Raw genomic sequence first — 57016 nt, 5'->3', positions numbered from 1 at the left:
GGATCGGCACCATTTCGTCGAGCCGCCCCTGCGTCAGCACGAAGCCGCCGACATGCTGCGACAGATGGCGGGGAAATTGCAGCAGGCGCGACACCAGGTCGCTGAGCTGGGCCAGGCGGGGATTGGCGGGGTCGAACCCGGTTTCGGTGAAGCGCTGTTCGGGCATGCGATCCGAAAAGCTGCCCCAGACGGTGCTGGTCAGCCGCTGCGTCACGTCCTCGCTGAACCCCAGCACCCGGCCGACTTCGCGCACGGTGCTGCGCGGGCGATAATGGATGACCGTCGCCGCGATCGCCGCGCGTTCGCGGGTGTAGCGGCGATAGATATATTGCATCACCTCCTCGCGCCGCTCGTGCTCGAAATCCACGTCGATGTCGGGGGGCTCGCCGCGTTCTTCGGACACGAAGCGCGAAAACAGCAGGTCGTATTTCAGCGGATCGACCGAGGTCACGCCCAGCAGGTAGCAGACGACCGAATTGGCCGCCGAGCCGCGCCCCTGACACAGGATCGGCGGGGTGCAGCTGCGCGCGAACCGCACCACGTCATGCACCGTCAGGAAATAATAAGCATATTGCTGACGCCGGATGAGATCGAATTCTTCGTACAGCAAGGTGAGGATGCGTTCCGGAACGCGATCCCCGTAGCGGTCCAGCGCATTCTGCCAGACGAGATGTTCCAGCCAAGCCTGCGCATCCCACCCCGCCGGCACCGGCTCGTGCGGATATTCGTATCGCAACTGATCGAGCGAGAAGCCGATGCGACCCAGCAGGCGAAGGCTTTCGTCGATCGCCTCCGGCGCGTCGCGGAACAGCCGGCGCATCTCGGCTTCGTCCTTCAGATGGCGCTCGCCATTGGCGGCGAGGCGACGGCCGGCCGTATCGATCGTCACGCCTTCGCGGATACACGTAATGACGTCGTGCAAGGGCCGGTCGTCACGATGCGCATAGAGCGCGTCCGTCGTGGCCAGCAGCGGCACGCCGACCGTCTCGGCCAGGGCCTTCAGGCGGCGGAGGCGGCGGCGGTCCTGGCCGCGGCGGGCCATGCTGACCCCCAGCCAGACGCCGTCGGATGCCAGCCGCTTCACCGCCCTCAGCGTCGTGGCGAGGCTGGGATCGCTGCGCGGCGGCGGGCGCTCGGCCTCGTCGCGGGCAACGCCGCCGCGGGCGCTGCTTTCGGGCAGGACGATCAGCAACAGATCGCGATGCAGCGCGATGAGGTCGCCCAGGCCCAGCAAGCAATCGCCCTTCACCGACCGCAGATTGCCCGTCGTCAGTATCCGCGTCAGCCGTCCCCAACCCATGCGATTGGCGGGATAGGCGACGATGTCGGGCGTACCATCCGCGAAGACCAGACGGGTGCCGACCGCCAGCGTGAAGCCGAAGGGCGGCAAGGCGGCACCCAGCCGTCCGGTTTCGGCGCGTTTCAGCGCGTCATAGGCGCGCACCACGCCTGCGACGGTATTGCGGTCGGCGATGCCGATGCCGGCATGGCGGAGCGTTATCGCCTGCGCGACCATGTCCTCGGCATGGCTGGCACCGTCGAGGAACGAGTAATTGGTCGCCGCGACGAGCTCGACGAACCCGCTCATGGCGCGATCGCACCGCCAGCCCCTTCTACCCCGTCACCCCGGCCCCGGTCCGTGGCCCACCGGGTCGCGAGAGGGCGGCAAGAGCCTCCAGCCATCCCCCTCGCCGCGGAGTGGACCCCGGACCCAGTCCGGAGCGACGGTGGAAGCGGGAACACGCTCACGCGAACAGCCCATGGACGTACCAGCGCGGGTGCGCCTGTTCGCTGTGCAGGCCGTGGCGGAAGATCCAGAAGCGCCGCCCCCGGCGATCCTCGATTCGGTAGTAATCGCGCGTCGGGATGGCGGCGTCGTGGCGTCGCCACCATTCGCCGGCGATCCGCTCGGGGCCCTCGGCGCGCGCGACCTCGTGGACGCGGCGACGCCAGCGAAAGCGGTGCGGCGGGCCGTCGGGCACCTCCGCCATCACCGCCTCAATCGGCTGCGGCGGATCGAACAGATAGATGGGCCTCATTGGCGGCTCCCCCGCCTCCGCCTGCGGCCAGTCTCCCGCGGGCGGCGGCGCGGCGGCGGGCAGCATCAGCTCGGCCTGCTCGGGGATATGGCTGTCGCGCGGGGCGAATCGCCGCACCCGCTCGCGCCCCAGCCGGGTGGACAGGCGATCGATCAGCTCCGCCACCGCCGGCGCCTGGGTCGCCCCCTCGCCGCCCTCCAGCCGCAGCTGCGCCGCATCGAGTCGCTCGGCGAGCGTCACGTCGAGCCGGATCAGGTCATAGCCGTAGCCGGGATCGAGCGGGTCGGCGAGCGCGTCGATCCGCTCGGCGAACAACCGCATCAGCAGCGCGACGTCGCGCGTCGGCTGCCCCGTCTCGACCCGCAGCGACTGGATGTGGCCGTCGCTGCGGAACAGCCGCGCCTCCCACCGGCGCCCGCCCTGATGGCGCTGGCCGAGCGTGTTTCCCGCCTCGCCCGCCAGCTCCTCGATCACCTCCAGCGCATAGTCGGTCCGCGCGATCGGTTCGGCAAAGCGCCGTTCCACCACCACCGGCGCAACGCGCACGCGCGGCCGGACCGGCGCCTTATAGTCGCCCGACAGCCGCCGCACCGCCGTCGCCGCCTCCTCGCCGAAGCGCGCGGCGATGCCGGAGAGTGGCCGCGCCATCACGTCGCCCACCGTCTTCAACCCCGCGCGGGTCAGCGCCACCGTCGCGTCCGCATCCAGCTCCAGCGCCGCGACCGGCAGGCGCTTCACCGCGCGCGTCTCGTCGGGCGCCGGCGCGCCGGCATAGCGGGCGAGCGCACAGGCGATTTCGGGCGTGTCGCCGAACGCGTGGCGCGCCAAAATCCCACGCCGCGCCATCCGCGCCTCGACATCGGCGGCGAGCGGACGCTCCCCTTCGAAAGCATGGACGCACCCCGCAATGTCGATCACCAGCGCATCGGGGGGCAGCAGCGCCACCGTGGGGCTGTAGCGCGTGCAGCCATCCGCCAGCCGCTCCAGCCAGTCCATGTCGGCATGCGGATCGGCCGGAAACACCTCCAGCTCGGGCACGCGCGCGCGGGCGTCGGCCAGCGTCAGCCCCGGCTCCAACCCGGCGCGCGCCGCGGCCAGATCGGTCGCGGTCAGCCGGATCGCCTGGCCCACCGTCTCGACGAAGGCGACCGGCGCCTCACCGCCGACGAACAGATGCGGCCGGGTGGCGCGCAGCCGTTCGATCGGGAGCCACGGAAAGACCAGCGCCAGATAGCGGCGCGTCACGGAAACTCTTGGCATCACGATCCCACTCCACGCGCCAACGCTGCCCCGCGGGGCCGCCACGCCGGCGCACACATTCGACGTCGAAAGCCGGCAGGCCCGGCGCGCCCTCCCCCAGCCCCTGATCCAGCGCGGTCGAGGGCACGGCGGCGACGCTCCACCGCGTCGCAGCGGCGCTTGCCACCGGTTCCGCGCCGATCCGCAGCGACAGCAATGTGACGCCCGACGCCTCCGCCGCCAGCATCAGCCGCCGCGTCGCGGTGAGGTCCAGCCCCGGCATCGGCCCGGCGCTTTCGACCAGCACCATGCCCAGCCCCCCGCAGCGCGCCGCATCCGCCGCCGCACGCAGTAGCGCCGATTCGTCGGCGACGACGACCAGCAGCACCGAATCGGCCGCCAGCCCCAGGTCTGCGAGGCCGCTGGCATGCAGCCTGCCTTGCGCGCGCTCCCCCGCCTCGGTGCGCAGCCACAGCAGCGGCACCGCCCCGGCGGCGAGCGCCAAGGCCAGTCCGAATCCCGCGGCGCTCGCCCCGTCCTCGCCCTCCAACGCATAGATTTCATGGAGTTGCGCGCGCGCCAGCCCTTCCTGTCGCCAGGCATCGACCGGTGCCGCCGCCGCTTGCGCAGCCCCACCGGCGGCGGCAAGGCCACGCAGACGGGCGATCAGGGCGGACGAGTCGGACATATATGTTCTTGTAATGTTCCGGATATCGAGTCGCCAAGTCGAAATCGTGTGCGAAAATCACAAGATGGGGCTTGCGGCCTTGGCGACTCGCCGCTAGTGGACGCGCCTCACCCAGCCGGTGGCTCCAACGAGCAGCCGGCACAGGCGCCAGAGCGGGCGTAGCTCAGGGGTAGAGCACAACCTTGCCAAGGTTGGGGTCGAGGGTTCGAATCCCTTCGCCCGCTCCAGTTTTTCCGAACAGTGTCATGCGGTTACGGCGGTCCTTCGGGGCCGCTTTTCGACTTCCCCGGCCTGCCGCTCGGTAACGCAGTAGCAATGGGGGAAGGCGACGCGGTCCAGTGACCGGCGCGCTGAGTCTTCATGGCACCAAGCGTCCTGCGCCTGACCGCGGATGCGCCTCGATCACCGCGATCCGATCTTGAAGAGTTGCCGGTGACCCGCGGCAGGCATGATTCGCTCTCATCGGGCAATCCTGACCTCGTCAGTCATTCGGTTCGTCGGCCGTAGCGTCAGTCGAAGGGGGCCATGACGTCGGCAGGATGCTTGGTCGTGTGTTCGACATATTCGACCAGCATGCCATCGGGGTGACGCACCAGCATGTTGCGACCGGTCGGAACCGGCTTTGCCGCTTCCAGGATCGTGCTGCCGGTCGTCGGGAGATGCGCGGCGAACGCGTCCAGATCCTCGACCATGAAGGTCGCTTCGGTGGCACGGAACGGCGCCAGGCTGTCGTCGGTGCCGGCGATGAACAGGATCGAGGCGACCTGCGCCAGCTTCAGGTCATGTTCCGGGTAGTCGAACGCCAGACGCCGCTTCTGCCCGATCAAGGCTTCGTAGAAGCTGACGGCCGCATCGATCTCGTCGAGCGAAAGGTAGCGGCGGACGAGGATGTTCAGGATTCGCATATCGGTGGTGCTCCGAAGGCCGTGATGCTGACCATATCGCACCAGCCTGGCCGAACGCGCGCCGCGGGTCGAGCCCGGCGCCCGCGCGGCACTGGTGCAGGGCTTTGGCGGGGTCATGCTGTACGGCGCGGTCTGCACCCCCCGGCCTGTCGGGGCTGAGTTCGCTCGTCTTCGGCCGCCGGAAAGCTGCGATCGTCGATGCAAACGATGCCCCATCCCTCCCACGTCCCTTGAGTCCCCGCCCGCTCTCCCCCAACACTCCCGGCCGATGACCCGCTACGACCGCCGCTTCTGGTTTCTCGCCGCCGGTCTTTCGGCGACGGCGGGGTATGTCGATGCGATCGGGTTCCTGCGGCTTGGCGGCTTCTTCGTGTCGTTCATGAGCGGCAATTCGACGCGGTTCGCGGTCGGTGCGGTGACGGATGCGCATGTCGCATATGTGGCGGGCACATTGATCGCGGGCTTTGCGGCCGGCGTGGCAGGCGGGACATGGTTGTCGGTGCGGCACGGGGGTGGGCGCCTGCCCGTCTCGCTGCTGCTGATGGGCACGCTGCTGGCGCTGGCCGCGGCGAGCGATGGACGATCGCCCGCGATGGCGACCAGCCTGATGATGGCGGCGGCGATGGGCGCGGCGAACACCATCTTCCAGCGCGATGGCGAGGTGAGCATCGGCGTCACCTATATGACCGGGACGCTGGTAAAATGCGTGCAGCGGCTGACGGCAGCGCTGATGGGCAGCGGGCCGCGCTGGGCGTGGTTGCCCTATGCTTTGCTGTGGATGGGGCTGGTTGCGGGCGCATGCGGCGGGGCCGCCGTCTATGGCGCGGTGGGCACGGCGGGCGTGTGGCTGGCGGTCGCCGCAGTCGCGTTGCTCGCCGTCTACGCGCGCGCGATCGGGCGGCCACACGCGCGCTGACCGCCGGGCGCGCGCGCCCGGCGGCAATGGCTCATTCCATTTCGAGGATGATCTGGTCGACCGCCAGGCTGTCGCCGGCGGCGGCGGAGACGGCCTTCACCCGGCCCGCCTTCTGGGCGCGCAGGATATTTTCCATCTTCATCGCCTCGACCACGGCGAGCGGCTGGCCCGCTTCCACCGCATCGCCCGCGCCGACGTCGAGACGGACGAGCAGGCCCGGCATCGGTGCGATCAGGAAGCGCGACAGGTCGGGCGGCACCTTCTCAATCATATGCTGCGCGTACGGCGCGGCGTGCGCGGGCAGGACGCGGACGTCGTGGCTCGCGCCGCGCGTCGTCAGGCGGAAGCCGCTGCGGATCGGCAGGATGCGCACGGTAAGCTGCGTATACTCCCCGTTTTCTCGGCCGATCTCGGCCTCCACCATCCGATCGCCGGGGGTATATTCCAGCGCGATGTCGAGCGCGTCGCCGTCGACGGTGATGCCGTCGGTCGAGACCGCCACGTCATGATCCTCGCCATCGATCCGCACGGCCCAGGCATGCGGCGGCTGCAGGCGGCTGCCGAGCTGGCCGTCGATCCGGCGCGCACGATCGGCCTGCGCGGTCGCGGCGAAAGCGGCGATGGCGGCGAGATGGCGCTTGAGGTCGGCGTCGGCGGGGGCGCCGTGGAAGCCGTCGGGATATTCCTCGGCGATGAAACCCGTGGTGATATTGCCCGACCGGAAGCGCGGATGCTGCATCAGCGCCGACAGGAAGTCGATGTTGGTGCCCGGCCCCTCGATCTCGAACGCGTCCAGCGCGGCGATCTGCGCGTCGATCGCCGCCTCGCGCGTCGGCGCCCAGGTGACGAGCTTGGCGATCATCGGATCGTAGAACATGCTGACCTCGCCGCCCTCGGCGACGCCGTCGTCGACGCGGATGCGGGGTCCGTCAGCTTGCGTCGACGACGGCGTGGATTCAGGCGGATTGTACCGCACCAGCCGCCCGATGCTGGGCAGGAAGCCGCGATATGGGTCCTCGGCATAGACGCGGTTCTCGACCGACCAGCCATTGATGCCGACCTGATCCTGCGTGATCGACAGCGGCTCCCCCGCCGCCACGCGGATCATCTGTTCGACGAGGTCGAGGCCGGTGATCTCCTCGGTCACGGGATGCTCCACCTGCAGCCGGGTGTTCATCTCGAGGAAGTAGAAGCTCTCGCCGGTCGTATCCGCGCCCGAGACGATCAGCTCGACCGTACCCGCGCTGTAATAGCCCACCGCGCGGGCCAGCGCGACCGCCTGTTCGCCCATCGCCTTGCGCATCGCCGGTGTCACGAAGGGCGAGGGCGCTTCCTCGACCACCTTCTGGTGGCGGCGCTGCACCGAGCATTCGCGCTCGTTGAGGTACAGGATATTGCCGTGCTGGTCGCCGAGCACCTGGATCTCGATGTGGCGCGGCGATTCGATGAACTTCTCGATGAACACGCGATCGTCGCCGAAGCTGGCGAGGCCTTCGCGCTTGGTCGCCTCGAACCCTTCGCGCACGTCCTGTTCGCTGTAGGCGAGGCGCATGCCCTTGCCGCCGCCGCCGGCGGACGCCTTCATCATGACGGGATAGCCGATGTCCGTCGCGATCCGCACCGCCTCGTCGGTGTCGGCGATCTCCCCCAGGAAGCCGGGGACGACGTTGACGCCCGCTTCCTTGGCGAGCTTCTTCGATTCGATCTTGTCGCCCATCGCCGCGATCGCGTTCGGCGGCGGGCCGACGAAGGCGATGCCCGCCTCGGCGCACGCCTTCGCGAAGCTCTCGCGCTCAGACAGGAAGCCATAGCCGGGGTGGATACAGTCCGCGCCCGTCTCCTTGGCGGCGAGCAGGATCAGCTCGGCCTTGAGATAGCTTTCCGCGGCGGGTGCCGGCCCCAGCCGCACCGCCTCGTCCGCCATCAGCACGTGGGGGGAGCGCGCGTCGGCATCGGAATAGACCGCGACCGTCTTGATCCCCATGCGCTTCGCGGTGCGGAACACGCGGCAGGCGATCTCACCGCGATTGGCGACCAGGATTTTCTTGAACATCCTCTTCTCCCCTCCCGCTCGCGGGAGGGGCGATGGTTATGTCTTTCCGATTTGCTTCACGATGCGACGAGCAAACCAATGGCAGAAAGTCACCGTGACGACGGCATAAATGGCCGTCACCACGACATTCGCCGCCATCATCATGGGAACCACGGCACGGCTTCCACCAGCCAAGGTGATTGCCACCATCAGCATTGGGACGATGGTAAACCAATAGAGTGCCGAACCTACGGCAAACGCTATTGCCGGCCACCGAACGCGGTTCACTCCGCCGCCTCGGCCATCACCGCGTCACCCCGGGCTTGACCCGGGGTCCCGCTTCTTTCCAAGGAGCCGCAGGAGCGGGACTCCGGCTCAAGCCCGGGGTGACGGGCACTGGGCTCCGCCGCCATCGGCGTCACGCCCAACTTCGCGAACAGCGCCGCATCCTTGTCGTCACCCGCATTGCCCGCGGTGAGCAGCTTGTCGCCGGTGAAGATCGAATTGGCGCCCGCCATGAAGCACAAAGCCTGCGCCGAATCCGACATGCTTTCGCGCCCCGCCGACAGGCGTACCATGCTCGCCGGCATGGTGATGCGCGCGACGGCGACAGTGCGGACGAACTCGATCTCGTCGATCTTGGCGAGCGGCGTGTCGGCGAGCATATCGCCGAGCACCGTGCCCTTCACCGGCACCAGCGCATTGACCGGCACGCTGCCGGGATGCTCGGGCAGCGTCGCCAGCGCATGGATGAAGCCGACGCGATCCTCGCGCGTCTCGCCCATGCCGACGATGCCGCCGCAGCAGACGTTGATCCCCGCGCTTCGCACCGCGTCGAGCGTATCGAGCCGCTCCTGGAAGCTGCGCGTGGTGATGACGTCGCCATAGCGTTCGGGCGAGGTGTCGATATTGTGGTTGTAGTAATCGAGGCCCGCGTCGGCGAGCTGCCGCGCCTGATGCGGTTCCAGCATGCCGAGCGTCATGCACGTTTCCATGCCCATGCCGCGCACGCCTTCGACCATCGCGACGATCGCGCCCATGTCGCGGTCCTTGGGGTTGCGCCACGCCGCGCCCATGCAGAAGCGGGTCGAGCCATTGTCCTTGGCCTGCGCCGCCGCCTGCAGAACGCTGCGCACGTCCATCAGCTTGGTCGCCTTGACCCCACTGTCGGCGCTGACCGACTGCGAGCAATAGCCGCAATCCTCCGGACAGCCGCCGGTCTTGATCGACAGCAGCGTCGACAATTGCACCTGTCCGGGCGCGTGGTGTGCGCGGTGCGCGCACTGCGCCCGCCACATCAGTTCGTCGAACGGCAGGTCGAACAGCGCGGCGATTTCGTCCCGCGTCCAGTCGTTGCGCACGTCCGTGCGATCCATCACCGTTGCCACACCAGATCCTTCAATTGCTTCGTTCGTTGCCGCGTCAGCGTGGCCATGCAGGCCAGTTGTTCCATCGGCTGCGCGCTGCCGCCGCGATAGCCATAGCTGTCGATCACGCATTGCGCATCGCGAAAGGCGAGCCATGCGCGCTGGCTGGCGAGCAAAGCCTGCTGGTATGTCGGCCCGCGCTTCGCGTCGGGCGCCGGATGGGCATCCATCGTCTTCATGAACGCCATTGTCGCACGATACTGAGCGTTCATCGCCATATCCGCGCGCTTCCAGTCGCCACCCGCCTGTGCGGTGAGGTCAGCCTGGGTCTGCGCCGGTGCCGGCGCGGCCAGCGCCAGGGCAAACAGGATCATGATCACGCGGCGTCCTCCTGCGGCGGCATATTGTGGCCGAGCAGGCGCAGCACCTCTTCGGCCGCCTTGATGAGGTTGGTCCCGGGGCCGAAGATCGCCTGTACGCCCGCGTCGCGCAGCGCCTGATAATCCTGCGCCGGGATCACCCCGCCGGCGATCACCTTGATGTCGGCACGGCCCGCGTCGCGCAGGTGACCGATCAGTTCGGGGATCAGCGTCTTGTGCCCGGCGGCGAGGCTGGAGGCGCCGACGACGTCGACGTCCTTCTCCAACGCGAGCACCGCGGCCTCCTTGGGCGTCTGGAAGAGCGGGCCGGGGACGACCTCAAACCCCAGATCGCCGAACATGCTGCTGACCAGATTGGCACCGCGGTCGTGCCCGTCCTGCCCCATCTTCGCGACGAGCATGCGCGGTTTGCGCCCCAGCCGGCGCTCGGTGGCGGCGACGCCCTCGGCGAGCCGCTCCCAGCGCATGTCGTCGGTATAGGCCCCGCCATAGATGCCCTTCACCGGCGTCGGCTGCGTGCCGAAGCGGCCGAACACATCCTCCATCGCAGAGGAAATTTCGCCGAGCGTCGCCCGCGCGCGGGCCGCGTCCACGGCGAGCGCAAGCAGATTGTCCTTACCGCGCGCGCCCTCACGCAGCGCATCGAGTGCGGCGCGGCACGCCGCCTCGTCGCGGGTCGCCTTGACGCGTTCGATGCGGCGAATCTGTGCCTCACGCACCGCGACGTTGTCGACGTCGAGGATGTCGATCGGATCCTCGTCGGCCTTGCGGTATTTGTTGACGCCGACGATCACGTCCTCGCCGCGATCAACGCGCGCGGCGCGGGCGGCGGAGGCTTCCTCGATCATCGCCTTGGGCCAGCCCGCCGCGACCGCCTTCGCCATGCCGCCTTCGGCCTGCACGCGCTCGATGATCTCCCACGCGCCATCGACCAGGCTCTGCGTCAGGCTCTCGACGTAATAGCTGCCGCCGAGCGGATCGACGACCTTGGTCATCCCCGTCTCTTCCTGGATCACGATCTGCGTGTTGCGCGCGATGCGGGCGGAGAAATCGGTCGGCAGTGCAATGGCTTCGTCGAGCGCGTTGGTGTGCAGCGACTGGGTGCCGCCGAGCATCGCCGCCATCGCCTCGATCGTCGTGCGCATGACGTTGTTGTAGGGGTCCTGCTCCGTCAGCGACACGCCGCTGGTCTGGCAGTGGGTGCGCAGCATCTTGCTGCGTTCGTCCTTCGCACCCAGCTGTGTCATCGCGCGATGCCACAGCACGCGCGCGGCGCGCAGCTTGGCGATCTCCATGAAGAAGTTCATGCCGATCGCGAAGAAGAAGCTCAGGCGCCCGGCGAACTTGTCGATGTCGAGGCCGAATGCCACGCCGTATTTCACATATTCCATGCCGTCGGCGATGGTGAAGGCGAGCTCGTGGAGCTGCGTCGCCCCCGCCTCCTGCATGTGATAGCCCGAAATCGAGATGCTGTTGAACTTCGGCATCTCGCGGCTGGTGTAGCCGAAGATATCCGAGATGATCCGCATGCTCGGTTCGGGCGGGTAGATGTAGGTGTTGCGGACCATGAACTCCTTGAGGATGTCGTTCTGGATGGTCCCGTCGAGCAATTTGCGGTCGACGCCCTGCTCTTCCCCGGCAACGATGAAGAAGGCGAGGATCGGGATCACCGCGCCGTTCATCGTCATGCTGACGCTCATCTGGTCGAGCGGGATGCCGTCGAACAGGATCTTCATGTCCTCGACGCTGTCGATCGCGACGCCCGCCTTGCCGACGTCGCCGGTGACGCGCGGATGGTCGCTATCATAGCCGCGATGGGTGGCGAGGTCGAAGGCGACGCTCAGCCCCTTCTGCCCGGCAGCGAGGTTGCGGCGGTAGAAGGCGTTCGATTCCTCGGCGGTCGAGAAACCGGCGTACTGGCGGATCGTCCACGGTCGGCCGGCATACATCGACGCGCGCACGCCGCGCGTGAACGGCGCGAAGCCGGGCAGGCCGGGGTCTGCCGTCACGTCCTCGGCGGTGTAGAGCGGCTTGACCGCAATGCCTTCAGGCGTCGGCCAAGTGAGGTCCTTGCCCTTCACCTCCTTCGCGGCGGCGGCCTGCCAATCGGCGAGCGTGGGGCGCGGCGTCGGTTCGGGGGTGGCGAGCGCTTTGGGCGCGGCGCCGCTGTCCTCGCCGGTATTGGTCTCAATGATCGCCATCAGGCGTCTCCATCAGTTCGACGAGCACGCCGCCCATGTTCTTGGGATGCACGAACACGATCGGTGTGCCGTGCGCACCGATGCGCGGTTCACCGAGCACGGTTGCGCCCTTGGCCTTCAGGTCCGCGACGGCGGCGTGGATGTCGGGCACTTCGAAACAGACGTGATGCTGCCCGCCCGCCGGGTTCTTCCTCAGGAAGCCGGCAATGGGGGAGCTATCGTCATAGGGCTCGATCAGCTCGATCTGCGTGTTGGGCGTGTCGATGAAGCACACCTTCACCCCCTGCGCCGGCAGGTCGAACGGCTCGCCGATCACGATGGCGCCGAGCAGCGTGCGATAGGTCTCGATCGACTGCGCGATCGATGGCGTGGCGATGCCGACGTGGTTGAGGCGGCCGAGGGTCATGATTTCTTTCCGATCGGTGTCTCCGCTTCCTTCTTGATGAGGCTCATCACCATTCCGATAGCCCAACACAGAAGAAATACGGCAACGGAGGTATGGTAGATTTTTGCCTCCGAGGAAGAGACGTAGATGGCGGTGGAATGGAACTTCACGGGAATATCATGACCCGGGGTCGGAACGGTCGTTGCGCCTTCATGGTGCGCAACGCCTTCGATCCACATGCCAAGTGCACCAGCGGCGAGGGCTACCGCCACACAAGCCCGAAGAGCCCAATTGAACGATTTCGACATAGCACCGCTCCGTCAAAGCGGAATATTGTCATGCTTCTTCCACGGATTCTCGAGGCTCTTGCCGCGTAGCTTCCGCAAGCCGAGCGCGATCCGTCGCCGGGTCGAGTGCGGCTGGATCACCTCGTCGATGAAGCCCTTGCTCGCCGCGACAAAGGGGTTTGCGAAGCGGGCCTCATATTCCGCGGTGCGTTCGGCGATCTCCTCGGGCGTCTTCCCGCGGAAGATGATCTCCACCGCGCCCTTCGCGCCCATCACCGCGATCTCGGCGGTCGGCCAGGCATAGTTCAAGTCGCCGCGCAGATGCTTCGACGCCATCACGTCATAGGCGCCGCCATAGGCCTTGCGCGTGATGACGGTGATCTTCGGCACGGTCGCCTCGGCATAGGCGAACAGCAGCTTGGCGCCGTGCTTGATGATGCCGTTATGCTCCTGCGCGGTGCCGGGCAGGAAGCCGGGAACGTCGACGAAGGTCAGAATCGGAATCTCGAACGCATCGCAGAAGCGGACGAAGCGGGCCGCCTTCTTCGACGAATTGATATCGAGCACGCCCGCCAGCACCATCGGCTGGTTGGCGACGATGCCGACGGTCTTGCCTTCGATCCGGCCGAAGCCGGTGATGATGTTCGCCGCATGCGCCGGCTGCGTTTCGAAGAAGTCGCCTTCGTCGACCACCTTCCGGATCAGCTCGTGCATGTCATAGGGCTGGTTGGCACTGGCCGGCACCAGCGTGTCGAGGCTCGGCTCCAGCCGGTCCCAGGCGTCGGCGGTCGGGCGTTCCGGCACCGCCTCACGGTTCGACAGCGGCAGGAAGTCGATGAAGTCGCGCGCGGCGAGCAGCGCCTCGATGTCGTTTTCGAACGCATTGTCGGCAACTGAGGTCTTGGTGGTGTGCGTCACCGCGCCGCCCAAAGCCTCCTGCGTCACCACCTCGTTGGTCACCGTCTTCACCACGTCGGGCCCGGTGACGAACATGTACGACGAGTCCTTCACCATGAAGATGAAGTCGGTCATCGCGGGCGAATAGACCGCGCCGCCCGCGCACGGGCCCATGATGAGACTGAGCTGCGGCACCACGCCGGAGGCGAGCACGTTGCGCTGGAACACCTCGGCATAGCCGCCCAGGCTCGCCACGCCCTCCTGGATGCGCGCGCCGCCCGAATCGTTCAGGCCGATGACGGGTGCGCCGACCTTCATCGCGGTGTCCATCACCTTGCAGATCTTCTGCGCGTGACGTTCGGACAGCGATCCGCCGAAGACGGTGAAATCCTGGCTGAAGACATAGACCAGCCGGCCGTTGATCGTGCCCGATCCGGTGACGACGCCGTCGCCGGGGATCACCTGATCCGCCATGCCGAAATCGACACAATTATGCTCGACGTACATGTCGATCTCTTCGAACGAGCCTTCGTCGAGCAGGATGTCGAGCCGTTCGCGCGCGGTCAGCTTGCCCTTGGCGTGCTGCGCGGCAACGCGCTTTTCGCCGCCTCCGGCCCGGGCGGCGGCGCGACGGCGTTCGAGTTCGTTCAGCGTGGAAGACATGGGCAAACTCCTGCGCGGCTGTTTCTGCCGGTCTAGGCGCTGCTTTCAACTGTGGGTTTGCAAAATTGCAATTTGCACGTTTGCAAACTAGGTCCGTTCGATGACCGCCGAGCCGCCCCGTCCCCGTCTGTTCGCCGGCGATCGGGTGCGCACGCTGCGCGCGCGGCTGTCGCTCAGCCAGACGGCGCTCAGCCAGCGCCTCGGCATTTCGACCAGTTACCTGTCGCAGATTGAAAGCGGCGACCGGCCGATCACCGGCGGCGTCCTGGCGGCGCTGGCGCGCACCTTTCCGCTCGACTGGGTCGACGTCGCGCCGGAGGAGGAATCGGCGGCGCTGGTCGCGGCGCTGGCGGCCGGGACCGACCCGTCCGTACCCGCCGCACAGCTCGACGAGGATGCGGTGCGCCGCGGCGTGCGCCAGCAGCCCCTGCTCGCACGACGGATGGCGGCGCTGCATGCCGCGCTCCAGCGCACGCAGGAGCAGCTGCGCGTGCTCGATGACCGCGTCGATGCCGGCGGCAACCAGCCCGTGCCGCTGCCGTGGGAAGAGGTGCGCGACTGGTTTCAGGGCAGCGGCAATTACATCGACGCGCTCGATCGCTTCGCCGAAAGCCTCGCCGCCGATCTGTCCGGCGCGCGCGCCTATGCCGAACGACTCGAGCGCGCCCACGGCATCCGGCTGATCGACGATGGCGACGCCCTGCGCAGCTACGATCCCGCCGCCGCGACGCTGCGCATCGACGCCGCGCAACCGATCGAAACGCGCGCCTTCCAGATGGCGCACCAGCTGATCCGGCTCGAGGCGGCGAATCTGATCGAGCGGATCGTCGCCGACGCTCCGTTGCAGTCGGAGGCGGCGCGCGAGCTGCTGCGCGTCGGCCTCGCCAATTACGGCGCAGGCGCGCTGATGATGCCCTATGCCGCCTTCCGCAGCGCCGCGCGGCAGCAGCGCCATGACGTCGATGCACTGCGTCAGCGCTTCGGCGTCAGCTTCGAACAGGTGTGCCACCGCCTCTCGACGCTGCGCCGCCCCGGCGCACCCGGCATCCCCTTCTTCTTCTGCCGGATCGACATGGCGGGCAACATCACCAAGCGGCATTCGGCGACGCGGCTGCAATTCGCGCAATATGGCGGCGCCTGCCCGCTGTGGGTCGCGCACGAGGCGGTGGCGATCAGCGACCGTATCCTCGTCCAGGTCGCCGAAATGCCCGACGGCGTGCGCTACGTCTCGATGGCGAAGGGGCTGGTGAAGGCCACCGCGAGCTACCGCCGCTCCCCCCGCCGCTATGCCGTGGTGCTCGGCTGCGAGGTCGAGCATGCCGCCGCCTTCGTCTATGCCGATGGGCTCGACGTCGCCGGTGCGGACAGCGCGACGCGGATCGGTCCCTCCTGCCGCATCTGCCCCCGCCGCGACTGCGACCAGCGCGCCTTCCCGCCGGTGGGCCGCGACCTGCTTATCGACCCAGACCGCCGCGGGATCGTACCCTATCGCTTCGATTGAGTGCGCGCAGAGGCGCGGAGGACGCAAAGACGCCCCACGTGCGGCAGCGCCCTTTTCCGCTGGGGCTCATTGTAAGGAGTGACCGACGCCGCCCGGCGCAACCTCTCTGCGCCCTCCGCGCCTCTGCGCGAAAAATCTGCCTCGCCGCGAGGCATGTCCCCCGGTCGCACGCGCCGTTATGCTCCCGCCCATGACGATACGAATCGGGATCGGCGGCTGGACCTACGAGCCGTGGCGCGGGACCTTCTATCCCGAGAAATGGCCGCAGAAGCGCGAGCTGGAATATGCCGCATCGCAGATGACCGCGATCGAGATCAACGGCACCTATTATTCCAGCTTCAAGCCCGCGAGCTTCGCAAACTGGGCCGCCGCGGTGCCCGACGGCTTCATTTTCACGCTGAAGGCGTCGCGCTACTGCACCAACCGCAAGGTGCTGGCCGACGCCGGCGAATCGATCGAACGCTTCGTCGGACAGGGTATCACGGAGCTGGGCGACAAGCTCGGCCCGATCCTGTGGCAGTTCATGGCGACGAAGAAGTTCGACGCCGACGATATGGGTGCCTTCCTCAACCTCTTGCCGGCCAAGCACGACGGCATCCCCCTCCGCCACGCCATCCAGGTCCGCCACGACAGCTTCGCCGACCCCGCCTTCATCGCCATGGCGCGCGCGGCAAACGTCGCGATCGTCTATGCCGATTCGGCCGACTATCCCGCCATCGCCGACGTCACCGCCGACTTCGTCTACGCGCGCCTTGAGAATGCCGTGGAAGCGGAGCCGGCAGGCTACACCGACGCCGCGCTCGACCGCTGGGCGAAAGCGGCTCGCGACTGGCAGGCCGGCGGCCGGCCCGAGGGCCTGCCCTACGTCACCCCCGACACGCCCGCCAAGGCCCAGCGCGACACCTTCGTCTTCTTCATCAACGGCGCGAAGGTGCGCGCACCGCATGGGGCCAAAGCGCTGATCGAGCGGGTGCGGGGGTAGGCGAAGTGTAAGCGTGGCCTGAGGGCCGCCTTGCTCGTTTGGCCGTAGCCGGGATGCTTATCGTCTTTGACGAGGGCGCGGGCGGTGCGGGAAGTTTTCGGTTCTGAGACTGGTCGTACGAGCGCTCGTACGACTGGTCGTGTGGAGGTGGTCGGCCGGGTATCGGGCCGACGGAGCTGGTCGGACGCGGAGAAGCTGGAGATCCTGGCCGAGGCGTTCCGGCCGGGCGTGCGGGTCCGTGATGTCATCGCCCGGCGCGAGGTGTCGAGCAGCCTGATCTATACGTGGCGCAAGCAGGCGCGGCTGGGCAAGCTGGGCGGGGTCGCGCCTGCGCTGCCGGCATTCGCCGAGGTGCGCGTGGCCGATGTCGCCGCACCTGCGCCGCAGCCGGCGACATCCACGTCTGGCCTCATCTGCATCGAATTTCCGGGTGGCGTCCGAGTGAGCGTGGACGGGTCGGTGGACGCCGGCGCGCTGGCGCGAGTGTTGTCGGTGCTGCGTTGAGCCCCACGCCGTTGCCGACGCGGGTGTTCCTGGCGTGTGGCGTCACCGACATGCGCAAAGGGTTCGATGGCCTGGCGGTACTGGTGCAGCAGGTGCTGGCCCAGAACCCGCACTCGGGCGCGTTGTTCGCGTTCCGGGGCAAGCGGGGTCATCTGGTCAAGCTGCTGTGGTTCGATGGGCAAGGCCTGTGCCTGTTCTCCAAGCGGCTCGACCGGGGTCGGTTCGTCTGGCCGGTGACCGCGACGGGCACGGTGACGCTGACGCCGGCACAATTGTCGATGCTGCTGGAGGGCATCGACTGGCGTCGCCCAGAGCGGACGTTCACGCCGACGCTGGCGGGGTGAAAACGGCGGTTTTGCGACGCTTTTTCTCGCCCGTCGATGCGTGATCTGTTATGAAATGCGGGTGCTGGAAGCGCCTGTTTCCCCTGCTGATGCCACCGCGCGGATCGCCGCGCTGGAGGCATCGCTCGCCCGGGCGAATGCCGCGCTCGCCGCCCGCGATCTGCTCATCGACACGTTGCGCGGGCAGATCGCCCGACTGCGGCGGATGCAGTTCGGTGCCTCCTCCGAGAAGTTGGGCCGCGAGATCGAACAGCTCGAGCTGGCGCTGGAAGAGCTGGAAACGGAGCGGGATGTTTCCGAAGTCGAGACTGCGGCGCCTGGAGTAGCGCCGCGCCTGGCACCGGTCCGCAGTCTGCCGGAGCATCTGCCGCGCGAGGAGGTCGTCCACGAGCCGGCGTCCGGTATCTGCACCTGCCCGGACTGCGGTGGTGCGCTGCGCCGGCTGGGCGTGGACGCGCACGAGATGCTCGACATCGTGCCGGTGCGCTGGCGGGTCGTGCGCGACGTCCGCCCCAAATACAGCTGCCGGTCTTGCGAGAAGATCGTCCAGGCACCCGCGCCGGTCAGCGCTGTGGCGCGGGGCAAGGCGACCTTCGCGACGCTGGCGCACGTCGTCGTCTCCAAGTTCGACCACCATCTGCCGTTGTACCGCCAGGCCGAGATGATGGCCGCGCAGGGGCTCGAGATCGACCGCTCGACGCTCGCGGGCTGGGCCGGGCAAGCTGCAGCACTGCTCGACCCGGTGGTCAGCCGTATCCGTGACGAGGTGCTCAAGACCGACAAGATCCACGCCGACGACACGCCGGTGTCGGTGCTCGACCCCGGCCGTGGCAAGACCGCGACCGGGCGGCTGTGGGTGTACGCCGCCGACGACCAGGCGTCCGGCAGCACGACACCGCCCGCAACATGGTATCGCTTCACGCCCGACCGCACCGCGGCGCACCCGCAGGCGCATCTCGCCGGCTTTCGCGGCTTTCTCCAGGCCGATGCCTATGCGGGCTATGACGCCCTGTACCGCGGTGGCGTCACAGAGGTGGCATGCTGGGCACACTTCCGGCGCAAGGTGTTCGACCTGCACGAGCGCCTCTCCACGCCGCTGACCACCGATATCCTGGAGCGCATCGGCGCGCTCTATGCCGTCGAGGCGGAGGTGCGTGGTCAGCCGCCGGATGTACGCCGTCGAGCGCGACAGGAACGAAGCCAGTCGCTGGTCGACGCCTTGCGCGAGGTGCTCGACGCTGCCCTTCGCCGCCTGTCGCCCAAGTCCGACATGGCCAAAGCCATCGCCTATGGCACCAAACGCTGGCCAGCGCTGTGCCGCTTCCTGGGTGACGGGCGTCTGGAGATCGACAACAACATCGCGGAGCGGGCCCTGCGCGGCGTCGCCGTGGGAAGGCGCAACTGGCTGTTCGCGGGTTCGCGCGCAGGCGGCGAGCGAGCCGCCGCCATCTACACCGTCATCCAGACCTGCAAGGCCAACGGCGTCGACCCGCAGGCCTATATCGCCGATGTCATCGCCAGGGTCGCCGGCGACTGGCCCGCCACCCGCTGGGACGAGCTGATGCCGTGGAACTGGGTGCCCCAGACAGATCAGCCAACAGCCCAAGCCGCATAAACTGCGGTCCTCACGCCACGCTTACGGCGAAGTCAACGGCACGCCCAGTAGTGAACGTTCAGGACCGTGCTATTCAGACCCGATGATCGATAAGGCGGACATCAGCGCTCGCATCGCAGCAGTCTGCTACACTCTCGTGATAGCGGCGATGGTGTCGTTCACACTTGCGTGGGGAGGCTTGGGCGAACCGTGGCGCTTTGATGAGTTGCTGGTCTTCATGGGGATCGCGCTATCCCCAATCCCTGTCTGCGTTCTATGCTTCCGTCGACGTGGTTAGCTCGGCCGTTTTACGCCCAATTGCGGACATGCAGTCAGGCCGTGATAGGCATCCACACGAGTTCGTCAGTGACTGGCTCATAGCGAGCAATCGCAGAGCCCACTTCGTTTTCAGGCGTCAGGCGCACTTCCTTTGACGTAACTCGCCCCATCCTCGTCATAAATTCCGCCAACTGCTTCGCTTCATCGGGTCCAACGACATCGCGAAGATCGAGATCAAACTCAATTTCCTCCTCACTGAAGAAGTGGCAGTTCAGGCGCTGTCGACCGAGTGCGTAAGATGCGCAGACAGAATGAGCACGGCCTAGCAGGAAGGCCGTGGTCACTACTGACGGGACCGTGCTCAACTCTCCGTCGATGGTGAATGCTAGGCATCTCGGCTCGACGATGAGCGCCGTCCAAACGCTCGCCCAATCGTCAATCGATGTTCCACATATGTAGATGTCACGAAGAGACCCATCAGCTTCGAAATGCGGGGCGATCTTCGACCAATCCATAAGTGCAGTTAGCAGCGTGCCATCCGCCGCGGCAATGTCCGCTTCCCCCCCAATCGCGGACAGAGCAGGTTAAACTTTAGGTCGCCTACTCTCCTGCTCTGAGCGCACCGCCCTCGCCAACTCACCCCCCCGCCAGCTTCGCCTTCAAGTCCTTCAGCGCGCCGAAAGGCCCAGCCTCTTCCTCGCTGATGACACCCGCGGCCTTCAGCGCGTCGGCGGCGTCGGGGCTGCGGGGGAAGGGGTCGAGCGACAGCGCGAGCGTTTCGGCGGCGACTTCGCCGAGGTCGATTCCGCCGCCCTCGATCTCCACTGTGTCGAGCGCGCCGGCGTCGAGTTCCACCTCGTCCTGGCCGTCAAGCCGTTCGACGAACAGCAAGGCGACGGGTTCGTCGATCGTCGCCGCCAGCGGCACGCCCGTGACAGAACATGCCTGCGTCACCGCGGCCGTCACCCGCCCGCGCACGGCGATGCCGGCGGCTTCGCGGCGCAGCGTCAGCTCCGCCTCCAATCGGTCGACCGCGATCAGATCGAAGCGCCGTGCCACGGCGGCGCGTTCGGCCTCGTCAGCGATGATGTGGACGGCACGATCGCCCGCGCCGATCGCGTCGAGGCGTTCGGGACGGCTGAATTCGGGGGTCATGGCAGGTCTCCGGCGGTCAGGCGGTCGAGCGGCGTCGCGTCGAGCGCCGTACGGAAGGCGGTCAGGTGCTGCGCCACATGCGCCACGGCCTCCGGCGCAGGGGCCTCGCCGCGGTACAGATTGCGGACCAGCGCCGGCGTCAGGTCGCCCGCCGCCAGCCCGTCGCGATAGGCGCCGAGGCGGCCGCCAAGCATACTCATCATCTTGCCGACATGCTTGCCGACGACCAGGTCGCCCATGCCCATCTGCCGGAGCTGCCCGTCCATGTCGTCGACGAAGCGTTCGGTCAGGTGCGCCGACAGCGTCGCCGCAGCCGGCTCCGCCTCCAGCCGCAACAGCACCATCGTCAGCACCGCGGCGATCATGTCGAACCGGCCATCGACCGTGTCGGGCACCGCTCCGGCCAGATACCAATGCTCCGCCCGCCCGCGCGTCACCACCGCATTGTACAGCGGCAGCGCCTGATCCTGTCGCTCGCCGAACAATCGTCCCCACCAACCCACTGTGCGCCCATCCTCCCTGCCACGCCCCGCGGCACTGCCGCTTGAAGCCTTGTCGTTCCTCGCATATCGAGGCGATCGGCGGGCGATGCAATCGATCCTGCGCGCGCCATGGGCGGGAAAGCCGCCGCTGGAGATTGTGATGAGCGTATCCGTTGCCCGTTTCGGCGCCCGCGCCCGTGCCCGCGTGGGTCTGATCGCGGGAGTGGCCTGTGTCCTGGGTGCCGGCGCCTGCACGCCGCTGCGGTCGCACCAGGGCTATATCATCGACGCCGATCTGGTGAATTCGGTGCAGCCGGGCGTCGATAACCGCGCATCGGTGGCGCAGGTGCTCGGCCGGCCGACGATCGCGAGCCAGTTCGGGGCACAGGACTGGTATTACGTCTCGCGCGACAGCCGGAACCTCAACTTCCAGAAGCCCAAGGCGAAGGACCAGATCGCGCTGAAGATCACCTTCGATCCCAACGGCACCGTCAAGTCGGTGACGCGCACCGGTATCGATCAGATCGCCAATGTCGATCCGTACGGCAAGACGACGCCGACGCTAGGCAAGAAGCGCGGCTTCTTCGAGGATCTGTTCGGCAACATCGGCACGGTCGGTGCCGCGGGTGCCGGTGGCCCCGGCGGCAGCAACACCGGCGGCGGTCGCAACACGCCGTAAGGGACAAGCTCCGCGAGCGTCGATTCGGCGCCCCCGTTACATCACCCCAGCGCAAGCCGATTATTCCTATCGGGGCGTTGGCCGCGCCGCCTGCTACGCATCGGCGCGGCCGTGCCGTGCTTGGACCGGCACTGATCCCAAAAGGGGTTAAGGGATCAGTGGCGGCTAACGCGTCATGCGGGCTTTGGTTCGTTCGCGCCGCACGATTTTCGTCAGCGCACCGTGAACAGGATCTGGTCGACGATCCGGCCGCCGCCATCGACCAGCCGCAGCCGGTGCAGCCCCGGCCCCGGCATCACGGGTTCGCCGTGATCCGCCGGCCCCAGATCGCGCGAATCGAGCTGGATGCGATGCGCGGCAGCACTGCCGCTGACCCCGATCACCAGCCGCTGGCGATCCGCCGGAATATCGGGATCGAGTGCGTAGACGCTGCCCGCCACCGGATTGGTGAAGCGCGGGCGATGTGCCTCGGCCGGCGCGGCGGCGACCTGCGTCTGCGCGGTGCCGCTCACGAAAAACTCCTGCCGCGCCTGTTCGAGCGTGTCGGTGAAGGCGACGCGGCTCGCGACGACATCGGCGGGCTTCGGTGGCGCGCGGCCGGGCAGGCGGGCATGCAAGGCCAGCATTACGTCGCGCCATACCGGCGCCGCGCCGCTAGTGCCCGACACCGCGCGCATCGGGTCGCCCTCCGCATTGCCGACCCAGACGCCGACAGTGAAGCGGTCCGAATAGCCGATGCACCAATTGTCGCGCATCGCCTTGGACGTGCCGGTCTTCACCGCCGCCCAGAACGGAAGGCGCAGTGCCGAATCGAGGCCGAAGGTCGCGGCGCGCGCATTGGGATCGGATATCATGTCGCCGACGATCCACGCCGCCGCGGGTGACACGATCGCGCGCGGCGCCACCCGCGGCTGGTCCAGCGTCAGCCGCAACGGGCTCCACCGCCCGCCTTGCGCCAGCGTGCGATAAGCGTCGGCCTGCTCCAGCAACGTCACCTCCGCCGACCCTAGCGCGAGCGAGAAGCCGTAATAAGCGCCGTCTTCCACCAATCCGCGATAGCCGAGGTCCCACAGGCGATCGCGGAACGGCTCGACGCCGACGAGCAGCAGCGTCCGCACCGCCGGCACGTTGAGCGACCCCGCCAGCGCGATCCGCGCCGACACCGGTCCCTTGAATCCACGGTCGTAATTCTGCGGCACGTACAGGCCCGACGCGGTGTCGAGCTGCACCGGCGAATCGTCGAGGATCGAGGCAGGGGTGAGGTAACGCCGCTCGATTCCCAACGCATACAGGAACGGCTTCAGCGTCGATCCCGCCTGGCGATAGGCGTTGGCGTTATCCACCGCCGGTGCGGTCGACGCGCCGCCGATCCCGCCAACATAGGCGAGCACGTCGCCGCTCGCATTGTCGACCACCACCACCGCGCCGTCGCGCGCGCGCGTGCCGCCGAGGCCAAGCAATTGCCGCCGCAGCGCCGCCGCCGCCATCCGCTGCACTCCGGCGTCGAGCGTCGTGGTGATGCGCAGCCCCGGCTTCGTCAGCAGCCGGTCCGACAGATGCGGCGCCAAGCCCGGATCGAGCGCCAGGCTGCGCGCCGGGCCCAGCATTGCCGCAACCTGCGGCGCGAACCGCGCGCATGCCGTATCGCCCGACAGCGCACACGCCCGCCGCGCGATCGTCGCCGCATCGGCGCGCGGATCGGGCAGCAGCGCGGCGAGCAGCAGCGCATCGTCGCGGGTCAGGCTGGCCGGCGTCTTGCCGAACAGCCCCAGCGCCGCCGCGCCGATCCCCTGCGCCTCACCGCGATAGCCGGCGAGGTTCAGATAGGCTTCGAGGATCTGGTCCTTGCTCCACCGCGCCTCCAGCGCACGGCCCGCGCGGATCTGGCGCACCTTGTCGAGCCACCCGCGCGCGCCCGGCCGCGCCAGCGTCGGCGAGAGGAATCCCGCCAGCTGCATCGAAAGCGTCGACGCCCCGCGTGCCCGCTGCCGCTCGATCCGCGCGCGCGTCGCCCCGGCCAGCGCCACCCAGTCGACACCGCCATGATCGAAGAAGCGATGATCCTCCGCCCGCACGATCGCGGCGCGGGCATCGGGCGCGATCGCGGACAGCGGCGTCCAGGCGAGTCGCCGCACTGCGAAATCGACCCGCGCACTGTCGATCAGCGCGCCGTGCCGATCGTACAGCCACGCCTCCGACGGTCGCCACCGCGCGCGAACGGTGGCGTAATCGGGGAGGGGCGGTGGCCGGGTAGTATAGTCGAGGCCGCCGCCGAGGACTGCGACGACGCCGACCAGTGCGAGGGCGCGCCGGGGGGTGAAGCGGAACGCCACGTCAGCCGGTCCGACCAGCAGCCCCGCCGCTCTGCCACCCTGCTCGCCCCACCCACTCCGTCACCCCGGACTGGTGCCGGAGTCCACCGTGGGGCTGGGGGGACGGCCTGCGCGTCCAGCCTTCCCCCTCGCCGCGGAGTGAACCCCGGACCAAGTCCGGGGTGACGGGGGATGTGAGGCGACCGCAGCGCCGCCATCCAGGGCGTCCTGATCCGGCGCTGCATCGCCGCGCCCTCCTCGCAATGACGGCTCCCCTCACCGCTGCCCCACCACCACCGGCTGGTTCGGCACCTGCGCCCGCACGCTCGGCGAATACATCGCCTCCACCCGCGTCGGCGGCAGGCTGAACCGGCCCGCGCCGTTCAGCCGCAGCGCATAGCTCACCGTGAAGCGACCGCGCGGCACCCAGGCGAAGAAGCCGCGCCAGCTGTCGTTGCCGCGCTCGATGTACGACGGTTGCACGCCATCGCTGTCGCCGCCCTCCCCCAGCATCTGCGACTGGTTGGCGAGGTCACCGATGATCGTCGCGCCCGCGGGGATCGGATCGTCGACCACCACCCAGTTGCGCTCGGCGCTGGCATCGACGGTGATCGTCACGCGCAGCACGTCGCCGCGGGTCAGCTGCCCGGCTTTGCGCGCCTGCACCACCTGCACCGTCCGCGTCGCGCGGTATCCGGCGAAGACCGGGCTGGTCAGCGGCACCGCGGCGCGGACCAGCACCGTCGCCCATGGCCCCGCCCCGCCGCTCTGGCGCAGGACCAGCGGCGTCTGCGCGGGCGGCAGCGGCAGGCTGACGGTGCGCGCGTCGGCGGCGAGCGGCCAGCTGCGCGACGCGCTCGCCGCACCCAGCTGCAGCGTCGTCGTGCCCGCGATCGCCTGTGCCGGATACAGCCCCGCGAACTTGCGCACCGCCACCGCACCCCAGGCATTGGCGGTCGTCGTATCCCAATGGCCGCGCGACTGGCGCAGGCTGACGCCGACCATCATCTTCGCCGCCTCATCCTGCCAGCCCGGTCGCCCCAGCGTGACGAGCAACGCCTTGATCGCCGCCTCATCGCCCGACGTCATCAGCCACCAAGGCGCCGACGATGCATCCGACAAATCGAGCCGCGTGCCCTCATAGACCAGCCGGCTGCGCAGCACGCCTTCCGCCTGCGCTTTCAGCGCCGCCGCATTGGCGGCGGGCACCCGGTCGAGCGCGGCGATATAATCGGCGAGCAGCGAGGTCGGCATGTCCTGTGCCGGCAGGCCGATCTGCCCCAGCATTGCGGGCGTGGCTTCCCCGGCCCGCGCGAGCGCTGCGAACGCCACCAGCTTCTGCTGGCGCGGATCGCCATAGGTCTCATGCCGGACGCGGCCGTCGAGCACCGCCTTCAGCCCCTCCACCATCCGCCCGCGCGAAGCCGGCGGCAGCGGCAGCCCCGCCTCGCTGGTCAGCGACAGCACATAGGCGGTCAGCGCCTCCGACCCGTCGAGCGATTCGCGCGGCCAGTAGCGCAGCAGGCCGTCGGATGCCTGATAGGTCGGGATCGCCCCCGCCAGCGCGCTCCACCGCGCCGCATCGCCGAGCGCGACGATCCGGCTCAATTGCTGTTCGAAGCAATTGTACGGATAGCGCGTCATGTAATCGCGCACGCCCGCCAGCGGCGGCGCGAGCGTGTCGGTCAGTTGCACGTCGACCGATCCGCGCCCAGGCAGCGCCCCCGCCGGTGCCGCGATCGGCAGGCTGGTAGCGTCGCTGACCCGGGTCAGCGCTGCCGCCCAGGTTTCGACCGGCACCGCCGCCACCACCTGCTGGCTGACGGACAGCCGGTCGCTTGCCTTGCCGTCCTTCGACGTGGCCGTGACCTGCCAGCGCAGCGTCCCGCTCGCCTGCGGCGCGGTCAGGTTCCACGCGACCGGCACCGCGCGTCCGGCGGGGATCGTCACTGTCAGCGGCCGCCCTTGCGCGATCCGCGGGAACACCTCCACCTTGGCAGTGACGGTCATCGGGTGATCGCTGCCGTTGCGCAGCGTAAAGCCCGCCGCATACCAGTCGCCGCTGCGCACCAGCGGCGGCAGGCCAGCATAGACCGACAGGTCCTGCGCGGTGCGGATCGCCGTCGATCCGGTGCCGAACAGGCCGTTGCCGTCGGTGGCGATCGCGACCAGCTTGAACGACGACAGCGCATCGGACAGCGGCACGCGCAGCGTCGCCCGCCCGCTGGCGTCGAGCGGCACCTGCCCCTGCCACAGCAGCACCGGCTTGAAATTCTCGCGGTTGATCGCCGCCGCGGCATCGCCGCCGCCACCGCCCGCTTCCACCGCCTTGCGCCCGTAATGCCGCTTGCCGACGACCTGCATCTGCGCGGTCGAGGTGAGCACCGACAGCGGCCGCTCGCCCATCATCGCCGTCAGCACGTCCCAGCTGTCGTTGGGGGCGAGCTGCAACAGCGCCTCGTCCACCGCGACGAAGGCGACATCCGCGCTGGTCGCCGGGGAGCCATCAGGCCGCTTCACCTGCACTGCGACCGCCGCCGTGCCGCGCGGCGCGAACCGTTCGTGATCGGCTTTCACCGTCACGCCCAACGTATGCGTCTCCCACCCCACCTTCACCTTGGCGATACCGAGCCGGAAGGCGGGCTTGGCGAGGTCGACCAAAGCGGTCGGTTCGGGCGCGGGTTCGCTCTTCACCAACCCCAGCGACTGGCCGATGCCGCGCAGCCAGCTGGTCCAGCCGCTTTCCACCCGCCCGCGCACCGCGAGCACGGAGACGAAGACGTCGGGTGCATACGATCCCGGCATCGGCACCTCGACCACCGGATCGGTGCCGCTGAGGTCGGTGACGAAGCTCGACAGCACGCCCTCGCGCTCCACCGTCACCAGCGCGGTCGCGGCGCGGAACGGCATGCGCACCTGGAATCGCGCCGTCTCGCCCGCCTTGTAGGCAGTGCGTTCGGGGATCACGTCCATCCGGTCGCCATTGTCGCCGCCGAACCACCAGGCGTCGTCGCCGACCAGCCACACCGATTGCACCGCCCGCGCGACATTGCCGTCCGCATCGGTCGTCGTCGCCACTGCATAGACCTCGCCCGACACGCCGGGATCGATCGTGCAGCTGGCCAGCCCCTGCGCATCGGTGGTGGCGCTGCAGGCCGCCGCCAGCTTCGTCGTGCGCATCTGGTTGTCATAGGCGTAGAAGCCGCCGATCAACCGCCGGCGCGCGGTGAGAATCTGGCGGCTGTACAGCGCGACCGAGACCGTCTGCCCCTTGATCGGCTTGCCGCGCGCATCGAGCGCGACGAACTTCAGCCGCAGGTCGTCCTGTTTCATCAGCCAGCCGTCGGTCTTGATGCCCAGCTGCACCGCGGACGGCAGGATCGGGATGACGCGGCTGGCGGTCAGCACCTCGCCATTGGCGTCCTGATAATCCATCTCGACGCGCATGTCGGCGAGTCCGTCGAGCGCGGGCACGTCGACGTTGATATGGCCCGTACCGTCGCCGCTGAGGGTCGCCGGCAGCGTCTGCGTCGGGGGCAGCGGCGTCTCGCGATCGTCGCCGTCGCCGTTCATCGCGCGCGTACCTTCCTCCACCTTGGCACCGCCGAAGGTGTACGCCTCATAGCCTTCCGGGTTGGCGCTATGCGCGAACCAGCCGACGCGCACGTCGACGGGCAGGTTGCTCGCGCCGCCGCCGGACAGGTAGCCGACATACAAATCGAGCGGCAGCGACTTGGGCCGCACCGCCGGCGCCTTCGGCCCGGTCACGCTCGCCCGCATCGTCGGCAATTTGTATTCGTCGACCTTGAACGACTGCGATGTGTAGGTGACGTCGTCGCCCCGCACGCCATCACGCACGATACGCAGGTCATAGTCGCCCATCGGCGCGCCCTGCGGCACGGTCCAGCTCGTCTCGCCCACCCCGCGCGCATCGATATTGAGCGGCAGGTCGAACTGCGTGTCCGATCCCCGATGCGCGAGGCGCAATGTGCCGCTGAATCCCGGCGGGATCGCAAAGCCGCTGCCGTCCGGCCGGCGGACGATATGCTTCATGTGGATCGTCTCGCCCTGGCGCACCAGCGCGCGGTCGAAGACCGTATGGAACGTCTCGGACGGCGCCGAATAGCCATAGGGCAGTTCGAAATCGTACGGCCGGATGCCCTCGCCCCACGTCGTCAGCGCAAAGCTGAAATCGTCGCCGCTGCGTGCAGACACCATCAACGGATGCGCGGTCGAGGTATCGGAACAGCTGCCGTACGTCTCCGGCTCGGGCAGCCCCTTGGGCACCATCAGACCGCCGCTGCGATCGGTGACGCCGCGCGCCAGCACGCGGCCGGTGCAGCTGTCGCTCACCTGCACGCTGGCATTGGCGACCGGCTTACCGCTGTCGAGCGCCGTCACCCAGGCAAGGCTGCGCTCGCGGCCCCATTTGAAATGCACCGCCATGTTGGTGACGAGCGCCGCGGTCGCGACATAGCGCGGCGCGTTGCGCCCCAGCAGCGACCGCCCGAGCCGCGGGCTGGCCAGCTCGACCACGTAGAACCCCGGCTTGCCCAGCGGAATCCCGACGACCTCGAACGCCCGCCCCTTGCCCGGCAGGCCCAGCGTCAGCCCCGCGCCCTGATCGCCCAGGATCGACCGGTCGCCGGTGTGGTTGATGCGCGCGACGACCGCGTCACCGCGCTTCACGTCCTCGATACGAGTTTCGCTCGCCGCGGCGACGGTGCGCAGCCATTCGGCGACCGCCGCATCCGAATCGCCCACCTTCAGCGTCCGCCCGCCGATCGCCAGGCTCTTGCCCTGCAACGCCGGTTCGACGTTGCGCACGGTGACGGGCAGCACGCCGCCTTGCGCCGATTCGAGAATGCCGAAGTCGGCCGCGAACTTCACCAGCGGCGGTGCTTCGTCGAACTTCACCTCCAGCGGGAAGCGTTCGGCGTTGCTCAAGGCTCGTCCGCTCTCGTCCTTGATCCCGGCGGGCAGCGTCAGCTTCGCGGTCGCATCGGCGGGCAGCGGCGCCTTGAAGGTGACGTCACTGATCGTCGCCTTCTTTTTGTCGTCGTCATCGAAGGTCGGCGCGATCGACTTGCCGTCCGCAAAGGTCAGCCGGATCGCCGCGGCCTGGCTCATCGGCACCGGCGCCGTGAAGCGGACGTACGCCGGCTGCACCGGGCTGCACCCGGCCTGCGGATTGGTGCGGCTGCATTCGAAGCGCGCGGCGAACGGCTTCCTCACGGTAAAATCGAACCGCTGGTCCGTGCCGTCGAGCTTGCCCGACGCCGAGGCAATCCCCTTGCCCCACACCAGCGCCATGTCGCGCCCCGGCGGCAGCGCGCGGCGGCATTTCAGCGCGGTGATCCCCGCATAGGCGGCCTGTCGCTCCGCGGGCGTGGCCGGCACCGCCTCGGGCAGCCCGGCAGTCTCCAGGAAGCTGCGCACCGACCAGCTGCGCGTGCCCATCTCGCCTAGCAGCTTCGCGGGCAGGCCGGCATCGAGCACGTCGACCGGAATCTTCTCGCCCAGCCCGTCGACCGCGCAATAGGCGTTAGCCGCGACCGAAACGCGCGTCGGCGCGACCGGCGCGGCGACCAGGAACACCTGATCCTCTTCGATCTCGTCCCCCGACGGCAGCACCGCGAGCGCGCGCGGCCCGCCCGCCTCGACCGTATAATTCGCCCGCCCGGAGAAGCTGTAGCCCGATACACTCTTCAGCCCCTCGACCGCATCGAAGCTGCATTTGGCATCGCCAGTGAGCGGCGCGGCGAAATCGAACACCCAGGTCTGCGGATCGACCCAGCGGCCGGTGCCGGCGCAACCCGTCTTGAACGGGGCCTTCGCCCGCGGGTCGCCCAACGGCACCATCGCCTGGTTGAAGCGGATCGTATAGCGTTCGATCGCGCCGCCGCCGGTCGCACCGGCGCCGCCCGTGCCGGGCTGGGCGAGCACCACCTGCGGGCTGTCGTCGCCAAACGCCGCGACGGGCGCCAGAGCCAGTGCCAGCACCGCCAACCGTACCGCCGCATTCCGCCGCATGCCCGCGCCCCCCTTTATTGCGTCATGTCTAGGCGGTTCGCGAGGCCGAATCCAGCGGGCCGAAGCTGCCTGCCCCACGCGAATATGCAGGCCATTATTGATCCGATTCGCGCAAAAACCTCGAAGCCGGCGGCACGACCGGCCCGTTATCTCGGGCCAATTCATATCGATGCCAGAAGCGACTTGCCGAACTTTAGTCCGTAATGGAGGTTTGCAACCGGGCGGACCGGGGGGTGGCGCGTGGATTGGATCACCGCGATTTTTGATGCCGCGGCGCGCGAAACCATGTTGTTCGCCGCGGCCGGCCTGTTGATCGGCGGGCTGGACGATCTGATCGTCGACCTGTGTTTCCTGGTGCGACGCGGAATGGGACGCGGCGCCATTCCCGCGCATCTCGATCGACTGCCGCCGCCGACCGACAGCGGATGCCTCGCGATCTTCGTGGCCGCCTGGGACGAACAGGCGGTGATCGGCCAGATGCTCGCCACCGCCGTCGCGCGCATCGATCATCCCGATTACCGGCTCTACGTCGGCGTCTATCCCAACGATCCTGGCACGATCGCGGCGGCGCGAGCGGTGGCGGCGACCGACCCGCGCATCCGCGTGATCGTCGGCCCCCGCGACGGCCCGACCACCAAGGCCGATTGCCTCAACAGCCTGTGGCGCGCGCTCGTCGCCGACGCCGCGGACGGCCCGATCAAGGCGGTGGTGCTGCACGATGCCGAGGATGTCGTCCACGCCGCCGAACTCACCGTGTTCGACACGCTGATCGAAGGATGCGCCGTAGTGCAGCTGCCCGTGCTGCCGCTGGTCCGTCGCGGATCTTTGGTATCCGGCCATTATGCCGACGAATTCGCCTATGCGCATATCGTCCAGCAGCCGGTGCGCGCGATGCTGGGCGCCGCAATGCCGCTCGCCGGTACGGGCTGTGCGATCGCGACCGACATGCTCGCGGCCATCGCCGCGGATCGGGGCGGCGCACCGTTCGACGACACCAGCCTGACCGAAGATTACGAGCTCGGCCTCCACATCGCCGAACGCGGTGGCCGCAGCCGCTTCGCCCGCGTGCGCGATCCCCGTGACGACAGCCTGATCGCGGTGCGCGCCTATTTCCCCGACAGCGTGCCCGCCGCGACGCGGCAGAAGGCGCGATGGATGACCGGGATCGCGCTCGCCGGATGGGATCGCACCGGCTGGGGACGGCCGCAGGCGCTGGCCGATCACTGGATGCGCTTTCGTGACCGGCGCGCGCCCGTGTCGGTGCTGGTGCTCGCAATCGCTTATGCCGCGATCCTCCTGTGGCCGCTGTCGGTCGGCCTGCACTGGCTGACCGGAACCGCGGTGGCGGATGACCGGCTCGCCGACTGGCTGCTGACCGCGACGACACTGCTGCTCGTCTGGCGGCTGGGCATGCGGGTCGGCTGCACTGCGCACGACCATGGCTGGCGCCAGGCGGGATGGTCGCTGCCGCGATTCTTCGTCGGCAACATCATCGCGCTGATCGCCGCGCCACGCGCGATCCGGCGCTACCTCACGCTGCTGCGTGGCGGCCCGCTGATCTGGGACAAGACCGCGCACGCCTTTCCGGAGTCAGGCACGCCGCTGGCATGACCGGCGGCCGCCCCTTGCGCTTTCTCGCGATCGTGCTCGGCGGCTGGATCGGCATGCGAACCCTGGCCCTGTTCCAGACAGGTGACCTGCCGCTGGCGCCACTCGCCGGTCCGGTCGAGCATATCGTCGCCGCGCTCGGGATCGGACCGGCGGAGGCGGCCGCGCGCTCCTCGCTTCCAACAAGCGGAGCCACACCGGTCCCACGACCGAACCGCACGCCGATCGCGGCGCCGCCACCACCGTCGCGCATCCCGACCGCCGCCGCCCGGACGGACGGCGACAGTCCCGCATCCGCCACGACGACGCCGACGCCGACGCCGCGCCAAACGCCGCCCCCGCCCCTGCTCCCGCTCGCAACGCCCGCGGCGATCACCCCGCGGGGACCATCGCGTCTTGCCGGCAGCGTCTGGGGCATCACCCGCAGCGGCGGGATCGGACAGGCCAGCGGCGGCCAGCTCGGCGGATCGCAGGCGGGGATTCGCGTCACCTATGCGCTGGGCGCATCGCGCCGCATCGCGCTCGCGGCGCGGCTCTCGACCCCGCTTGCCGGCCGTGGTGCTGAAGCGGCGCTGGGCCTCGACTGGCAGCCGACCCGATTGCCGATCCACCTGCTCGCCGAACGCCGCATCGCGATTGACGGCGGCCGCGGCGGCACGATGCTCGGTCTCGTCGGCGGCTATGGCCCCGCGCCCGTCGCCGGGCCGGTGACGGTCGAGGGCTATGGCCAGGCGGGACTGATCGCGCGCGACGGCACCGAAGGCTTCGTCGATGGCGCGCTCCGCCTCGCGCATCCCGTCGCGCACCGGGGCAAGGCGCGCCTCGACGTCGGAATCGGTGCGTGGGGCGGGGCGCAGCGCGGCGCTGCGCGACTCGACATCGGCCCGTCGCTCGGCCTCGTCGTGCCGGTCGCCAACCACAGCCTCCGCCTGACCGCCGACTGGCGCCAGCGCATCGCCGGCAACGCCCGACCCGATTCGGGTCCCGCCCTCTCGATCGGCACCAACTTCTGACGGCGAGCCCCGAACGCCCCCCTTCCCGGCACCCCGCCCTCGAGCTGGAGTCCCGCTTCTCCATCGGTCAATTCAGAGCGGGACCCCGCTGAGTTCACAAACGAAGTGCAACACCTGAGACAGGTGCTGCCATGTCGACCTACCGCCAGCTCACGCTTGAGGAACGCTGTTCGATTGCCCGGCTTCGTGAAGCCGGGCAATCGATCCGGCAGATCGCTGCAGCTCTGGATCGCGAGCCGTCGACCGTCTCGCGCGAGTTGAAGCGCAATGGTGCGAAGGTCGGCTACCGGCCCGCTTACGCACAGGCGCAGGCTGCCGCACGCCGCTGGCATGGCAGTCGCCTGGAGCGCGAGGACGCGTTGCGCGAAGCCATCCTCGACCGCCTGGCCGCCGGCTGGTCGCCCGAGCAGGTTTCAGGCCGGCTGCGCCGCGAGGTCGGGCAACCGGTCATCAGCCATGAGACGATCTATCGCTTCGTTCACGCCCAGCTCAAACGCACCAACGACCGGCGCTGGCGCCACTATTTGCCACGCGCCAAGTACAAGCGCGGCTGGCGGACCAAAGGGGGCTGGCCGCGCTCGACCGGCCGGTCGATCCACGAGCGACCCGGCCAGGTCGCCTCCCACTGCGAGGCCGGGCACTGGGAAGCCGACGCCATGCTCTTCTCCAGACCCGGCCACGCCGTGATCGTCGCACACGAACGTACCTCACGCCTCACCATCGCGGTGCGCCAGGACAGCCTCAAGGCCGACGCCGTCGCCAGGGCGCTCGTCACCATGCTGCACTCCGTCCCGCCTGCACTTCGCAGGTCCCTCACCTTCGACAACGGCACCGAGTTCGCACGCCATCGACGCATCGCCCAGCAGCTCGCGCTGGACACTTGGTTCTGCGATCCTCGATCGCACTGGCAGAAAGGCGGCGTGGAAAATGCCATCGGTCGCCTAAGGCGCGACCTACCGCGCAAAACCGATGCCGGAGACTTGTCCCAACGCAGACTCGACGACATCCTCGCCAAACACAACCATACACCCCGAAAATGCCTCTGCTTCCAAACACCCGCCGAGGCTTTCATCCCGTTGCACTTCGTTTGTGAATCCACACCCGGATCAAGTCCGGGGTGACGGAATAAGACTGGTCGCCATCCAGCTGGTCAGACACTCCTCCCCCGCAAGGGGGAGGTGGCGCCACCGAAAGGCGGTGACGGAGGGGGCGGCAAGGACCGTTGCCGGTAACAGAGCGCCACCTCCACCTCCCCCTCCGTCATGTCTGCGGCATGCCACCTCTCTTGGTGGGGGAAGGAATGCGCTACCACGCCGCGCGTCCACCGGCCCGCCGACCCGTTCGATGACGATGGTCCTAGTCCCGCGGCGCCAGCCGCGTATAAAGCCTTTCGTGGACCTCTACCTCCCCATCGCCAACCTGTCGGTCAACGCGCTGGTCATCATCCTGCTGGGCGGCGGCGTCGGGCTGCTGTCGGGTATGTTCGGGGTCGGCGGCGGCTTTCTGACGACGCCATTGCTCATCATCTACGGCATTCCCCCCACCGTCGCCGCCGCCTCCTCGGCCAGCCAGGTGACGGGCGCGAGCGTGTCGGGCGTCTTCGCGCATTTCCACCGCGGCGGCGTCGACGTGAAGATGGGAAGCGTGCTGGTGGCCGGCGGCATCCTCGGCAGCGGGGCGGGCGCGTGGATCTTCCAGCTGCTCAAAGCCAGCGGCCAGATCGATACGGTGATCGGCGTCGTCTATGTCGCGATGCTGGGATCGATCGGTACGCTGATGGCGCGCGAATCGATCGGTGCGATCGGCGTCGCCAAGGGCCGCGTCCGCCCCCGCGCGCGCAAGCGGCGCCACCATCCGCTGGTCGCCGCGCTGCCGCTGCGCACGCGTTTCTACGCCTCGGGCCTCTATATCTCGCCGCTCGCGCCGCTGCTGCTCGGCTTCTTCACCGGCATCCTCACTATTCTGCTCGGCATCGGCGGCGGCTTCATCCTGGTGCCGGCGATGATCTACCTGCTCGGCATGGCGACCAGCGTCGTCGTCGGCACCAGCCTGTTCCAGACGCTGTTCGTCACCGCGGTCGCGACGATGGTCCACGCGACCACCACCAAGGCGGTCGACATCGTGCTCGCCGGCCTGCTGCTGCTCGGATCGGTGACGGGGGCGCAGCTGGGCGCGCGCTTCGCCAGCCGGGTAAAGCCCGAATATCTCCGCCTCGCGCTCGCGATCATGGTGCTGCTAGTCGGCCTGCGCATCCTGCTCGGCCTCGTCTGGCGGCCGGAGGAAATCTTCACGGTCGAGCTGACGTGAGCGCCCGCGCGGCTCTGCTGCTCGTCGCGCCCGCGCTCCTTGCGTCGTCGGCGCCGCCGGGCGGCTTTGCGACGGCGAAACCGATGCTCGTCCCCGACGTGTCGCAGCGCCAGATCGAGATCGCCTACAGCTTTACGGGCGCCGAGCTGCTGCTGTTCGGCGCGATCCTCTACCCCGGCGGCCGCCTGCCCCCCGGCGAATCGCCGACCGATATCGTGGTGATCGTAAAGGGCCCGACGCAATCGGTGCTGGTCCGCGAAAAGGAAAAGATCGCCGGCATCTGGGTCAATGCCCAGCATCAGCGCTACAGTTCGGCGCCCAGTTTCTACGCGCTCGCCTCGTCGCGCCCGATCGACCGGATCGTCGACGAACGCACCCGCGCGATCTACGAACTGGGGCTCGACAGCCTGCAATTGTCCCCCGGCTCCAATGCGGTCAGCACGGTCGAGCATCGCTTCCAGCAGGGCCTCGTCGACCTGCGCCGCCGGGCCGGCCTGTATGTCGAGGCGCCGCGCGCGGTCGAGATTACCGACGACGTCTTGTACCGCGCGCGACTCACCATCCCGGCGCGCGTCCCCGTCGGCCGATTCACCGCCGAAACCTTCCTGATCCGCGACGGCCGCGTGCTGGCGGCGGCGGTACGCGACATCGATATCCGCAAATCGGGCTTCGAACGCTTCGTCGCGCGCGCCGCCGAACGGCATGCGTTTCTCTACGGAATCGCGGCGGTGGCGCTGTCGATCGCGCTCGGCTGGGGCGCCGGCTGGGTCGCGCGCCGTGTGTGACCGTTCCCAACGCTAAATTAACCAGCGCCCTCTACCTTTGGTCCGGTATGAACGGGGATCGGGCGTGATGAACGATATGGCGGGGGCGGGTTCGTTTTCGCAAGGTACGCCGTTGAGCGCGGCGGACGTGCAGGAAACGATCGGCCTGTCCGGCGCACCGATCGGTTGCGTCCTGACGATCGCGGGCAGCAGCAGCCGCGTGCTGTTCGACCGCAATGCGCTGGCCCTGTCCGCGCAAGGATCCGATCCGGTTTCCGCCGGCGCGGGCCAGGTCGGCACCCAGATCAAGATGCGCATCGGCCAGTCGTGGCTGGTCGCCAACGTCCGCAGCCTGACGCTGCGCGACGGGTCGAGCGACTGGGTCGCGGCCGAAATCGACTTCCTCGGCGAAGGCATGGAGGAACAGCTGACAGGCCGCCTGTACGGCTTCCGCCGCGGCGTGACGCGCTATCCGATTCCGGGGTGCGAGGTCTTCCCGATCACCACCGCCGACCTGCAACAGATCTATTCGGCCAGCAACCGCGCGCATATCCAGATCGGCACCGTCTATCCGACCCGCGACGTCCGCGCCTCGCTCTACATCGACGCGATGCTCGGCAAGCATTTCGCGCTCGTGGGTTCGACCGGCACCGGCAAATCGACCAGCGCCGCGCTGATCCTCCACCGCATCTGCGAACTGGCGCCGCAGGGCCATGTGCTGATGATCGATCCGCACGGTGAATATGGCGCCGCCTTCGGCAACAATGGCGCGCTGTACGACGTCAACAATCTCCAGATGCCCTATTGGCTGATGAACTTCGAGGAGCATTGCGAGGTCTTCGTCACCGCCCGCGGCGAAGACAGCCAGCTCGACCGCGACATCCTGGCGAAGTGCCTGCTGATGGCACGCGGCAAGAATCGCCTGGGCCAGGGCGTCGCCAAGCTCACCGTCGACGCGCCGATCCCCTATCTGCTCAGCGACCTCACCAATTTCATCAGCCTCGAAATGGGCAAGATGGATCGCGCCGGCGACACTGCCCCCTATCTCAGGCTCAAGACCAAGATCGAAGAGATCAAGGCCGATCCGCGCTACGGCTTCATGTTCTCCGGCATGCTCGTCGCCGATTCGATGGCGGATTTCCTCGCCCGCATCTTCCGCATGCCGGGCGGCGGCAAGCCGATCTCGATCATCGACGTGTCGGGCGTGCCGTCGGAAATCACCTCGGTCGTCGTCGCGATGCTCAGCCGCATGACCTTCGACTTCGCGATCTGGGCGCGCAACGAGCCCAGGCGCCCGATCCTGCTCGTCTGCGAAGAGGCGCACCGCTACATCCCGAGCAGCCTAGGCGCCGACGGGCGCAACGCCTCGGTCGGCCGCATCCTCGGCCGCATCGCCAAGGAAGGGCGCAAATATGGCGTCAGCCTGGGGCTGATCACGCAGCGCCCGTCCGATCTCGAGGAAGGCGTGCTGTCGCAATGCGGCACGATCATCGCGATGCGCCTCAACAACGAACGCGACCAGGCCTTCGTCCGTGCGGCGATGCCGGAGGGTGCGCGCGGCTTCCTCGATGCGATCCCGGCGCTGCGCAACCGCGAATGCATCGTCTGCGGCGAAGGCGTCGCGGTGCCGATCCGCGTCAGCTTCGACAACCTCGAACCCGCCAAGCAACCCGCGTCCACCGACCCCATTTTCTCGCAACTCTGGTGCGACGCCGGTGGCGAAGACGATATCATCGCCCGCACCATCCTCCGCTGGCGCGCCCAGGGGCGGTAAAAAGGAAGCAACGGCAAAGGTCTAGGAGCAATCGTCTGGCCGTCTCGCCAGTTTACTACCACATGAGGTCTTGGCGACGAGCCCGCTATCGGAATTGTCCCAGCGGGTGAAATGACCTGCCAGCGGACATTCTGCTTTCGTTCAATTGCGGACATCCATGCACGCGGGGCATGATGCGGCATGACCATCGAGATGCTACTGATCGGGGGCGCTCTTACCGGCCTCGTGATTGGATTGGGCGCAAAAACCCCTAAGCTCGGATGCGCGGCCCTGTGGATCGTGCCCCTTGCCATGATCGCATACGTGTATGCGTGGCAGAGCGCCCATCCTGACAGCCTCAGGTCTACAAGCGGCCTCGACTTCGTGTTCGGGCCACTATGGCCGAGCCTAGGGGCAATGGGCGGTTACGTCGTCGGAACAGCGATCCGCTACTTCATCCTTTTCAAGCGGAACGGCAGCTAACCTCAGGTTCCGACACACCGACGCCAATCCGAACCTCTACCGCCCGCCCACCGGCACCGCGAGCAGCCCGGCCGCGTAGCTGCGGAACCGCCGCAGGTCGCTGCCCGACAGCGCCGCGACGCTGGCGAAGCTGATTGAGCGCGGGTTCACCGTCTGGCCGTTGCGCCACACTTCCCAGTGCAGATGCGGCCCCGTCGACAGGCCGGTCGAGCCGACATAGCCGATCACCTGCCCCTGCCGCACATGCTGGCCGCGCGCCACCGCGATGCGGCTCATATGGCCGTAGCCGCTGGCAAGGCCGCCGGCATGGCCCAGCTTGACGAAATTGCCGTAGCCGCCCGAGCGCCCGGCGCCCTGCACCACGCCGTCGAGCACCGCATAGATCGGCGAGCCATAAGGCGCACCGATGTCGACGCCCTTGTGCATTTTCAGATAGCCGAGCAGCGGATGCATGCGGAATCCGAAGGACGAGGTGATCCGCCCCGCCACCGGCATGCCCATGAAGCCGCGGCGTTCGCTCTGCCCCTTGGCGTCGAACCAGCTCGCATGGCCGTCCGCATCGTCCCAGCGGACGAGTTCGACCTTGCGGCGCCCCTGGTCGATGCCGGCGAACAACAGGTCGCCGAGCCGCTGCTCGCCCGTCGCGGCGCGATCGCGCTGGATGATCAGGTCGAAGCTGTCGGCGGCCCCCACGTCGCGGCCGATCGACAGGCGCGTCGCCAGCGCCTTGATATAGCTTTCCACCACCCGCGCCGGTGCACCCGCGGCGCGTGCCGAGCGATACAGGCTGGAGCCGACGAGGCCCTGGATGCGCAGCGGCGTGCGGTCGACCGCGATCGGCTGGCGCGTCAGGACCAGGCCGGTGGCAGCCCGATCGAGCGTCAGCGCCAGATCGAAGCGTGCGCGCAGCGACAGCTTTTCGAGCGGCCGGGCGACGGTGCGCGTCGGTCGGCGGCCGAGCGTCAGCGACAAACGCGTGCCCGGCTGAATATCGTCGAGCGATACCGCCTGCGCGATCAGTTCCGCCGCACGCGCCGCATCGGCGCGGCCGACGCCGGCACGGGTCAGGACGTGTGCCAGCGCATCGCCCTCACCCAGCGTCGCGCTCAGCTCCACATGCGGGCGTTCAGGTGCCTCGGCGAGCGGCGAGACGAGGTCGTTCGCCGCCATGCGATGGCCAGTGTCGCCGCCCCAGGCGAGCGGTGCGATGGCTTGGCCGCGCGCCTCTTCCCAGGCGGTGCCGTCGAGCGCCGCGGGCGCCGCGCCGACCAAGGGGCGGATACCGGGATTGAGCGCCCAGACCGTCGCCAGCAGGCCGGTCAGCGTCGCGAGGCCGCGCCACCAGTCGCGCGTGCCGATCTGCGCGCCGAGGTCGGGCGCCCAGTCGATCGCGCCCCAATCGATACCGAACAGCCCCGGCGTCCGCACCGCCGGCCGCGCGCCGGGCACGCCCGGCAGGCGCGCGAACGGGCGCGCCGCGGTGCCGCCGGCCAGCTCATAGCCTTGATCGTTGCGCAAAAACACGCGGGCGGCGCCTCATGATCCGTGCGCCGCGTCCCCCCGGCGTCAGGGTGGCAGCGTTGTGGGGCCAAAGCGCTAAAGTCAAATTAACCGCGGAATGTGCGGGTTACGCCTGCGACGAGCCGGTTGCCCGCTGCGGCAGACAGGGGCCGGATTAGCGCAGCAGCGCCAGCGCCGCCATCAACAGCGCGGCGACGCTGGGATAGAAGGTCAGGCCGAAGCCCAGCGCGCGCGCCGCCGCGCCGTCGCGATAGCCGCTCCAGAACAGCAGCCGCCCGGCCGAGAAACAGGCCGCGAACAGCGCAACGGCCACGCGCGCATGATCGTCGAGCAGCGTCAGCGCGCCATAAGCGATCGCGGCGAGCAATGCCTGTTCGGCGGTGTTGCGTAGGATGGCATTGGCCGCATCGACACCGGGGTCGACGCCGTCGCCGCCATCGATCGCGCTGGCCGAAGCGAAGCGCCGCCGCGCGACGTCGCCGATCGCCGCCGCCACCCACAGACCCAGCGTCAGCAGCGCGACGCCCAGCGTCCAGCCGCGCGCCTCCAGCATCATCGCATCGCCGTGGGCGTAGCCGATCAGCGCCAGCGCCACCGTCACGACGACGGCGATGCCCATGGCGCGCGTCACGCCCGCCTGGGCGCGGGCAAGCGGCGTCGCGGGTGCCCGCGTCGCCGGATCGACCGGCGTCTCGCTCACACCAGCAGGCCCTGCAGCAGCTTGGGCAAGGTGCCGCTTTCGCCCCGCGCTTCCGCCATGAAGCGGTCCTTCAGCGGCGGCAGGCGATCGACCGCGGAAATGCCGAAGCGGCGCATCGCGCTCGCCGTCTTGCCCGGAATGCCGAACAATCGCGTCAGCGTATCGGTGGCGGCGGCGACCATGAACGTGTCGAGCCCGCGCCAGCGCTGATAGCGTTCGAGCAGCGCCGGATCGCCCAGGTCCAGCCCCAGCCGTTTGCCCTCGACCAGCACCTCGGCCAGCGTCGCGACGTCGCGCAGGCCCAGGTTCAGCCCCTGCCCCGCGATCGGATGGATGCCGTGCGCGGCATCACCGACCAGCGCCAGCCGCTCCGCCGTGATCCGCGCGGCATGGTGGAAGCCCAGCGGATAACTGGCGCGCGGCGATGCTGCGCTGAGTTCGCCCAGGAAGCCGCCCATCCGCTTGGTCGCCTCTGCCAGGAAGGCGCGGTCGCCCAGCTTCATCATGCCGGGCCCGTCCGCGCCCTTCACCGACCAGACGATCGCCGATCGATGGCCGATGGCGTCGTCGGGCAGCGGCAGCAGCGCGAACGGGCCCGCGGGGTAGAAGATTTCGTAGGCGACGTCTTCGTGGGGATATTCGTGGTGGAAGGCGCCAACGATCGCGGCATGGTCATACTGCCAGCGCGCCACCGGGATACCCGCCGCCTCGCGTGTCGGCGAATTGCGCCCCTCCGCCACGATCACCAAAGGCGCGGTGACGGTGGTGCCGTCGCTCAACGTCGCAGTGACCTGATGCTCGCCGCGTGCCAGCTCGGTCGCGCGCGTCTGCATGCGCAGGTCGACATGGGTCGCATCGGTCGCGGCGGCGAACAGCGCGGCGCGCAACGCCTTGTTTTCGTACATCGTGCCGAGCGGATCGTCGCTTTCGCCAGGCCGGAAATCGAGCTTGCCCGGCGCCAGTCCGTCGCTGACCCGGATATGCCGGATCGCGCAGCCCTTGCCCGCCAGCGCCTTGCCCACGCCGATCGCATCCAGCATCCGCCCGCTCGCGCTGGCGATCGCCGACGCGCGCCCGTCGAAGCCGGGGGCATGGACCACCGCGGGGTCGGCGGGATCGACGACGATGCTCGTGACCCCATGCGCGTCGAGCGCCAGTGCGAGCGTGGCGCCGACCAGGCCCCCGCCGAGGATGATGACGTCCGAATTCATGTGCATCCCCCTACAGGTCGCCGCGCACCGTGCCAACGCTCCCTACGGTCGTGGGGCAGGCGTTGTTCCCAGCGGGGGAGCGGTTCGGAAAGTCACAAAAGTCACGCCGACGCACGTGGTTTTCGAAACGGGAGGCCTGCGGTGAGGCAGAGCGTGGGCAGGCGTGACACAGGACGTGGGTGTAGGACAGCCCGACGGCGGAATCGTCGGTTTATTGTTTATCTATAGTGTCTTGCGAGAGGATGACGGCGGTGGCGATCCAACACGGTCGGCATCCGCCTTGCCGCATCGGGCCTGCGCGACCCTTCACGTGCCTCGATCGCGGATGCGCGGGCCCGGACCAGGTTTGGATGACGGGGAACGTGGGTACGTCAGCTCGCCGTCCGCCCATCTTGACGGAATCGCGCCATCGGCCGATGAACCCGCGTTAACTTTTCGGAACATTGAAGGAATCGAGCGATGGCGAGCCGTGCGCAGCCAGGGCTGTTGCGTGAGACGGTGAAGGCGGGTGCCGTGCGGGGCGGCGCGTTGGTCGCCGCGATCGCGCTGTTCGTCGCCACCGCGGTAATGGTACTCGCGCTGGCAAGCTATCGCGCCAGCGACGCCGCGCTCAACACCGCCTCCGGGGGCCCGGTGCAGAATCTCGCGGGCCCGCCCGGCGCCTGGTTCGCCGACCTCGCGCTCACGCTGTTCGGCCCGGCTGTCGCCCTGCTGCTGCCGATCGCGCCGATCGTCGCCGCGCGGCTGTGGCGCGATCGGCCCACGGGGCGCTGGCTCGCGATGCTGCGCAATGCCGCGATCGGCGTGGCGCTGATCGCCGCCGCGCTCGCCTTCGTCTCCGATGCGTCGGTGCTGGCGCTGCCCGCCGGCTGGGGCGGCGTCGCCGGCCTGTCGATTGCGAAGGCGGTGGAATGGGGCCTGTCGTTCATCGGCCAGCCGGGCGCAGAGCGCTGGGCGGCACGCGGCATCGGCCTGATCGTCGGCATCGCCGGTATCGTGATCTGGGCCAAGAGCCTCGACATCGACCTCGGCGACCGCCGCTTCCGCCTGCGCCGGACGCGTGGCGACGCGATCGGTGCCGAAGACGATGGCGACGATCTGTACGACGACGCCTATGACGACGGGGACGAGGAACCGCTCCAGCTCGCGCGCAAGGTCGTCGAACCGCGCGCGGTCGCGACGCCCGACCCGCGTCCCGCCCCCAATATCGCCGACCGCAATCTCGCGCCCTCCGCCGCCAAGCCCAAGCCGAAGCAGCAGAGCCTCGACCTCGGCCACAGCTATACGCTGCCGCAGCTCGACCTGCTCACCCCCGCACCGCCGGCGCCGAAGGGCACGATCGACAAGGCGTCGCTGGAGCGCAACGCGCGCCTGCTCGAAAACGTGCTCGACGATTTCAAGGTGCACGGCGTCATCAACGAAGTGCGCCCCGGCCCGGTCGTGACGATGTACGAGCTCGAGCCCGCGCCGGGCATCAAGGCCAGTCGCGTCATCGCGCTCGCCGACGATATCGCGCGCAACATGTCGGCGATCTCGGCGCGCGTCGCGGTGATCCCGGGGCGCAACGTGATCGGCATCGAACTGCCCAACCAGAAGCGCGAATCGGTCAGTCTGCACGAACTCGTCGGCAGCCAGACGTTCGAGGATCAGGCCGCGCAGCTGCCCATCATCCTCGGCAAAAACATCGCCGGCGATCCGGTGATCGCCGACCTCGCGCCGATGCCCCACCTGCTCGTCGCCGGCACTACCGGCTCGGGCAAGTCGGTCGGCCTGAACTGCATGATCTTGAGCCTGCTCTACCGGCTGACGCCCGAGCAGTGCCGGATGATCATGATCGATCCCAAGATGCTCGAACTGAGCATGTACGACGACATCCCGCACCTGCTGTCGCCGGTCGTCACCGATCCCGCCAAGGCGGTGCGCGCGCTGAAATGGGCGGTCGAGACGATGGAGGATCGCTACCGCCAGATGTCGTCGGTCGGCGTGCGCAGCCTTGCGGGCTTCAACGACAAGGTCCGCGCGGCCAAGGCCAAGGGCCAGCGCCTCGGCCGCCGCGTCCAGACCGGCTACCACCCCGACACCGGCCAGCCGGTGTATGAGGAAGAGCAGCTCGACTACGAACCGCTGCCGCAGATCGTCGTCATCGTCGACGAGCTTGCCGACCTGATGATGACCGCGGGCAAGGAGGTCGAATTCCTGATCCAGCGGCTCGCGCAAAAGGCGCGCGCGGCGGGCATCCACCTGATCATGGCGACGCAGCGCCCGTCGGTGGACGTCATCACCGGCGTCATCAAGGCGAACCTGCCGACGCGCATCAGCTTCCACGTCACCAGCAAGATCGACAGCCGCACGATCCTGGGCGAACAGGGCGCCGAACAGCTGCTGGGCCGCGGCGACATGCTCTACATGCCCGGCGGCAAGGGCATCGTCCGCGTCCACGGCCCCTTCGTCAGCGACGACGAGGTACGCGCCATCGCCGATCACTGGCGCGCGCAGGGCCAGCCCGATTACATCAGCTCGGTCACCGAAGAGCCGGAGGACAGCTTCGCGCTCGACGGCGCGCCGGAGGGCGAGGACACCGCCGAGGACCAGCAGTATCGCGCCGCGATCCAGCTGGTGTGCGAGTCGCAAAAGGCCTCGACCAGCTGGCTGCAGCGCCAGCTGCGCATCGGCTACAATTCCGCGGCGCGGCTGATCGAACGCATGGAAAAGGACGGCATCGTCGGCCGCCCCGACCATGTCGGCCGCCGCGAAGTGCTACGCGATACCGAAGGCCACGCGATCTGAGGCGGGGGGGTCAGGCCCCGTCCGGTGAGAACAGCCATGCCACGGCCGCGTCCCGGTCGACGAAGTAGCGGAATTCGGCGTGGTCGCGATTGGCGCGCTCGGCCTGCAACCTGGTAAGCGCGGCGCCCGTGTAGACCGCGACGCGTCGTGATCGCACCGCGGGATCGGCCATCATCGCGATGAATCCCGCCACGACCTCCTGGCTCTGCACCATCGCGCCCGAATAGTCGCACAGGCTCACCGGCTCGCGGCCCGTCGCGCGGATACGGGCAACCGCATCCTCCAGCGCACGACGGAAATCGGCCAGCGTCTCCAGCGTCCAGAAGCCCTGCATCGCGGTCTCGAAGCAGCCGCGATCCATATCGACCGTCACGCGAAACGTCGGGTGCGTATCCATCCGACGCCTTCTATGCCGCCGGGGTTACGAGCCGGTGAAGCCCTACCGCGCCGCCGGCAGCCATGCCGGCTCGAACGCCGGCTGGCGCGGCGGCAGCGGCGAGAGCTGCCGCAGGCGATCGACATCGAGCAGCCGCACGCGATGCCCCGTCCGCGCGATCAGTCCCTCGTCCTCCAGTGCGCGCACCGTGCGGTTGACGTGAACCCCGGTCAGCCCGAGCAAATCGCCGATCACCTCCTGTGTCAGCGGCAGATCGAACGCATCGTCCTCGACCAGCCCGATCGGCGTCAGCCGCGTGTGCAGGTCGATGAGCAGCCGCGCCAGCTGTTCGCGCGCCGAAGCATTGCCGGTGATCGCCAGCATGTCCATCAGCGCCAGCCGCTCCATCTGCACCGCCACCGTGAACAGCGCAGCGAGCCGCGGCGCCGTCTGGTACAACCGCCCGAACCGCGCATAAGGCACGAGGGCGGTCACCGATTCGGTAATCGCGGTCAGCGTGTCCGCCGCCTCCGACAGCACCATCGTCGGCGTGCCCAGCATGTCGCCGGGCAGATGCACCTTCTGGATCAGGCGGTTGCCGCTGCGCAGGATGATCGACGACGCCACCCAGCCTTTCAGCTGCAGGTAAAAGCCGCTTACCGCATCGCCTTCGCGCTGGAAGACTTCGCCGCGCCGGCGCACCACCGCGCCCTCGCCGAGCGTGCCGAGCAGTTCGACTTCGGTGCGGGTGAGATCGGCGAACGCGCGGTAACGGTGGATCGGATACGTCATATACGTCAGGTTTGCCGACCGTTACGCTGGCGTTCAAGCTGAACCCCCTTGATGCAAAGCAGGACGCCGGCATGATGGCGCGCTTACGCCGCAGGGGGCATCGATCATGACACGCATCACCGGCCGCGCGCGATCCTGTCTGGCGCTCCCGATCCTCGCACTGCTCGCGACCGCAGCCGCCCCGGTTCCGCCATCAGCGCGCGAGCGTGCGGTGATGGACGCGATCGAGCGCAGCATCGTCCTGCCGGCAACGGCCCGGCCGCTGGCCGCCTATGGACGCAACTATGCCTGGGCGGACCGGACGCATGTCGTCGCCACCTACCTGTTGCCCAGGCCTTCGTCCCCCCCGAGCGAGCAATGCAGGGTCATGCAAGACTCTGTGATGCGGCCCTGTTCCAGCCGGGAGATCGCGGATATTGCACGACAGGAGGCCGAAGCCCGTGCCGCCGAAACGCCCGCCGGGCACCGCCGCTGGTTCGCGCGCCCGGGGGAATGGCCCACAATCTTCGATGGCGGCTGTGCGTCGGTGAATGTCGCCTATGACGTTCCCAATCAGCGGATCACCCAGGTGGCGTGCAACGGCGACCTGACGGCCCCGCCCCCCGATCGCCATTTCCCTTGATCCCCGCCGCCAAGCTGGCAAGGTGTAGCTAAGACATAATACACCGGGGAGTATCATTCGATGAAACGCATCGCCGCCGCCGCCGCGCTTCTGCTGGCCGGCACCGCCATGGCGCAGGACAGCGCCACCATCGCTCCGCCCGCCGCGATTCAGGCGGATGGTATCCCGCCGGTGCCGCAGGCGCTCGCCGATGCGACGCGGCCCTATATGGAATCGCGCTCGTCGGCGTTCGGCGGCTGGAATCCGGTGACGCGTGGCGTGCTGATCGCGACGCGCTTCGGCAATACGGTGCAGGCGCACGAGGTCGCGATGCCGATGGGCGCGCGCCGCCAGCTGTCGTTCGAGGCGGATGCGATCGCCCGCGCGAGCTACGCGCCCAAGCGCGGCGACGTGATGGTCGTGCAGAAAGACGTCGGCGGCAGCGAATTCTGGCAGCTCTACACGCTGCGGGACGGCCGCCTGACGCTGCTGACCGACGGCAAGAGCCGCAACGCGATCAACGCCTGGAGCCATGACGGCCGCTGGCTCGGCTATTCGTCGACGCGGCGCAACGGCGCGGACAACGACCTCTACGTCATCGATCCGCGCAATCCGAAGAGCGATCGGCTGGTCGCGCAGGTAAAGGGCGGCGGCTGGGCGATCAGCGACTTCGCACCCGATGCGAAAACCGCGGTCGTCACCGAATATCGCTCGGTCAACAAGACCAACCTGTACCGGATGGACGTCGCGACCGGCGCTTTGACACCGATCGGCGATCCTGCCGCCGCCATCGCCTATGGCGAGGCCAAGTTCGCGCCCGATGGCACCTTGTGGGTCACGTCGGACGAGGGATCGGACTTCCAGCGCCTCGGCACGATCGATCCGAAGACGGGCCGCTTCACCGCGGTCGCCCCCGAACCGAAGTGGGACGTCGATGCCTTCGACATTTCGGACGACGGCCGCACCATCGCCTATGTCGTCAATGAAGCCGGCATCGACCGGCTGAAGCTGCTCGACGTCGCAAGCCGCCACGCCCGCACCGTGCCGCTGCCCGCCGGCAGCATCGGCGGTGTGGCATTCGCGCCCTGGGGGGCGCTGGGCTTCTCGCTCAATTCCGCCAAGGCGCCGACCGACACCTATTCGCTCGATCCCGCGACGCTGACGGTGACGCGCTGGACGGCGAGCGAAACCGGCGGCCTCGATCCCGCGCGCAACGTCGAACCGGAATTCGTCGAGGTGAAGAGCTTCGACGGCGAACCCGTGTCGGGCTTCCTCTACCGCCCCGATCCCAAGCGCTGGCCCGGCAAGCGACCGCTCCTGTTCAACATCCACGGGGGACCGGAGGGACAGTCGACCCCCGGCTTCCTGGGGCGCAACAATTACCTGCTCAACGAGCTGGGCATCGCGCTCTTCTATCCGAACGTCCGCGGCTCGACCGGGTTCGGCAAGCGCTTCGTCGCGCTCGACAACGGGCCGTTCAAGCGCGAGGATTCGGTGAAGGACATCGGCGCCTTCCTCGACCGGTTCGACAAGGACCCGCGCATCGATTCGAAGCGGATCGCGGAAACCGGCGGCAGCTACGGCGGCTATATGTGTTACGCGCTCGCGATCCGGTACGGCGACCGGTTCAAGGCGGCGAACTGCATCGTCGCCATCTCCAACTTCGTCACCTTCCTCGAAAACACGCAAAGCTATCGCCGCGACCTGCGCCGCGTCGAATATGGCGACGAGCGCGATCCCGCCCAGCGTGCCAAGCTGGTCGAGATCAGCCCGCTCACCCGCGCCAAAGAGCTGAAGATCCCGCTGATGGTCGTCACCGGCGGCAACGATCCGCGCGTGCCCGCATCGGAAGCCAACCAGATGGTCGCCGCGGTGCGCGCCAACGGCGTCCCCGCCTGGCACCTGCTCGCCAAGGACGAAGGCCATGGCTACGCCAAGAAGGAGAATCAGGACTATCAGTTCTGGACCAGCCTGATGTTCTGGCAGGCGAACCTGCTGGGGAAGTGATGGATCGGCTGGCATTTAAGCAGTTGTGATTAAACGATGAATTAGAATCACCGCCCTCATACCCCGGCCGTGTCGCACCCACCCTCACGCTTCGCCGCCTATGGCGGCTCTTCCCTCTCCCATTGGGAGAGGGAGGGAGCGGCTCAGCCGCGGAAGGGTTAGGATGGGCCCACGACATCACCTTCAAAAACGAACCGATCGTTTTCTTTTGGGTGTTCACGTCGTCCATGTTCCCGGCACCAACACCCGCCCCGACAGTTAAGGGCCGGTTCAACGCCTTCCCCCCATCAGGACCCGCATGACCCGATACGCTCTTGCTCTCGCCCTGCCGATCGCACTCGTCGCGCCGGCCGCTCTGCCCGCCCAGGCGACCGGCGACCTCGCCGCGGTGCAGCGCCACCTCCAGTCGGTCGAGACGATGACCGCCGACTTCACGCAGACCGACCGCAACGGCAAGGTGCTGACCGGTACGTTCACGCTCAAGAAGCCGGGCAAGCTGCGCTTCCAGTATGAAAAGGGCGTGCCGATCCTGATCGTCGCGGAAGGCGGCGCGCTGACCTTCATCGATTATTCGGTGCGGCAAGTGCAGCGCTGGCCGATCAAGAATTCGCCGCTGGGCGTGCTGCTCGATCCGACGCGCGATATCACCCGCTATGCCAAGCTCGTCCAGACGGGCAACGACCGCGTCGTCTCGGTCGAGGCGAACGATCCCAAGCACCCCGAATATGGCAAGATCACGCTGATCTTCGCCCGCGACTCGGCGGCCCCGGCAGGACTCGCGTTGCAGGGGTGGGTTGCGCTCGACAGCCAGAACAACCGGACGACGATTCGCCTGTCGAATCAGCGATTCGGCGTGCCGGTCAGCGACCAGACGTTCAAATGGAACGATCCGCGGAGGCCGAACGTCCGCTGACCTGAGTTCATTCATGTACCCGACAGGTTTGCTGGCCTAGAGACGTCCTCGCGGATGTGGGGCGTTCGGGATTTTTTCCCCCTGTTGCCCGGATGACCATCAACCACTTCCCGCCTGCGTGACGAACGCTAGGTCGGCCCTCGCTCCATGCCCCCGGAGCGAGGGCCTTTCCGTTTTTGGCGGCGAGCGCCGTGCCGGCGCCCACTCGCCAAAAACGCGGCCGGCGGGCGCAGCCCGTCCGACGTCATGGGCTTCGCCCATGACGCACCCCTCTTCCCGTTTGCCCCGAGCCGGTCGAAGGGCACGTTGCCACCAGCGTGAAGCTCGGGGAAAGCTGCCCTTAGACAGGCTCAGGGCGAACGGAATGCGCGTGGCGCATACGGCCCCAAGGTCGGCCCGAACCTTGCCCCCCTCCCCGCCCCCGCCTAGATGCACCGGCGTGAAGATCGTCTCCTGGAACATCAATTCGGTCCGCTTCCGGATCGCCATCGTCGAACAGTTCCTGCGCGAGGTGGAACCCGACATCCTGTGCCTCCAGGAAACCAAGGTCGTCGACGCCGACTTCCCCTTCGATGCCTTCCGCGCGCTCGGTTACGACCATATCGTCATCCACGGCCAGCGCATGCACCATGGCGTCGCGATCCTCAGCCGCGTGCCGCTGATCGAGGACGACCGCTTCGACTGGCAGGCGAACCAGGAAGCGCGCCACGTCGGCGTCCGCCTGCCCAACGGCGTCCGGCTGGAAAATGTCTACGTCCCCGCCGGCGGTGACGTCCCCGATCGTGACGTGAACCCCAAATTCGGCCAGAAGCTCGACTTCGTCGAACGGATGACGCGCTGGTCGGAAACGCTCGACGTGCCGACCATCCTGACCGGCGATTTCAACATCGCGCCGCTGCCCAGCGACGTGTGGAGCCACAAGGCGCTGCTGAAGGTCGTCAGCCACACCCCCATTGAGGTCGAGGCGCTCGACCGCCTCCAGGCCTCGAACGATTGGGTCGACCTGGGGCGGCATTTCCACCCCGCCCCCGCGCGCCTTCACACGTGGTGGAGCTATCGCTCGCCCGACTGGACCAAGAACGACCGCGGCCGCCGGCTCGACCATATGTGGGCGACGCGCGACGTCGCGGATAAGGCCACGGCGCACGTCGTTCACGAAGCCTGCCGCAGCTGGCTGAGCCCGTCGGACCATGTGCCGATCCTGACCGAGTTCGCCTTCTGATGAGCGCGTCCGCCCGCGATGTCGCGCGCGCGATCGACGCGCTGCGCCGCGGCTGGCCGATCGCCATTGCCGCACCGGGTGAGGCCCCCCTGCCCCTGCTCGCGGTCGAAACCGCCGATCCGATCGGGCTCGAATCCTTCGTGGGCGGGGGCACATTCCCGCTGCTCATCTCCAACGGCCGCGCCGCGACGCTGAAGCTAACCAACCAGCTCGCCGCCGCCGATCCCGACACGCCGGTCGCGATCGAGCCGGCGCCCTGGCTCGACTTTTCCACCGCGGTCGCGCTCGCCGATCCGCAGTTCGATCTCGCGACGCCGCTGAAAGGACCGTTCCGCACGATGGCGATCGATCGCCCGGCGGCGAGCCTCGCGGCGATCCGGCTGGCGCGGATCGCGGGACTGCTGCCGGCCTTCGTCCTCGACGGCACCGGCGCGGAGGTGACGATCGATCCCGCCGCAATCGACGCGCATCAGGCATCCGGCGCGTTGCGTCTCGCGACCCGCGCCCGGTTGCCGGTCGATGGCGCCGAGGACGCCGAGATCGTCGCGTTCCGCTCGCCCGATTCGAGCGACGAACATGTCGCGCTCCTGGTTGGCCAGCCCAATGGATCGCCGCCGCTGGTCCGCCTGCATAGCGAATGCCTGACCGGCGACGTGCTCGGCAGCCTGAAATGCGACTGCGGGCCGCAGCTGCGCGCGGCGATCGAGGCGATCAAGGCGCAGGGCTGGGGCATGTTGCTGTATCTGCGACAGGAAGGCCGCGGGATCGGCCTGGTCAACAAGCTGCGCGCCTATGCGTTACAGGATCAGGGGTTCGATACGGTCGATGCCAACACGCGGCTGGGCTTTGCGATCGATGCGCGCGATTTCGGCGTGGCGGCGCGGATGCTGTCGCTGCTGGGGCAGCGCACCGTGCGGCTGTTGACCAACAATCCGGCCAAGGTTGCGGGACTGGAAGCGGCCGGCGTGACGGTGATCGAACGCGTCGCGCACGCGCTGCCGCCCAACCCCCATAATGCGCACTATCTGGCGACGAAGCGGGACCGGACCGGCCACCAGCTCTGACTCCGCTCAGACGAACGCCTCCGGGTCGGTGAGTCCCGTCAGCCGTCGCGCTGCGCGTCGCGCGAAGGCGAGGGTGCAGCGTTTGCGAACGTGCGCGGCCAGGGGCACGCTATGCGCCTCACGCAGGATCGCCGCGTCGTAACGATCGGCGACAATCACGCCCGTCCGCTCCGGCAGGAACGCCGCACCGTCCAGCGGCGCGGTATCGAACCCCGCCGGCACCGCCCAATAATAGCGGTCGCAATGACCGAGATAGTCCGGCCATTTGCCGTCACCCATCAGGTCGGCGCGCGACACCTTGATCTCGACGATCACCAACTGCCCGCGCGCGTCGATCGCCATCAGGTCGGCGCGGCGGCCGCCCTCCAGCGGGACTTCGGGAATGGTGACGAGGTCGTGGCGCAGCAGCATCCGCGTGACGCCGCGCGCGACGTCGGCGGCGCAGATCGCGGGATCGCCGCCCTCAACGCAAGAAACCGGAGCCATGTCGAGCATGACCCCGGTTTAGAACATTCAGCGAACGAGGCAAGCGCCCCGTTTGCGGATCAGCGATAGAAGACGTGGTTGCCGATCATCGCGATCTTGGTGACATTGGCACCGGGGCGACGGTTCGGCGTGTTGAAGAACAGCGCCTTGGGAGCCGGGCTGTCCCAGGCCGCGTCCAGCGCGACGCGCGCGACGGCGAGGGCGGTGCGGTAGGTCGCGCGGCCTTCGTCGATCGCCGGGATTTCACCGTGGCGCACGAAGCTGAACTGGCCGCGCTGCTTCACCACCGAGCAGATATCGCTGGGGAAGCGGCCCGACTTCGACCGGTTGATGATGACGTTGGCGACGGCGAGCTGGCCCGCGAGCGGTTCGCCCTTCGATTCGAAATAGATCGCGCCGGCGAGGCAGCGCTGCGTCTCGTCGACGTCGGCGCTGTCCTGCGCGGCAACGGCTTCGGCGAGGCTGTTATACTCTTCGTCTTCGCTGGCTTCGACCGTGGGGAGCGGCTGGACCACCGGCTTGGCGGGTCCGAACGTCGCGGCAACGGGAGCGGGAGAGACGGGGACCGATGCCGGAACGACCGGATCGGTGGAGGGGGCGGTCGGTGCGGGAATCGCGGTGCGATTCAGATCCGAGGCCCGGACCGGCGAGCTGTGGCTGATCAGGCCCGCCAGAGAGAAAGACATCACCGCGATGGCCGCGGCGCGCTGCAAAATCGTCATCAACGTATTCGATATGCGGTTGGACCACGGACCCGATCAGTCAGGCTGATCGTCCGGGCATCCCCCCGACTGCGTCACCGACCCGGATCGCACCCAGGCACGGCACAACGCGCATTCAACGTGCGCGAGCCATCGTCACACATCCGTCACGAGTCAATTCGACAGGATCGTTTCAGCGGCGAACCGTTCGGCTTCCGGGATATCCAGTTCGACGACCCATAGATCGGGGTCGCGACTGCGCCGCCGCCGCCAATAGGCTTCGGCACCATCGGGCGGGACCGATTCGGCTAGAATTGCCACGCCATCGAAGTCGATCGTGCGTTCGAGAACCCGAACCGGAGATGAACGGGATTCGATCAGCAGCAGAATGGCGCCCCCTTGCGGATCGCCCTTCGCCCGCACCATCGCCATGCCGCCCGCATCGTTGACCCGGCGCAGCAGCGCGCCGACCACCAGATGCGTCGGCAGCCGATCGCTCACGATGCGCCGCGATAGCCGGGCAGGCCGGACAGCGCGATCTGCGAGCGCATGAACGTGCCGGTGCCGCGCGCTGCCTCCTCGCCATCGGCGTCGATCAGCCGCGCATCGGCGACATAGACGCGGCGCTTGCCGCTGATCCAGCGCCCTTCGGCGATGACCGGCCCCGCCTTCATTGGCCGGGTGAGCAGCAGGTTGAATGCCGTCGTCAGCAGAAACCGGTCGGTGACGAGGCTGTTCGCCGCATAGAAAGCGGCGTCGTCGAGCATCTTGAAATAGCTGGTGCCATGCGCGGCGCCGGCCGCATGATAATGTTCGGGCCCGATCAGGAAGTGGATGCGCGCGACACCCGCCTCAACGATTTCCAGCCGTGATTCGAACAGGCGGTTGATCGGTGCGGCAGCGTAAAGCGATTCGAGGCTGCGATAATGCGCCTGTGCGCCGCTGTCGTCGGCCGTCCCGCTCACGCCGCGTCGCGTGCCGCGTCGGCGGTGAACAGCGCGTAGAGCGCATCGGGCGAACCCGCGCCGCGCAGCTTCGTCAGGAACGTCCGGTCGCGTAAGCGCCGCGACACGCGGGCGAGCGCCTTCAGGTGATCCGCACCGGCATCGACCGGCGACAGCAGCATGAACACCAGATCGACGGGCAGATCGTCGACCGCGTCGAATTCGATCGGCTGGGCAAGGCGCATGAAGACGCCGGTCACCGCCGGCAGATCGGGCAGGCGCGCATGCGGGATGGCGACTCCGCCGCCGAAGCCGGTCGAGCCGATCTTCTCGCGCGCCGCCAGCAGTTCGGCAGTCAGGCGACCGTCGATGCCAAGGCCTTCGGCCGCGGTCGCAAGCTGCGCGAACAAGGCCTTTTTATGCGCGACGGCGACGTCCTTATAGACCGCCTCGGGGCGCAGCAGATCGCTGAAGTCGTTCATCCCGGTCTCGAATAAAAGAAAAGGGCCCCGCCGGGCCCGTAACAGTACCGGCGGGGGGTGGAAAGATCAGCTTGCGGCGGGCTGCTGTGCCTGCACGCTGCCGCGCTGCGGCTCGACCCAGCCGATGGTGCCGTCGCCGCGACGATAGACCATATTGTAGGCGCCCGTGCCCGCATTCTTGAACAGGAGCGCCGCGGTATTGCGCAGGTCGAGCATCATCACCGCATCCGACACGCTGGCATCGGGGATGTCGACGCGCGTTTCGGCGATGATGAGCGGCGCGTCGCCCACATCCTCTTCGGTGGCGGCCGGTTCCTGGAACAGCGTATAGCCCGCATTGTCATAGCCCATGTCTTCCTGAATGGCCGCCGCCTCGCTGGCGTGGCGATCCTTCAGGCGGCGCATGTAGCGACGCAGCTGCTTTTCGATCTTTTCGGCTGCCCCGTCGAACGCGAGGTGCGCCTCTTGCGCCTGGTGGCTGCCCTTCAGCACCAGACCCTTCATGACGTGCACCACGATATCGCAGCGGAAGCCGACGTCATGCGGCCCCTTGCCGAACGTCACTTCGGACGAAATGGCACGTGCGAAATGCTTGGTGGCGATACCCTGAAGCCGGTCGCTCACATGATCCTTGAGCGCGTCGCCGGTTGCGACCTGATGACCAGAAATCCGGATATCCATCGTCTTCTCCATTGATAGGGGCTGACCTGTTAGCCTTTGCCCGGTTGGCGTTAATCGAACGCCGCGACCCCCCAGATTGGATCCTGCAACTTGGAAACAAATGCCGCATGGGCGGCAAGTTCCGCCTCGGACGGGCGAAAGGTGCGCGGCGGGCGTACCGTGACCGGGCGGCGCGCGACCGGCGCCAGCGTGTCCGCGGTCGCGATCTCGCTGACCAGCCCCAGGCCGATCTGCCGTCCGCCCATCAGCTCGACATAGACCTGTGCCAGTAGCTGCGCGTCGAGCAGCGCGCCATGGTGGACACGGTGCGACCGATCGACGCCATAGCGGGTACAAAGCGCATCGAGCGTATGTTTGGCGCCGGGATGGCGGCTGCGCGCGATCTGCAGCGTGTCGACCATCCGCGTCTTGTGGCAGATCGGCGGGAAGCCGAGCGCACCCAGCTCGCCGTTCAGGAAGCCAAAGTCGAACGAGGCGTTGTGGGCGACGAGCGGCGCATCGCCCAGAAAGTCGAGCAGCTCCGCCACGCCCTCGGCGAACACCGGAAATTTCGAGAGGAATGCCGCAGACAGGCCGTGAACGCGCTCGGCATCGGCCGGCATGTCGCGTTCGGGGTGGTAATAGGCGTGGAAAGTGCGGCCGGTTTCGACCCGGTTGACCATCTCGACACAGCCGATCTCGACCAACCGATCGCCTTCGCTGAATTTGAAGCCGGTGGTCTCGGTATCGAAGACGATCTCACGCATTATCCTCTTATCCGCCTGCTTCGGCCCTCATGCAAGCGATGACGCGGCGGACGGCCTCTCGCGTCTGGTCGATCGCGACATCGGTGGCGATGACGACGTCGGCGCGCGCGCGTTTCTCCGCATCGGGCATCTGGCGCGCGAGGATGGCGTCGAATTTCGCGGGCGTCATGCCGGGGCGGGCGAGCGTGCGCGCGCGCTGCACCTCCGGAGCTGCCGAGACGACTGCGATCCGATCGACATGCGCGTCGCCGCCGGTTTCGAAGAGCAGGGGAATGTCGAAGACGACGAACGGCGCATCGGCGTTGGCGGCGAGGAAAGCCGCACGCTCCTCGGCTACGGCGGGGTGGACGATCCCCTCCAGCCGGCGCATCGCGTCGTCATTGCCCAGGACGGCCGCCGACAGCTTCGCCCGGTCTACCCCCCTATCCGACGTGGTGCCGGGAAACGCCGCCTCGATCGCGGCGACGACGCGGCCGCCGGGGCCTTGCAGGCGATGCACCATCGCGTCGGCGTCGAACACCGGCACATCGTCATCGGCGAACATCGTAGCAACCGTCGACTTGCCCATTCCGATCGACCCCGTGAGGCCGAGGATCAGCGGGCGCGCCATCGACGGAGCGGTCACGCCAGCAGCGCGTCGCGAAGCTCCTCGTCGCGATCGCGTGGGGGTGCGACGCCGAAGAACAGTTCGAACGCCAGCGCCGCCTGGCCGATCAGCATCTCAAGCCCGTCGACCGTCTCCAGCCCTCGCGCACGCGCCGCAGCGAGCAGCGGGGTTTCGAGCGGCGAATAGACGATGTCATACACGACGCTATCGTCGTCCAGGTCGGGCAGGTCGACGGGCAGGGGGGGCTGGCCGGTCATGCCCAGCGTGCTGGCGTTGACCAGTAGCGCCGTGTCGGGCGGCACCGGTGCGGTCAGCGGCAGCGCCTGCCCCTTGAGGCCGAAGGACGACAGCAACACCCCGGCCTTCAACACGTTGCGGTTGAGCAGCGTCACCGGCCCCACGTTCATCCGGGCGAGCGCGAACAGCACCGCGCGCGCCGCGCCGCCGGCCCCGATCACTGTGACCGGCCGATCGGCGAAGTCGAACCCGGCGATCGGCGCATAGAAGCCGCCCGCATCGGTGTTGGTCCCGACCAGCGCGCCATCCTCGGCGCGAAAGACGGTGTTGATCGCGCCGATGCCGCCGCGCACGTCCCCACGATCCTCGACATGGTCGAGCGCGGCAAGCTTGTGCGGCATCGTGATGTTGCAGCCACGCCAGGCGGGATCGTCGCGCCGCTCGGCGAAGAAGCGCGGCAGATCGTCGGTGGTCACCAGCGTCTTGCGATAGTCGGCGTCGAGGCCCAGCTGATCGAGCCAGAAGCGATGGATGATCGGCGATTTCGACTGGGCGATCGGATCGCCGATCACGTCTGCATAAGGGGTCATGAACGGTTCCGGCATTCGAATCGACCGTCGCAGACGAGGTCGATGGTGAGCGCGCCCACGCCGATCAGCACGACCGGCGCGGCAAGCGCGAGGATGGCGGCGAGCAGCAACGGACGACGTTTCGCCGCGAATTTCGCCAGCGCCGCGACGATGCCGAGGGCCAGCGCGGCGATCAGGCAGGGCAAGGCAGACATCAGGCCGACGAACAGCACGGTCAGTGGCCAGCCGCCCGCATTCGGTGAATCATAGAGCATCGGCGAAAACAGGATCGCCATCGCCGCGAACGGCAGGCCGAGGCCGGCGATCACCGCCACGATGATGGCCAGCGCGCGATCGCCGTTCATGCGAGCAGCATCCCGCGGACGCGCAAATAATCGAGCACGTTGAGCAACGGCAGCCCCAGAACGGTGAATTGACTGCCCTCGATGCGGCTGAACAGCTGCGCGCCGGGTCCTTCGATCCGATAGCAGCCGACGCAGCCGCTGATCGCCGGCCATTCCTGGTCGAGATACGCCTGGATGAAGACGGGGGAGAGGGGGCGGACATGCATCCGCGC

General features: G+C 68.2%; 53 protein-coding genes and 1 tRNA gene (2 of these 54 running past the window's edge). 21 read left to right on the top strand and 33 right to left on the bottom strand.

From position 1 onward, the window contains the following. The 3 genes from A7E77_RS07895 to A7E77_RS07885 form a co-directional block, all read right to left on the bottom strand. On the bottom strand, positions 1-1588 hold the 5' portion of the coding sequence (locus A7E77_RS07895; protein ID WP_053111661.1) for an error-prone DNA polymerase. The gene continues 1745 nt to the left of window position 1, outside the view; 1588 of the gene's 3333 nt are visible here — the first part of the coding sequence; its start codon is at positions 1586-1588; its stop codon lies off the left edge, out of view. 157 nt (positions 1589-1745) lie between these two features. Continuing rightward, on the bottom strand, positions 1746-3284 hold the full coding sequence (locus tag A7E77_RS07890) for a Y-family DNA polymerase (RefSeq protein ID WP_053111662.1): 1539 nt from the start codon (positions 3282-3284) through the stop codon (positions 1746-1748). Beyond that, positions 3196-3966: an ImuA family protein gene (locus A7E77_RS07885; RefSeq protein WP_053111663.1), complete on the bottom strand. Its 771-nt coding sequence runs from the start codon at positions 3964-3966 to the stop codon at positions 3196-3198. Before A7E77_RS07885 ends, A7E77_RS07890 begins: the two co-directional genes overlap by 89 nt. 152 nt (positions 3967-4118) lie before the next feature. Between A7E77_RS07885 and A7E77_RS07880 the strand changes: the two genes are divergently transcribed. Then, positions 4119-4193, top strand: a tRNA-Gly gene (locus tag A7E77_RS07880). A 282-nt stretch (positions 4194-4475) separates the two neighbouring features. Here the strand turns inward: A7E77_RS07880 and A7E77_RS07875 are convergent. Further along, complete coding sequence (locus A7E77_RS07875) at positions 4476-4871, bottom strand: VOC family protein (RefSeq protein ID WP_053111664.1); 396 nt, start codon at positions 4869-4871, stop codon at positions 4476-4478. 268 nt (positions 4872-5139) lie between these two features. Between A7E77_RS07875 and A7E77_RS07870 the strand changes: the two genes are divergently transcribed. Further along, positions 5140-5787 carry a YoaK family protein gene (locus A7E77_RS07870; protein WP_053111665.1) on the top strand — a complete coding sequence of 216 codons (648 nt, stop codon included), beginning with the start codon at positions 5140-5142 and terminating at the stop codon, positions 5785-5787. Positions 5788-5818: 31 nt separating this feature from the next. Here A7E77_RS07870 and A7E77_RS07865 read toward each other — a convergent pair whose 3' ends face one another. The 8 genes from A7E77_RS07865 to A7E77_RS07830 form a co-directional block, all read right to left on the bottom strand. Then, positions 5819-7840, bottom strand: a complete 2022-nt coding sequence (locus A7E77_RS07865; RefSeq protein WP_053111666.1) for an acetyl/propionyl/methylcrotonyl-CoA carboxylase subunit alpha — start codon at positions 7838-7840, stop codon at positions 5819-5821. A 36-nt stretch (positions 7841-7876) separates the two neighbouring features. Continuing rightward, the gene (locus A7E77_RS17920; protein ID WP_192930030.1) at positions 7877-8029 is read right to left on the bottom strand and encodes a hypothetical protein; all 153 of its coding nucleotides are present in this window, start codon (positions 8027-8029) and stop codon (positions 7877-7879) included. A gap of 74 nt (positions 8030-8103) precedes the next feature. Beyond that, positions 8104-9195: a biotin synthase BioB gene (gene bioB, locus A7E77_RS07855; RefSeq protein ID WP_053111667.1), complete on the bottom strand. Its 1092-nt coding sequence runs from the start codon at positions 9193-9195 to the stop codon at positions 8104-8106. Continuing rightward, entirely contained in the window at positions 9195-9560 is a 366-nt protein-coding gene (locus A7E77_RS07850) for a lysozyme inhibitor LprI family protein (RefSeq protein ID WP_053111686.1), read from the bottom strand. Before A7E77_RS07850 ends, bioB begins: the two co-directional genes overlap by 1 nt. 2 nt (positions 9561-9562) lie before the next feature. Then, positions 9563-11767: a methylmalonyl-CoA mutase gene (scpA, locus tag A7E77_RS07845; protein ID WP_078462249.1), complete on the bottom strand. Its 2205-nt coding sequence runs from the start codon at positions 11765-11767 to the stop codon at positions 9563-9565. After that, entirely contained in the window at positions 11754-12173 is a 420-nt protein-coding gene (gene mce / locus A7E77_RS07840) for a methylmalonyl-CoA epimerase (protein ID WP_053111668.1), read from the bottom strand. Before mce ends, scpA begins: the two co-directional genes overlap by 14 nt. Continuing rightward, a complete protein-coding gene (locus tag A7E77_RS07835; RefSeq protein WP_147035052.1) occupies positions 12170-12460 on the bottom strand; it encodes a hypothetical protein in 291 nt (96 codons plus the stop codon). The genes mce and A7E77_RS07835 overlap by 4 nt, the downstream gene beginning before the upstream one ends. A gap of 12 nt (positions 12461-12472) precedes the next feature. Continuing rightward, positions 12473-13999, bottom strand: a complete 1527-nt coding sequence (locus A7E77_RS07830; protein WP_053111669.1) for an acyl-CoA carboxylase subunit beta — start codon at positions 13997-13999, stop codon at positions 12473-12475. A gap of 100 nt (positions 14000-14099) precedes the next feature. Here A7E77_RS07830 and A7E77_RS07825 point away from each other — a divergent pair, with 100 nt between their 5' ends. The 5 genes from A7E77_RS07825 (at position 14100) to tnpC (ending at position 18945) form a co-directional block, all read left to right on the top strand. Then, positions 14100-15500 carry a helix-turn-helix domain-containing protein gene (locus A7E77_RS07825; RefSeq protein ID WP_053111670.1) on the top strand — a complete coding sequence of 467 codons (1401 nt, stop codon included), beginning with the start codon at positions 14100-14102 and terminating at the stop codon, positions 15498-15500. 178 nt (positions 15501-15678) lie between these two features. Further along, positions 15679-16482 carry a DUF72 domain-containing protein gene (locus A7E77_RS07820; RefSeq protein WP_053111671.1) on the top strand — a complete coding sequence of 268 codons (804 nt, stop codon included), beginning with the start codon at positions 15679-15681 and terminating at the stop codon, positions 16480-16482. Positions 16483-16623: 141 nt separating this feature from the next. Next, positions 16624-16986, top strand: coding sequence for an IS66-like element accessory protein TnpA (gene tnpA, locus A7E77_RS07815; protein WP_007407193.1), 363 nt, complete (start codon positions 16624-16626; stop codon positions 16984-16986). Between the two features lie 50 nt (positions 16987-17036). Beyond that, a complete protein-coding gene (gene tnpB, locus A7E77_RS07810) occupies positions 17037-17330 on the top strand; it encodes an IS66 family insertion sequence element accessory protein TnpB (protein WP_119184635.1) in 294 nt (97 codons plus the stop codon). Between the two features lie 55 nt (positions 17331-17385). Next, positions 17386-18945: an IS66 family transposase gene (gene tnpC / locus A7E77_RS07805; RefSeq protein ID WP_063687080.1), complete on the top strand. Its 1560-nt coding sequence runs from the start codon at positions 17386-17388 to the stop codon at positions 18943-18945. A 311-nt stretch (positions 18946-19256) separates the two neighbouring features. Here tnpC and A7E77_RS07795 read toward each other — a convergent pair whose 3' ends face one another. The 3 genes from A7E77_RS07795 to A7E77_RS07785 form a co-directional block, all read right to left on the bottom strand. Then, entirely contained in the window at positions 19257-19718 is a 462-nt protein-coding gene (locus A7E77_RS07795) for a hypothetical protein (protein ID WP_053111673.1), read from the bottom strand. Between the two features lie 121 nt (positions 19719-19839). Next, complete coding sequence (locus A7E77_RS07790) at positions 19840-20358, bottom strand: YceD family protein (RefSeq protein ID WP_053111674.1); 519 nt, start codon at positions 20356-20358, stop codon at positions 19840-19842. Next, positions 20355-20861, bottom strand: a complete 507-nt coding sequence (locus A7E77_RS07785) for a ubiquinol-cytochrome C chaperone family protein (RefSeq protein ID WP_226341879.1) — start codon at positions 20859-20861, stop codon at positions 20355-20357. Before A7E77_RS07785 ends, A7E77_RS07790 begins: the two co-directional genes overlap by 4 nt. 85 nt (positions 20862-20946) lie before the next feature. Between A7E77_RS07785 and A7E77_RS07780 the strand changes: the two genes are divergently transcribed. Then, positions 20947-21519: an outer membrane protein assembly factor BamE gene (locus A7E77_RS07780; protein WP_053111676.1), complete on the top strand. Its 573-nt coding sequence runs from the start codon at positions 20947-20949 to the stop codon at positions 21517-21519. A 212-nt stretch (positions 21520-21731) separates the two neighbouring features. Here A7E77_RS07780 and pbpC read toward each other — a convergent pair whose 3' ends face one another. Then, entirely contained in the window at positions 21732-23852 is a 2121-nt protein-coding gene (gene pbpC, locus A7E77_RS07775; RefSeq protein ID WP_053111677.1) for a penicillin-binding protein 1C, read from the bottom strand. Positions 23853-24107: 255 nt separating this feature from the next. Next, a complete protein-coding gene (locus A7E77_RS07770) occupies positions 24108-29864 on the bottom strand; it encodes an alpha-2-macroglobulin family protein (protein ID WP_226341878.1) in 5757 nt (1918 codons plus the stop codon). Positions 29865-30104: 240 nt separating this feature from the next. On the opposite strand from A7E77_RS07770, the gene A7E77_RS07765 reads away from it, so the two are divergent. The 7 genes from A7E77_RS07765 (at position 30105) to A7E77_RS07735 (ending at position 37792) form a co-directional block, all read left to right on the top strand. After that, positions 30105-31475 carry a glycosyl transferase family protein gene (locus tag A7E77_RS07765; RefSeq protein WP_078462248.1) on the top strand — a complete coding sequence of 457 codons (1371 nt, stop codon included), beginning with the start codon at positions 30105-30107 and terminating at the stop codon, positions 31473-31475. After that, positions 31472-32485: a hypothetical protein gene (locus A7E77_RS07760; protein ID WP_063687076.1), complete on the top strand. Its 1014-nt coding sequence runs from the start codon at positions 31472-31474 to the stop codon at positions 32483-32485. Before A7E77_RS07765 ends, A7E77_RS07760 begins: the two co-directional genes overlap by 4 nt. A 131-nt stretch (positions 32486-32616) precedes the next feature. Then, positions 32617-33606 (top strand): IS30 family transposase, encoded by a 990-nt coding sequence (locus tag A7E77_RS07755; RefSeq protein ID WP_063687074.1) that lies wholly within the window; start codon positions 32617-32619, stop codon positions 33604-33606. Between the two features lie 271 nt (positions 33607-33877). Then, positions 33878-34792, top strand: coding sequence for a sulfite exporter TauE/SafE family protein (locus A7E77_RS07750; RefSeq protein ID WP_043061052.1), 915 nt, complete (start codon positions 33878-33880; stop codon positions 34790-34792). Beyond that, a complete protein-coding gene (locus tag A7E77_RS07745) occupies positions 34789-35577 on the top strand; it encodes a TIGR02186 family protein (RefSeq protein ID WP_063687072.1) in 789 nt (262 codons plus the stop codon). Before A7E77_RS07750 ends, A7E77_RS07745 begins: the two co-directional genes overlap by 4 nt. Before the next feature lie 67 nt (positions 35578-35644). Then, positions 35645-37330, top strand: a complete 1686-nt coding sequence (locus A7E77_RS07740; RefSeq protein ID WP_017980543.1) for an ATP-binding protein — start codon at positions 35645-35647, stop codon at positions 37328-37330. Positions 37331-37510: 180 nt separating this feature from the next. Then, on the top strand, positions 37511-37792 hold the full coding sequence (locus A7E77_RS07735) for a hypothetical protein (RefSeq protein WP_017980542.1): 282 nt from the start codon (positions 37511-37513) through the stop codon (positions 37790-37792). A 36-nt stretch (positions 37793-37828) separates the two neighbouring features. Here the strand turns inward: A7E77_RS07735 and A7E77_RS07730 are convergent, their stop codons facing one another. The 3 genes from A7E77_RS07730 to A7E77_RS07720 form a co-directional block, all read right to left on the bottom strand. Next, positions 37829-39316 carry a M23 family metallopeptidase gene (locus A7E77_RS07730; RefSeq protein WP_063687070.1) on the bottom strand — a complete coding sequence of 496 codons (1488 nt, stop codon included), beginning with the start codon at positions 39314-39316 and terminating at the stop codon, positions 37829-37831. 151 nt (positions 39317-39467) lie between these two features. Then, positions 39468-40013: an MAPEG family protein gene (locus A7E77_RS07725; RefSeq protein WP_063687069.1), complete on the bottom strand. Its 546-nt coding sequence runs from the start codon at positions 40011-40013 to the stop codon at positions 39468-39470. Continuing rightward, complete coding sequence (locus tag A7E77_RS07720; RefSeq protein ID WP_063687067.1) at positions 40010-41224, bottom strand: UbiH/UbiF/VisC/COQ6 family ubiquinone biosynthesis hydroxylase; 1215 nt, start codon at positions 41222-41224, stop codon at positions 40010-40012. Before A7E77_RS07720 ends, A7E77_RS07725 begins: the two co-directional genes overlap by 4 nt. Before the next feature lie 459 nt (positions 41225-41683). Here A7E77_RS07720 and A7E77_RS07715 point away from each other — a divergent pair, with 459 nt between their 5' ends. Then, positions 41684-44011, top strand: coding sequence for a DNA translocase FtsK (locus A7E77_RS07715; protein WP_063687066.1), 2328 nt, complete (start codon positions 41684-41686; stop codon positions 44009-44011). Between the two features lie 10 nt (positions 44012-44021). Here A7E77_RS07715 and A7E77_RS07710 read toward each other — a convergent pair whose 3' ends face one another. Both A7E77_RS07710 and A7E77_RS07705 read right to left on the bottom strand, forming a co-directional pair. Then, positions 44022-44408, bottom strand: a complete 387-nt coding sequence (locus A7E77_RS07710) for a hypothetical protein (protein WP_063687064.1) — start codon at positions 44406-44408, stop codon at positions 44022-44024. Between the two features lie 42 nt (positions 44409-44450). Beyond that, positions 44451-45179, bottom strand: a complete 729-nt coding sequence (locus A7E77_RS07705; RefSeq protein WP_226341877.1) for a Crp/Fnr family transcriptional regulator — start codon at positions 45177-45179, stop codon at positions 44451-44453. 106 nt (positions 45180-45285) lie between these two features. On the opposite strand from A7E77_RS07705, the gene A7E77_RS07700 reads away from it, so the two are divergent. From A7E77_RS07700 to ribA, 5 genes are all read left to right on the top strand, one after another. Continuing rightward, positions 45286-45801, top strand: a complete 516-nt coding sequence (locus A7E77_RS07700; protein ID WP_226341876.1) for a hypothetical protein — start codon at positions 45286-45288, stop codon at positions 45799-45801. A 60-nt stretch (positions 45802-45861) separates the two neighbouring features. Then, on the top strand, positions 45862-47787 hold the full coding sequence (locus A7E77_RS07695; RefSeq protein ID WP_063687060.1) for a prolyl oligopeptidase family serine peptidase: 1926 nt from the start codon (positions 45862-45864) through the stop codon (positions 47785-47787). A gap of 298 nt (positions 47788-48085) precedes the next feature. Then, positions 48086-48700, top strand: coding sequence for a LolA family protein (locus A7E77_RS07690; protein ID WP_017980532.1), 615 nt, complete (start codon positions 48086-48088; stop codon positions 48698-48700). Between the two features lie 439 nt (positions 48701-49139). Beyond that, the gene (locus tag A7E77_RS07685; RefSeq protein WP_063687058.1) at positions 49140-49922 is read left to right on the top strand and encodes an exodeoxyribonuclease III; all 783 of its coding nucleotides are present in this window, start codon (positions 49140-49142) and stop codon (positions 49920-49922) included. Beyond that, positions 49922-50986 carry a GTP cyclohydrolase II gene (ribA, locus tag A7E77_RS07680; RefSeq protein ID WP_063687056.1) on the top strand — a complete coding sequence of 355 codons (1065 nt, stop codon included), beginning with the start codon at positions 49922-49924 and terminating at the stop codon, positions 50984-50986. Before A7E77_RS07685 ends, ribA begins: the two co-directional genes overlap by 1 nt. A 6-nt stretch (positions 50987-50992) precedes the next feature. Here ribA and A7E77_RS07675 read toward each other — a convergent pair whose 3' ends face one another. The 11 genes from A7E77_RS07675 to A7E77_RS07625 form a co-directional block, all read right to left on the bottom strand. Continuing rightward, positions 50993-51481 (bottom strand): MmcB family DNA repair protein, encoded by a 489-nt coding sequence (locus A7E77_RS07675; protein WP_017980529.1) that lies wholly within the window; start codon positions 51479-51481, stop codon positions 50993-50995. Positions 51482-51531: 50 nt separating this feature from the next. Beyond that, the gene (locus A7E77_RS07670; RefSeq protein WP_017980528.1) at positions 51532-52194 is read right to left on the bottom strand and encodes a cell wall hydrolase; all 663 of its coding nucleotides are present in this window, start codon (positions 52192-52194) and stop codon (positions 51532-51534) included. Positions 52195-52347: 153 nt separating this feature from the next. Continuing rightward, entirely contained in the window at positions 52348-52674 is a 327-nt protein-coding gene (locus A7E77_RS07665; RefSeq protein WP_063687054.1) for a DUF1491 family protein, read from the bottom strand. Next, entirely contained in the window at positions 52671-53138 is a 468-nt protein-coding gene (locus tag A7E77_RS07660) for a PaaI family thioesterase (RefSeq protein ID WP_063687052.1), read from the bottom strand. The genes A7E77_RS07665 and A7E77_RS07660 overlap by 4 nt, the downstream gene beginning before the upstream one ends. Continuing rightward, positions 53135-53599 (bottom strand): PTS sugar transporter subunit IIA, encoded by a 465-nt coding sequence (locus A7E77_RS07655; RefSeq protein ID WP_017980525.1) that lies wholly within the window; start codon positions 53597-53599, stop codon positions 53135-53137. Before A7E77_RS07655 ends, A7E77_RS07660 begins: the two co-directional genes overlap by 4 nt. A gap of 66 nt (positions 53600-53665) precedes the next feature. Next, a complete protein-coding gene (hpf, locus tag A7E77_RS07650) occupies positions 53666-54280 on the bottom strand; it encodes a ribosome hibernation-promoting factor, HPF/YfiA family (protein ID WP_063689806.1) in 615 nt (204 codons plus the stop codon). A 50-nt stretch (positions 54281-54330) separates the two neighbouring features. Beyond that, positions 54331-55026, bottom strand: a complete 696-nt coding sequence (dnaQ, locus tag A7E77_RS07645; RefSeq protein WP_063687050.1) for a DNA polymerase III subunit epsilon — start codon at positions 55024-55026, stop codon at positions 54331-54333. A 7-nt stretch (positions 55027-55033) separates the two neighbouring features. Then, on the bottom strand, positions 55034-55636 hold the full coding sequence (gene coaE / locus A7E77_RS07640) for a dephospho-CoA kinase (protein ID WP_063689802.1): 603 nt from the start codon (positions 55634-55636) through the stop codon (positions 55034-55036). Positions 55637-55647: 11 nt separating this feature from the next. After that, a complete protein-coding gene (gene aroE / locus A7E77_RS07635; RefSeq protein ID WP_063689804.1) occupies positions 55648-56460 on the bottom strand; it encodes a shikimate dehydrogenase in 813 nt (270 codons plus the stop codon). After that, positions 56457-56804 carry a hypothetical protein gene (locus tag A7E77_RS07630; protein WP_063687048.1) on the bottom strand — a complete coding sequence of 116 codons (348 nt, stop codon included), beginning with the start codon at positions 56802-56804 and terminating at the stop codon, positions 56457-56459. Before A7E77_RS07630 ends, aroE begins: the two co-directional genes overlap by 4 nt. Continuing rightward, positions 56801-57016, bottom strand: the 3' portion of a protein-coding gene (locus tag A7E77_RS07625; protein WP_078462247.1) for a Maf family protein. Its footprint extends 378 nt past the window's final position; only the last 216 of its 594 coding nucleotides appear in the window; its start codon lies beyond the right edge, outside the window; the stop codon is at positions 56801-56803. Before A7E77_RS07625 ends, A7E77_RS07630 begins: the two co-directional genes overlap by 4 nt.

Origin of the sequence: Sphingomonas sp. NIC1, from assembly GCF_001638925.1 — a bacterium.
GTDB lineage: Bacteria > Pseudomonadota > Alphaproteobacteria > Sphingomonadales > Sphingomonadaceae > Sphingomonas > Sphingomonas aquatilis.
The sequence above is the reverse complement of the archived record's forward strand: the minus strand, read 5'-3'. Positions and strand labels throughout refer to the sequence as shown.

Excerpts from the sequence above, each read along its gene's own strand:
- A7E77_RS07790 (WP_053111674.1), bottom strand. The coding sequence starts at position 20,358 with ATGACCCCCGAATTCAGCCGTCCCGAACGCCTCGACGCGATCGGCGCG.
- A7E77_RS07770 (WP_226341878.1), bottom strand. The coding sequence starts at position 29,864 with ATGCGGCGGAATGCGGCGGTACGGTTGGCGGTGCTGGCACTGGCTCTG.
- dnaQ (WP_063687050.1), bottom strand. The coding sequence starts at position 55,026 with ATGCGTGAGATCGTCTTCGATACCGAGACCACCGGCTTCAAATTCAGC.
- ribA (WP_063687056.1), top strand. The coding sequence starts at position 49,922 with ATGAGCGCGTCCGCCCGCGATGTCGCGCGCGCGATCGACGCGCTGCGC.
- A7E77_RS07865 (WP_053111666.1), bottom strand. The coding sequence starts at position 7,840 with ATGTTCAAGAAAATCCTGGTCGCCAATCGCGGTGAGATCGCCTGCCGC.
- A7E77_RS07720 (WP_063687067.1), bottom strand. The coding sequence starts at position 41,224 with ATGAATTCGGACGTCATCATCCTCGGCGGGGGCCTGGTCGGCGCCACG.
- A7E77_RS07760 (WP_063687076.1), top strand. The coding sequence starts at position 31,472 with ATGACCGGCGGCCGCCCCTTGCGCTTTCTCGCGATCGTGCTCGGCGGC.
- A7E77_RS07795 (WP_053111673.1), bottom strand. The coding sequence starts at position 19,718 with ATGGATTGGTCGAAGATCGCCCCGCATTTCGAAGCTGATGGGTCTCTT.
- A7E77_RS07655 (WP_017980525.1), bottom strand. The coding sequence starts at position 53,599 with ATGAACGACTTCAGCGATCTGCTGCGCCCCGAGGCGGTCTATAAGGAC.
- A7E77_RS07755 (WP_063687074.1), top strand. The coding sequence starts at position 32,617 with ATGTCGACCTACCGCCAGCTCACGCTTGAGGAACGCTGTTCGATTGCC.
- mce (WP_053111668.1), bottom strand. The coding sequence starts at position 12,173 with ATGACCCTCGGCCGCCTCAACCACGTCGGCATCGCCACGCCATCGATC.
- A7E77_RS07690 (WP_017980532.1), top strand. The coding sequence starts at position 48,086 with ATGACCCGATACGCTCTTGCTCTCGCCCTGCCGATCGCACTCGTCGCG.
- tnpB (WP_119184635.1), top strand. The coding sequence starts at position 17,037 with ATGCGCAAAGGGTTCGATGGCCTGGCGGTACTGGTGCAGCAGGTGCTG.
- A7E77_RS07630 (WP_063687048.1), bottom strand. The coding sequence starts at position 56,804 with ATGAACGGCGATCGCGCGCTGGCCATCATCGTGGCGGTGATCGCCGGC.
- A7E77_RS07675 (WP_017980529.1), bottom strand. The coding sequence starts at position 51,481 with ATGCTCGACATGGCTCCGGTTTCTTGCGTTGAGGGCGGCGATCCCGCG.
- A7E77_RS07715 (WP_063687066.1), top strand. The coding sequence starts at position 41,684 with ATGGCGAGCCGTGCGCAGCCAGGGCTGTTGCGTGAGACGGTGAAGGCG.
- A7E77_RS07825 (WP_053111670.1), top strand. The coding sequence starts at position 14,100 with ATGACCGCCGAGCCGCCCCGTCCCCGTCTGTTCGCCGGCGATCGGGTG.
- A7E77_RS07780 (WP_053111676.1), top strand. The coding sequence starts at position 20,947 with ATGCAATCGATCCTGCGCGCGCCATGGGCGGGAAAGCCGCCGCTGGAG.
- A7E77_RS07740 (WP_017980543.1), top strand. The coding sequence starts at position 35,645 with ATGAACGATATGGCGGGGGCGGGTTCGTTTTCGCAAGGTACGCCGTTG.
- A7E77_RS07735 (WP_017980542.1), top strand. The coding sequence starts at position 37,511 with ATGACCATCGAGATGCTACTGATCGGGGGCGCTCTTACCGGCCTCGTG.
- A7E77_RS07830 (WP_053111669.1), bottom strand. The coding sequence starts at position 13,999 with ATGTCTTCCACGCTGAACGAACTCGAACGCCGTCGCGCCGCCGCCCGG.
- A7E77_RS07710 (WP_063687064.1), bottom strand. The coding sequence starts at position 44,408 with ATGGATACGCACCCGACGTTTCGCGTGACGGTCGATATGGATCGCGGC.
- coaE (WP_063689802.1), bottom strand. The coding sequence starts at position 55,636 with ATGGCGCGCCCGCTGATCCTCGGCCTCACGGGGTCGATCGGAATGGGC.
- A7E77_RS07870 (WP_053111665.1), top strand. The coding sequence starts at position 5,140 with ATGACCCGCTACGACCGCCGCTTCTGGTTTCTCGCCGCCGGTCTTTCG.
- A7E77_RS07695 (WP_063687060.1), top strand. The coding sequence starts at position 45,862 with ATGAAACGCATCGCCGCCGCCGCCGCGCTTCTGCTGGCCGGCACCGCC.
- aroE (WP_063689804.1), bottom strand. The coding sequence starts at position 56,460 with ATGACCCCTTATGCAGACGTGATCGGCGATCCGATCGCCCAGTCGAAA.
- A7E77_RS07885 (WP_053111663.1), bottom strand. The coding sequence starts at position 3,966 with ATGTCCGACTCGTCCGCCCTGATCGCCCGTCTGCGTGGCCTTGCCGCC.
- A7E77_RS07820 (WP_053111671.1), top strand. The coding sequence starts at position 15,679 with ATGCTCCCGCCCATGACGATACGAATCGGGATCGGCGGCTGGACCTAC.
- A7E77_RS07835 (WP_147035052.1), bottom strand. The coding sequence starts at position 12,460 with ATGTCGAAATCGTTCAATTGGGCTCTTCGGGCTTGTGTGGCGGTAGCC.
- tnpC (WP_063687080.1), top strand. The coding sequence starts at position 17,386 with ATGCGGGTGCTGGAAGCGCCTGTTTCCCCTGCTGATGCCACCGCGCGG.
- bioB (WP_053111667.1), bottom strand. The coding sequence starts at position 9,195 with ATGGATCGCACGGACGTGCGCAACGACTGGACGCGGGACGAAATCGCC.
- A7E77_RS07670 (WP_017980528.1), bottom strand. The coding sequence starts at position 52,194 with ATGACGATTTTGCAGCGCGCCGCGGCCATCGCGGTGATGTCTTTCTCT.
- scpA (WP_078462249.1), bottom strand. The coding sequence starts at position 11,767 with ATGGCGATCATTGAGACCAATACCGGCGAGGACAGCGGCGCCGCGCCC.
- A7E77_RS07875 (WP_053111664.1), bottom strand. The coding sequence starts at position 4,871 with ATGCGAATCCTGAACATCCTCGTCCGCCGCTACCTTTCGCTCGACGAG.
- A7E77_RS17920 (WP_192930030.1), bottom strand. The coding sequence starts at position 8,029 with ATGGTGGCAATCACCTTGGCTGGTGGAAGCCGTGCCGTGGTTCCCATG.
- A7E77_RS07850 (WP_053111686.1), bottom strand. The coding sequence starts at position 9,560 with ATGATCCTGTTTGCCCTGGCGCTGGCCGCGCCGGCACCGGCGCAGACC.
- A7E77_RS07700 (WP_226341876.1), top strand. The coding sequence starts at position 45,286 with ATGACACGCATCACCGGCCGCGCGCGATCCTGTCTGGCGCTCCCGATC.
- A7E77_RS07705 (WP_226341877.1), bottom strand. The coding sequence starts at position 45,179 with ATGACGTATCCGATCCACCGTTACCGCGCGTTCGCCGATCTCACCCGC.
- hpf (WP_063689806.1), bottom strand. The coding sequence starts at position 54,280 with ATGGATATCCGGATTTCTGGTCATCAGGTCGCAACCGGCGACGCGCTC.